We start from the raw sequence: 57,671 nt of genomic DNA, 5'->3' as shown, positions 1-57,671 counted from the left end.
CATCAGTTTAAAATAGGAACCGGTACGAATTGCAGAATAATCAGCAATATTAATTCCTAACAAACCGCTGTTTGAAGTTCTGCTTCCATTTGATAATCCGGAAAACAATGTGTTAATTGAATTCAAATCATAATTTGAAATGCCTATCATATAATCACTCCTTTGATATCTGATGTGTAACATCCTTGTCCCACGTCTGCCTATTGTTAAGTCTATTATAGCATTTTAGGCACAGGATTGCAATATTGTGTAAAATCCACAACTTTTTATGTGATTTTTTTCATCTATTGTAACTTTTCACAAAGTTTTTATGGTTTGTTCATAGTTTTGTCATATTTATAGCATACTATAGAACCATCAAAAGAAACTCATGTTTTTAGATATATTTTTTCATAATAGCCTCGGCATCCGAAAGATGTCGGGGCACTCCTCATTTTAGGAATAATTTTTTATGTTGGCTGGATACCAATATATTTGATAACATAAATTACAGGATTTAACAGGTTTCTATGTCAGGCATAAAATACCGCAGTTCTAGAACACATATTTTTCTTTTTACAATATAAAGTGTCTTTCCAATGTTTGACAAACTATCAGCACGGTTCGTCAAAAGGACGGATGTTTGACAAAATTTATTAGGGGCACTTAGAATTTCGTATAGCAACCGGCAACGCCGGCACAGGATGTGCCGGCGAGGTGCAATCTGAACATGGATGTGAATTTGCACCGGTTGCCGGGCAAAACACAATATGTTTCGAAATTCTTAGTGCCCCTTATAAACTTTTGTGTAACATCCGTCTTTGACGGACAGTGCGGATAGTCAGTCAAAGCAACGGAAAGACATTTTGTAATCAAGAAAAAATATGTGCTAAGAACTGCAGATATTCCATGCCAATTAACATAGAAACCTATTAAATCCTGCAATGCTTTGTTATTCAACATTATTGGTATCAAGTCAACATTAAAATCCATCCTACAAATTCTCAATCTGCCAGTCTATCGGTGCTACTCCATGCTCTTCTAAAAATGCATTCGCCTGTGAGAAATGTTTGCATCCGAAGAAACCACGGTATGCCGAAAGCGGGCTTGGATGAGGTGCTTTTAATATCAGATGCTTCGGATTGGTAAGCATCGGAATTTTGCTCTGTGCCGGTCTGCCCCACAGCATATAGACAACTGGTCGATCCTGGGCATTGACCGCCTGGATAATGGCATCCGTAAAATGCTCCCATCCTTTGCCCTGATGGGAGTTCGCCTGATGTGCACGGACGGTCAGAACCGTGTTCAATAATAATACACCCTGCTTTGCCCATTTTTCCAGATAACCATTGTCAGGGATATAGCAGCCAAGGTCATCCTGTAGTTCTTTATAGATGTTCTGTAAAGATGGTGGAATCTCTTTCTGATCCGGCAGTACGGAAAAACTAAGGCCATGTGCCTGATGTTCATTATGGTATGGATCCTGTCCCAAAATCAGCACCTTTACTTCTGAAAGCGGTGTTAAGTGCAAGGCATTAAAGATATCATCTGCCGGTGGATATACCACATGGGTGCTGTATTCTTTTTTTACAAAATCATATAAATCTCTGTAATATGGCTTTTTAAACTCGGCAGATACACTGTCCAGCCAGTCATTGGTAATCATTGCCATAGTTTTATCTCCTTACTGATACCCCGCGACCTGCAAGATAATTCTTAAGGTCCATAATTTCAAGTTCTTTATAATGGAATAATGATGCTGCCAGTGCTGCATCTGCTTTACCTTCTGTCAACGCTTCATAGAAATGTTCTTTCGTTCCGGCTCCACCGGAAGCAATGACCGGGATAGATACATTTTCTGCAATCTGTCTGGTCAGTTCCAAATCGTAACCGGCTTTCGTGCCATCACAGTCCATACTGGTCAAAAGAATTTCTCCGGCTCCAAGCTTCTCGACTTTCATTGCCCATTCTACCGCATCAATACCTACATCAATTCTTCCGCCATTTTTATAAATGTTCCAACCGCTGCCATCTTCTCTTCTTCTCGCATCAATGGCAACAACCACACACTGACTTCCGAATTTGTCTGCCGCATCACTGATTAACTGTGGTGTATTAATTGCAGAAGAATTAATAGAAATCTTGTCTGCACCTTCCCTAAGCAGCACTTTAAAATCTTCTACACAGCGGATTCCTCCGCCTACGGTAAATGGAATAAATACATTTTCCGCTACACGTCTTACCATATCTACTACTGTATTACGGTTATCCGAAGATGCTGTAATATCCAGAAATACCACTTCATCTGCTCCGGCTTTATCATAGGCTGCCGCAATTTCCACCGGGTCACCGGCATCTCTTAAATTCACAAAGTTCACACCTTTTACAACTCTTCCATCATTGACATCCAGACATGGAATAATTCTCTTGGTAAACATTATTTCACACCTCCCTGTAATGACGCAAAGTTCTTAAGTATCTTCAGTCCAACGGAGCTGCTCTTCTCCGGGTGGAACTGGCAGGCAAAGATGTTGTCCTGCTCCACAGATGCATGAATAGTGACTCCATATTCTGTAGTTGCTTTTACGATTTCTTCATGCTTTGCCTGTAAATAATAAGAATGCACGAAATATACATAGGCATCCATCGGCACATCCTGAAACAGTCTTCCATTATTCTGTAAATGCAGGGAATTCCAACCGATATGCGGAATTTTCAGCCCATAGGTATCTGGGATCCGCACAATTTTTCCCTCTAAAAGCCCAAGTCCCTCTACTCCTTCTGACTCTTCGCTTCCTTCAAACATTAACTGAAGTCCGAGGCAGATTCCAAGGAATGGCACTTTTCTTTCACAGACTTCATGGATGACCTTGTCCAGTTCATAGCGTTTCAGATTATCCATTGCCACACCAAAAGAACCAACGCCCGGTAAAATCACCTTATCTGCCTGTTCAATGGTATGAAAATCTCTTGTAATTACGCTTTCCTCACCCAGATATGCCAATGCTTTTTCCACACTCTTTAAGTTTCCTGCATCATAGTCAATAATTGCTATCATAATGTTCTCCTATTCCAGTCCTGCTGCTGCAAGTATCCCCTGAATTGCCTTTGTATAATCTGTTCTCTTTGTCATCGCATGCAATTCTGCTGCCTTTTCCTCTGATACACCAAAATGGTCTGATAACTGCTGCAAAATCTGATTCTTCAGTCCTGCCATTTCGTCTGTTATCTCATATTCCTGAGCCAGGTCTGCGCCATCTACGCATCTGCCATATCCACGAATCAACGCATCCAAAGCCATTTCATTTTCATTGATTCCGCTTAAGCTCTCATAAGACTGATATTCGCTCTGTATGGAAGCCAGCACCTGTGCCTTCTTATAGAAATTCTCGTCTTTTCCCTTTACATAAGAACCGGCTACGGTCTGGAATGCTGTTACATAGGAGCCGCTTGCAAAATCATCCTTTGCCTGCTGCATGTCCTGCCCATACTGTAAATTGGAGCTTCCCAGCAAAATCAAGATTAGAAGGGAAAGTGCCATAATAAAAATCAGAATAACCGGCTTCTTCGGAAGAGGTGGCGTACGGTCTATTTCTTTTGGAGGCTTCTCTTTCTTTACCTTTGGCGCCTTCTCCTTCTTCGCCTTTTCCTTCTTTTCTTTTTTCTCTTTCTTTTTCTTCTCTTTCTTGCCCTTCTTACCGGCTCCCTCGTCTGCATCCATCTCTTTTAAGATTTCTCTGTTCTCAGATGAAATGCTGCCAAGGCTGTCATCTTCTGCAATCTTTGTATCATCCTCTTCTTCATCCGGTCCAAATAAAACGGACATAATTTTACTGAAGAATCCCTGTTTTTTTCTCTTTTCCTTTGCTTCCTTTAAATCCTTTAATTCTTCGATACTTCCAAGGCGTTCAAATTCATCCTGGACCTCACTGTCCTCATCTTCTGAATGCTCTAATTCTTCTCCATTTTCATCTGCTTTCAGCAAATCGCCGATATCGGATAAGTCAGCATCTCCAGATAACATATCCATAAGATTAATGGCATCATCATCTTCTGAAAGAAGTGGTTCCTCTTCCTCAGATTCTGTCTTTGATGCTTCCGGTATCTCCGCCGCCGAATCTTCATCCGGCGTATCAAAGAAGCCCAGCGTCTCTTCTTCCCCGGAAGCATCATCTTCTGGTGTTTTCGACGTATCCGGGTGTTCTTCCTCTCCGGAATCTCCAACCTTCTTCCGGACCGCATCCATGATATCATTCACATCTTCCATCATATCTGATGCTGCAGACTCATCTGTTGCCATATCTGTGGTTCCTGATGAGATTGACTCCGAAGCTTCCTCGACATCGGATGTCTTGTCTTCATTGACATCAATATCTGCCTGATTTGATGCCTCTTCGTCTAATTCCATTTCGAATTCCTGCAGGAAATCATCTGCTGCTCCTGTTGCCAGCTCCTGTTCAAATTCACGCTGGAATCCTGTGCCGGAGTAGTCCTCGTGCTTCTTTTCCACCGGCTTTTTCTCCCGTTCTCTTGGCTTTGCAGCTTCTTCATTCATTGATTGAATCAGATTCTCGATATCCTTCTTATTATTTCTTCTGTTAGCATCTGAAACTGAATTCAGCAAATCGTCCAGATAATCTTCACTCTTACTCAAATTTATACCTCCATGTATCCAAGTTGCCTGTATATCTGCTTACAGGGTCTGCCACAACATCTCCCAGCAGATGCCGGACAGCGTAAAGGAAAGGGATGTGATGTAACATCACACCCCTTTGTCTGCGTTCTTTCCTTACTTTCCAGTCTGGTCAATCAGTCTGTCGATAGCCTGTACCAGACTTCCAATCTCCGGTTTAGTCAATTGGGCGTCTGCTCCGAGTGATTCACCTTTTCTTCTCATTTCATCATTTACCAGGGAAGAGAAAATGATTACCGGAATATCATGCATATTATCGTTCTCTTTTACCAGTTTTGTTAACCGGTGTCCGTCCATCAATGGCATCTCGATATCGGTAATAATACAATGTACTTTATCTTTTACATTGCCAGCTTTCTCATAAGCACAAAGCTTGTCCCATGCTTCCTGTCCGTTCATATTGACATTCAGGTTGGTATAACCTGCTTTCTTCAGACAATCTGTAATCAATTTACTTAATAATGGGGAATCCTCTGCAATCATAATCGGGGAATCATTACGGTTACGATTTTCCAGATGCTCTACATCAGATACCTTAAGTCCTGTTTCCGGGCTGATATCAGAAATAATTTTTTCAAAGTCAAGAATAACAATCAACTGTCCATCCAGTTTAATGACTCCGGTTGATACACCCTTGTCCTGGACATTAATCGTTGCATCTGGTTTGATAATCTCTGACCAGGAGACACGATGAATTCCAATAACCTGATCTACATGGAATGCAATATTTAATTTATTAAAGTTTGTGATAATAAACAAACCTTTTCCTTCTTCATCCTGCATACCCAGACATCTTCTCAGGCTGATTACCGTCAGCATGGTATCTCGTGGCATAAAGATTCCTTCCACACTCGGATGTGCATTTGGTACCGGGGTTACCGGCTGATAGGATAAAATCTCACGAATCTTCGCTACGTTAATTCCGTAATGATTATCCCCTAAAGTAAACTCCAGCACTTCCAGTTCGTTCGTACCATTTTCTAACAGAATATTTGTCTCCATTTATGTTTTCCTCCCAAGGTCATTTCTTAGAATATTTCTATTTCAAATTATAACATAATATTACATAAAAATGCACCGTTTTTTTACAATTCTTTAGATATTTTTACTATTTTATAGATTACAGGTCTTATGTACCGTGTTTTCGACTACTTCCAGAGAGATTTTACTCAAATCTTCCGGTGTACCTTCCGGCACCTCAAAGAGTAAAACCGTATCTGTGCCACTTCCTGCTTCAATAGTCCCCTGATATGTGCCAAGGTCATTTAACAGAATTGAGACCTGTGCAACAGCTTCCACGCTGTCATTTAATGTCATGCGGAATGACACCTTGCGGCTTAACATATCACAATCAACTGCTTCGGTTCCGGCATTGTTTAAATGAAAATGTAAAACCAGATACTTATTTCCAGCGGTCGGCTCTACGATATAAGACGAATCCTGCTGATAGACGGAAGCAAATTCTGCCCCAGTATACTGCACATCAATGCCCGGTATTGCCACTGCATCGTTTAAGGACACACTGTTGTCCGATGCCGCATTCTCCGGAGTTCCTGTTGCATCTCCACCTTCTGATGGCATCTGCTCAGTGGAATCCGGCTGTTCCACAGCCTCGGTATCTGTAGTCTCTGTTGTCTCTTCACTCTTTGACAGCCTTACAATTCCATCCTGTTGCTTTATATTATACTTTGATACTACATGTGCTGCATAATCTACAATTGTCTGTTCTTCCTGCTCCGTTAATTCAATCGGCTGCTCTCCGCATCCGCCTAAGAATAACGCAGCCAACAGCACACATGCCGTTGTTTTTATCTTTCTGTCCATCATAGGCACTCCTTAACTTATCAATCTATTTCCATGTTAGCATTTTTCCGGCTTTCAGGCAATAGTTATTTCACGTTCTTCCTCGTTATCATCGCGATTGCTGGTGTCTAATTCTATCCAGAATTCCACACCATCCTCATGGTTAATGACTCCGCACTGCTGATGCATGGAATCCATAATTGCTTTTACAATGGACAGACCAATTCCGCTGCCTCCATAAGCTCTGGTTCTTGCTTTATCTACCTTATAGAATTTAATCCAGATATTATCAATGTCTTCTTCCGGAATCGGCTTTCCGGTATTAAACACGCTGACTCTTACTACATCCTGCTTACATTCATAAGAAATTTTAATCCGGTTTTCACCTTCCAAATGGTTGATTGCATTGCTCAGATAATTGGTTATAACCTCTTCTATCTTAAATTCATCCGCCCACACAAAAAGCGGCTGCTCGTCAAATTCCAGAATAGCTCCTTTCTGTTCTAAGATAATGGCATTACTGGCAGCTACTCCACGGATCAGTTCGGTGATATCAAACCGTTCCATCACAATAGCATCATTCCCAAATTCCAGCTGATTCAAAGTAAGAAGTTTCTTTACCATGCGGTTCATCTTCTCTGCTTCATCTGTAATGACCTCACAATAGAAATTTCTGCTCTCCGGATCGTCCTGCACACATTCCTGTAAGCCTTCTGCATAACCCTGAATCAGTGCCAGCGGTGTCTTTAGCTCATGGGAAACATTTGACAGGAAATCTTTTCTCATCTCGTCAATCTGTTCCTTCTTTTCGATATCTATCTTCAATTCATTATTAGCACTCTTTAATTCCGATATGGTCCGCTCTAAGATTTCCGATAGCTGGTTCATATGCTCGCCCAACTGTTCAATCTCATTATCTCCCTTGACCTCATACTTGGCATCAAAGTCGAATTCTGCCATTTTCTTGGATATATCTGTAAGCCGCAGAATTGGGTTAGTAATACGGCGGGTAACAAAAAAAATGATAATACCACTCACTATTACCGCAACAACTCCTACATCCATCAGCAGACGATTAGACACCTGCGCACTTTCCTTGATACTTTCCAATGGAGTTCTCGCCAGCAAAAGATTACCATCTGCCAGGGTTCCCCAGAGAATCAGATAATCCGATTCCAGCCTGGTATCCTCTTTTTCTCCCATGACATAATTGTCGTTTGCTTTCAGTACTTTCATATTAAGATGCATATCATCATTCTGCACACTTGCCATGATAATTTCCATAAACTGCATCCTGAGATTTTCCACACCATTGGTAGAAGAACGCACTACTGTACCATCGGATGTAATAATTAAAATCGTCAGGTTACCATTGGAACAGATTTTTTCAAAATCTATATCATAATCTGATGTATTTAAGATTCCCTGTTCACTTGCCGCATTAATCTGCTGGAACCCATTTTCCAGCACTTCCTGCTTATAGCGGGTATAATAGCCTTCCAGCAGGGTAACATTAAGAAGCCAGCACAGTAATACCGTGCCGGCCACTAACCCAACGATAGTCAATGTAATCTGCGTTGTAATGGAATGCTGCTTTTTCTTATTCTTTGCCATATATCTTCCACCTTATCACATTCTATTGCGGTGCATCAATGTCCAGCTTATAGCCCATACCCCAGATTGTCTTGATATAATCCCCTTTTTCGCCCATCTTGCTACGCAGCTTTTTCACATGGGTATCGATAGTTCTGGCATCACCGAAATAATCATAATTCCATACATGATTCAGAATTTTCTCACGGGATAAAGCAATTCCCTTATTCTCCATGAAATATGCCAGAAGCTCAAATTCTTTATAGCTCAAATCAATATTTTTGCCGTCAATTGTTACCATATGGGCAGCCTTGTCCATTACAATGCCACCTACTTCCAGCACATCATCTTCCGTATAATTGCCGGTTCTCCGCAAAATTGCCTCTACCCTTGCCACCAGGATCTTCGGGCTGAATGGTTTACTGATATATTCATCCACACCAAGTTCAAATCCTAAAAGTTCATCACTTTCTTCACTCTTGGCTGTCAGCATGATAATCGGTGTCTTGGAACTTTCCCTGATTTCCCGGCATACATCCCAGCCGTTCATCTTCGGCATCATAACATCCAGAATGATCAATGCAATATCTTTATTTTTATAAAATACGTCTAAGGCTTCTTCTCCGTCTCCTGCCTCTAACACTTCAAAGTTCTGTTTTACCAGGAAATCCCTCACCAGCTTACGCATACGGCTTTCATCGTCTACCACCAGAATTTTACGTTTTTCCATATTTGCTTCCCTCTTCTTTTTTCTATAGTTTAACGGATAAATATGTCAAATTTGTGTTCTTCTGCGATTTAATTCTGCTTTTCCAAAGCATCCAGTGCCGCTTCTCTTTCATCCAGCTCCTGTTCCCACTCTTCATATTTATTAATGATTTTCGTCTCATAATTTAAGATTGTGGTACTGCCACTGGTAAGGCTGATGGCAAACATGGCAATAACAATAATAATCAGCACAATATTCACAGAAAGTAAGATGCGGCAGCGCTTCTGTAATTTCGTTTCCTGTTGTTCCTCTGAATTTTTATCAGCATTTTCATTCTGGTGCTCACCAGATTTTTCTTTGCCAGCTACATGGTCAAGGTCTAAGCCCATATCTTTCACAGGAATACCTGGTATTTCGGATGCATCCACCCCGGGCAGTCCTTTCAGATAATCCTGCAGTTCTTTTAGATAGGCATATCCTATCGGTGTATGGAACAATTCCTGAGCCATGATTCTCTGGTAGATTTCCTGTACCATCTGTGGATTATCCATGTTCATATTATCATGTATGTACTGGATTCCTTCCACTTCCTTTTTTGCCAATTTTGCCTGTTCTTCATTTTCAAATACGAATCCACTTACTTCCCAGACTTTGCCATCTAATTCTTTTTGTTCCATATTTCCTCCTGCAATTTACAATCCCAGAAAAGTCTTTTTATAAAATGGTGCAACCTCACCAATCAGCTCCATTGCCTTTTCGTCTGCTTCATGCATATCAAGACGCATATAGCCAAGGGACGGCTTTACAGCTTCAGCAATTCCTTCAAAGACGCTCTTTCTCTCACCCTTAAACTCTACAACCAGCAAATAACTAATGTCATCCTTACGTTCAATTTTCGTTACCAGATATGCTTTCTTGATATTCTTCTGTTTCTTCATATATTCACTGAGTATCTGTTTCAGTTCATCCGCCTCTGCAATTGGCTCACCAACAAATACACCCGTTTTCTTTTCAACAAGATTGCCAGATGCCATCTCAGCTTCCTGCCTCTTATAGCGTTTGAAATAACCTATAATAATTTTCTTCCGGTTCTCTTCTACCCGAAGTTCCATACTGCCCGGATTGATTACAAAATCTCGCTCTCCTGCAATCTTCATCAGCTGGTCAAAACTGACTTTCTGTCCCTTCCATTCCTTTACATTATAAATCTTCTGAAAACTCTGCCAGTCTGTATACACCGGCATCCACTGTGCTCCATTGCTATCCTGTAACAATGCAAACTGAAGGGCTGTTCCCTTTTTTCCGTCTGCATCCTTTTCTTCCTTCGGGTCCTCTACCACTTTTACCGGACATAAGAATTCCCCGCGGACTACCTCTTTTAACATACGGTCACATAAGAACTGCTCCGCACGTTTCCACTGTTCATCTTTCTTTTCTTCAAATAAAATCTGTCTGTGTCTTGCCATTGCAAGAATCAGAGCCGGATTTACAACCGGAATCTGTGCTTTGGAAAGCTCGGAAAAATCCGGTGGTGGAAGCAAGTCATCTCTTTTTAATCTGCAGGAATAGCTTCCCACATCCAGTATCAGATCTTCCATACCCCACCAGTGGAGGTTTGCCCAGAAGAACATCTGCTTGTCTCCTCTGATTCCTTTTAATTCCAGTTCTACATTCTGCTCTTTATAATGTTCTATTGCCTTTTGGGCAAATTCTTTCGTTGAAAAGATTAATACACTTCCGTCCCCCATAACACGCGGGTAACCGGTGTGCCTGTCCCATGCGCAGTAAAGCTCTTTGCATCCCTTTATTTTATCTGCCAGAATCTTGTTAAACACTTCTATCTTCTTTAAAAAGTTATCTGCCACAAAGGTTTTCTTCTTATGATGTACTTCTGCAGAACGAATCAGAAATTCCAGTTCCTCTAAAGTAAGCTTTGCAAGTTCCTGTTCATCCGGCATTTCATAATTCAAAAGATGGGTCTCTAATAATTCTTCTTTACGCTCTTTACTAATTTCCATGTTCTTCTCCTATATCTTTCCTTAAAACAATCACGTTATTTCTATTTTAATATAAAAATGCCATAAAGTAAAATAGAATCCTTCCGGATTCTACTTTATCTTTCACGCAGTTTACATCAGTTCTTCAATGACTCCTGTTTCATTGTATTTTCTGCAGTCAATGACACGCTGATTGGAAGAACCTTTGAATTTTAATGTAATATCATATAGCTCTGCCACATAAGGGCCATCCACCAGCACATCGATTAAGGATAATAATTCTTTCGTATCCTCGGTATATCTTCTTCCCTCCGGTACCAAATCCTTATCCAGTACATATCCGGTATATGCCCATATGTCTTTTTCCGGATGTTCCGTCCGCACCCGCTTGATAAATGGAAGCAGTGCATGCTGGTTTTCCGGTTCAAAAGGGTCTCCTCCCAAAAGAGTCAGTCCCTTGATATAGGGAGATTCCAAAGATGCAAGAATTTCATCTTCTACTTCTTTTGTAAATTCTTCTCCATTTTTAAAGTCCCATGTTTCCGGCTGAAAACACTCTTTACAGTGGTTCCGGCAGCCGGATACAAACAGCACCGTTCTTACACCGGTGCCGTTCGCAATATCATTATATTTAATCGCTGAATAATGCATTTTCTTTTCACTTTCTTTTTATAAGTGAAGTACACGCTCCTTGATTTCCTGGGTTCTTCCCTGATTCCAGAACTGGGAACCAATATAACCACAGGTACGTCTTGCCACGTTCATCTTATCCTGATCACGGTTGTGGCAATGCGGGCACTCCCATACTAATTTTCCATCATCATCTTTTACAATCTGAATCTCACCATCATAGCCACATACCTGGCAGTAATCGCTCTTGGTATTTAACTCTGCATACATGATATTCTCATAGATGAATTTCATTACAGATAAAACAGCATCCAGATTATCCTGCATGTTCGGAACTTCCACATAGCTGATTGCTCCACCCGGCGAAAGTGCCTGGAACTGGGATTCGAATTTCAGTTTGGTAAATGCATCGATATTTTCGGTTACATGCACATGATAGCTGTTGGTAATGTAATTCTTATCGGTAACACCCGGAATAACTCCGAAACGTTTCTGTAAACATTTTGCAAATTTATAGGTGGTAGACTCAAGCGGTGTTCCATATACGGAGAAATCAATATTTTCTTTCTCTTTCCACTCCTTGCAGGCATCATTTAACCGCTGCATTACCTTTAAGGCAAATGGTGTTGCTGCCGGGTCGGTATGTGGTTTTCCAGTCATATATCTGGTACATTCGCAAAGTCCTGCATAACCCAGTGAAATAGTAGAATATCCACCATATAAAAGCTTGTCTATGGTCTCGCCTTTTTTCAGACGGGCAAGTGCTCCATACTGCCAGAGAATCGGTGCCACATCAGAAGGTGTTCCCTTCAGGCGGTTATGACGTGCCATCAATGCACGGTAGCAAAGGTCCAAACGCTCATCAAATAGCTTCCAGAATTTTTCAAAATCTCCGCCGGAAGAGCATGCCAGATCTACCAGATTCAAGGTTACCACGCCTTGATTGAAACGACCATAGAACTTTGGCTTGCCATCTTCATCATGATATACGGTAAGGAAGGAACGGCAGCCCATACAGGTATAGCAGTTGCCATCTTTTAATTCCTTCATTTTCTTCTCAGAAATATAATCCGGAACCATACGCTTTGCAGTACATTTTGCTGCTTTCTTGGTCAGATAATAGTATTCCGAATCCTCATGGATATTATCCTCTTCCAATACATAAATCAACTTTGGAAATGCCGGTGTAATCCATACGCCATCCTCATTCTTAACACCCTGATAACGCTGGTCTAGCACTTCCTCTATAATCATGGCAAGGTCTTTTTTCTCCTGCTCATTCTTTGCTTCGTTCAGATACATGAACACGGTTACGAATGGGGACTGTCCGTTGGTAGTCATCAGGGTTACTACCTGATACTGGATAACCTGTACGCCCCGCTCGATTTCCGCATGAAGTCTTCTTTCCACAATGCTGTTAATCTTCTCTTCGCTCAGTTCCACATCGCTCTCTTTTAATGTCTGCACCAGCTCTGCATGAATTTTCTCGCGGCTGATCTGGACAAATGGTACTAAATGTGCCAGTGAAATACTCTGTCCGCCATACTGGGAGCTTGCCACCTGAGCAATAATCTGGGTTGCAATATTACATGCTGTAGAGAACGAATGTGGCTTGTCAATTCTGGTTCCGCTGATAACGGTTCCGTTCTGTAACATATCCTCTAAATTTACCAGATCACAGTTATGCATATGCTGTGCAAAATAATCTGCATCATGGAAATGGATAATTCCCTGTTCATGTGCCTCTACAATATCCTCCGGGAGAAGGAATCTTCTGGTAATATCCTTACTCACCTCACCAGCCATATAGTCACGCTGCACGCTGTTTACGGTTGAATCCTTATTGGAATTCTCCTGTTTTACTTCTTCATTATTACATTCAATCAGACTTAAAATCTGTTCATCCGTAGAGTTGGATTTACGTACCAGGGCACGTTTATAGCGGTAAGTAATGTATTTCCGGGCAACAGAAAAAGCCCTCTTGTCCATTAACTGATCCTCCACTAAGTCCTGAATATCTTCTACATTCAGGGCATGGTTGGCATCCTTACAGGAATCCTCTATATATTGTGCAATCTCCTTAATCTGGTCTGCAGTCAATCGTTCCGCTTCCACCACCTCATGGTTCGCTTTATTGATTGCAATAATAATTTTTGAAATGTCAAAAACAGCCTCTGCGCCGCTTCTTTTAATGATTTTCATTGAAATCCTCTCCCATAAAAAAATAGTCTATTCGCATAAAATCGGCACAAAACTGTACTAGATTTTGTGTCGAATCTCTTCAACGCATATACAGTATACCATATCTTGTGTTTTACGCAAGGGGGATATACAAGATTCGTGAATTTTTTTCAGAAAAATTTTTTTAGAATTTAACGCTTTTTTCATAATCTGGACAATTATTTTTCACAAAATCCGGGTATACTACAAATATCAATAGAGAACAGGTTCATCCCCCAATGTCTTGTCTCTCTATTTGATAAAACTTTTTTCATAAATTTTCATAACTCCCCTTTGTACCCCCGCAGTGCTGTGGGGGTATTACCTTTGTAAAACCATTTTTCAGACTGTAAAAACCCCGTCTCAAATATCAATGCGATATCGAAACGGGGCTTACTTCATTTTTAATCTATTTTTTAGAAATCTACTTCTGTGTCATAGTAACAGCATTTCAGCAGTTTTTCCATTTCTTCCTGACTTGGCTGTCTTGGGTTGGAGCCGGTGCAGGCATCCAAAATTGCATTGGCTGCAATCTCAGGCAGTCTCTCTAAGAATACTTCTTCCGGTACAAAGCCCTGCTCAGCCGGATAGCTGTCCGGTCCGTAGTTCTTAATACAGTGCGGAATATTCAAGTCATCATTCATCTTACGCAGGTACTGGATTAAAAGTGCGACTTTCTCGTCCAGTGTCTCTCCGCCAAGCTTCATAAAGTCTGCAATCACGCCATAACGTTTCTTTGCAGTCTCATCCTTTGCATTAAATGCAATAACCTTCGGCAGATACATGGCATTAGCTGCGCCATGAATAATATGTGCACCGTAGTCGGCAAATGCGGCACCGGTCTTATGTGCCATAGAATGTACGATTCCAAGCAGTGCATTGGAAAATGCCATTCCAGCCAGACACTGGGCATTGTGCATGGCATCACGTTTTGCCATATCTCCGTTATAGGAATCAATCAGATCATGCTGAATCATCTCAATGGCATGGAGTGCCAGCGGGTCTGTAAAATCACTGTTGGCAGTTGAAACATACGCTTCAATGGCATGTGTCATCGCATCCATTCCAGTATGGGCTACCAGTTTCTGCGGCATGGTCTCTGCCAGTTCCGGGTCAACGATTGCTACGTCCGGTGTAATCTCAAAATCCGCAATCGGATATTTGATTCCCTTCTCATAATCCGTAATAATGGAAAATGCAGTTACTTCTGTTGCTGTTCCTGAGGTAGAAGAAATTGCACAAAAATGTGCTTTCTTTCTTAATTTCGGAATTCCAAATACCTTACACATATCTTCAAAGGTAATATCTGGATATTCATATTTAATCCACATTGCTTTCGCAGCATCAATTGGAGAACCACCACCGATTGCTACAATCCAGTCCGGCTGAAACTTCTCCATAGCGGCAGCACCCTTCATCACGGTCTCAACAGATGGATCCGGTTCAATTCCTTCAAACAGTTCCACTTCCATACCTGCTTCTTTCAGATATGCCTCTGCTTTATCCAGGAAACCAAACCGTTTCATGGAGCCTCCACCAACACAGATCATTGCGCGCTTTCCTTCGAAGTTCTTCAGTGCCTCCAATGCACCTTTGCCGTGGTATAAATCTCTTGGTAATGTAAATCTCTGCATTCGTAATACCTCCTTGATAATCATTGTATGTTTACTGATATATTTTTATCATAACATAATAATATACAAAAGGTAACTGGATTTTTCTTATTTTTTGTGAAATTTTTATAAAATTTGGTTGGATTTTCCTCTTACTCTGTTGTTTCAGCAGCAGCTGCATCCTGCACCAGCGGATTCGTATCCCGGGTGGTATCTGCTGCCGTCTTTCCTGTCCTGTTGCTTACTGCCTTGCTGATTTCTTTCACCTTATCTGTCGTTTCATAATCCTCTACATCAAATAAATAGCGGTGCAGCAAATCTACATTAGTCTCCAAATCCGTTGGTACAACTACTGCTCCGATGGATTTTTCCATCATCTTGGTGTCTAACTGGAATGGCCAGCCCTGGGTATCTGCAAGCTCATACTCTTTGACATGGGCTGCAAGTCCCAATATTTCTGTGGTAGAAAGGCTGGTAGAAATGTCCGGAAACAGCTTGTCTACCAAATCATTTAAAGTAAGGATGTCTGCCTGCTTTGCTTTTTCTACAATCTTTCCTACTACAATACGCTGGCGCTCGGTCCGGCGGAAATCGTCTCCGCCACTCATTCGGTCACGGCAATAGGCAAGTGCCTGTATTCCATTGACCTGCTGCACGCCCGGTCCGGAAACCGGCTTGCCATGGGTTCCCATGACTTCATTCATTTCATCAATCCAGATGTGCATATTGCTGGCTTCTTCCCTGGTAATATCCAACTCTATTCCACCTAATGCATCCACAACTTCCATTACCGCATTGAAGTCTACGGATACATATTCGGTAATATTCAAATCCAGATTCTTATTTAACGCCGCTACTGCACCGGTCGGTCCTCCCTTGGCATAAGCTGCATTCAGTTTCCGCAGGCTGTCTTTATCATCTACTGCCAGAAAGGAATCCCGGTATACGGATACAAGCTTCACTTCCTTGGTATCATCATTGATACTGGCAATCATGATACAGTCGCTGTTTCCGCTTTCATAATTTCCACTGCTCCGGTTGTCAATTCCAAAGATAGCTATATTGGTATAATTATCTAACACTTCCTGGGTCTCGCTGTCTATATTAATATTCAGCTTCTTCGCATCTAAGGAACCGGTATTATTGATTTTATTCAGCTTACTCATTACATAAAATACTACCAGCAAAATGAGTATCACTAATACTTCTACAATAAAAAGTATCAGTTTTCTCTTTCTTCTCTGCTTTTTTCCAACCTTCTTTTTCGGACCAGTCTTCGCCTTCTGCTTTTCCATGCCCATAGTTCCTCCTTACTTTGATATACTTATACTCCTTAATCCGGACTGTTTTTCCGCAGCCTATTAATTCAAATATATCTTACTGGAATTGGTTGGTCAATGTCTCACAGACAACCTTAAGAATCAGTTCCATAAATTTAACGAAATCTTAAGTTTTCGTATTAATCAAAAGCAGAACTCTTTCCATTATACCAATGATCCCACATGGCATCATTTACCACAACATACTGTCCGTTATAAATTGCAATGGCATGGGTACCGCCATCCAGTGTAGAGCCAATGATAAGAAGCTCATCCTCATAACCATCTACATCATAGGTAACTTCTTTAATAATCTGTGTCATATCCCAGTCTGCATAAATCGTTCCCTTGACACCGTCAATCCAGCAGGTTGCCTTTACCGGCTCGTCCCAGAATTCAAAATAGTCTTTATCATTACGCACGGAACTTGGAAGCACAGATTCCGGAATATCAGCATATTTTTCACTTCCATTTTCATCCTCTGGTGCATCCGTTGTCTCTGTATCCTCACCCACGCCATCTATTGGCTGGTCTGCATTTACCGGAACTTCTTCTACTGCCGGAACATTTTCCTGTGCGGTCGTATTTTTATCATTTGATTTATTGTAGCTGATGACACCAACTGTCACTGCACTTGCTATAGATGCCGTTGCCACGATTCCAATTACCGCTTTTCCAGCTGCAGTTGACAAAAATGATATCTTTCTTGCTGTGCCTGCGGCTTTTACCGCTGTTGAGGCTGCAGTTTTTCCTGCACCATATGTACTCTTTGCTATACTTTTTCTACATTCACTTAATAAAAGCTGGGTGGATGGCTCCGCCGCAGATACAACCATTTCCTTTTTCAACAGATACAGCAGTAACGGCATTGGTGCAATACTGTAAAGCTTGTATCCCTTCTTCTGCAGTTCCTCTGCCTTTGTCTTGATATTATTCCTGCCATAACGCAGTCTTGATTTCACTGTAGCTTCCGGGCAGCCCAGCTGTTCTGCAATTTCTTTTGTGGTAAGTCCCTCTAATTCAAAGGCAATTACCACCAGACGCTGCTCGTCAGACAATGCATCGATCAGCTCATGCACCAGCTGTCTGGTCTCTTCTTTCGTATATTCTAATTCCGGCTCATTTTCCCAGACGCTTACTGCCTGATCCATGATTTCTGCATCTTCTTCCTCACCACTTTCCATGCGTAAATCAAGCGGTGTATGATTGCGTTTTTCCAGTTCATTTTTTGCTGTATTTACCACAATCTGTGCTAACCAGGAATCAAATTTTTCCGGTTCTTTTAGTTTATCCAGATTTTTCCACGCCCGTATGTATGCTTCCTGCAGAACATCTTTTGCTGCCTCTTCATCTTTCACATATTTTAAAGCCAGATAATATTTATTATTTTTTGTTGTATCATAAAGAAATTCAAATCCCGTCGAATCTCCATTACATGCTTTTTCAACTGCCTGTGTATATGTCATTTTCTTTTCCTTCTTTCTTCCTTATTTCTCATGTATTTTTCCTATAACGCCTGATTTCTTAAAATTTTAACAGAAACAGTTCTTCCACCGCAAGCACATTTCCATCTTCTATTCTCACCAGTCATGGCTGTCAATATACTCATTTAAAGCTGCTTCTGCCTCCGGTCCATAGGCATTGCAGGATAACGTTCCATCGCTGTGTTCATAAATGATGATGCCGTTGCCCGCTATCCATATATTTCCATTATCAAAAGCTTCTGCCTGCGCCTGTGTAAGGTCAAGTGTCTGTCCGTTGAATTCTCTTGTTGTGTTTCCACCACTGTTTTCACTTTCTTCCAGTGCAAAATTTTCCACTGCATGTGGATTCTATATGCGCTTCCCGCAGAATTTAATGCTATGTTTTCTCCATAATTGCCACAGCCATTATGGGAAAAATCTGATACAATTGCTTGTGCTCTCTGACATGCAAAATTGTATATGTCCTCATCCCAGGTAAGTGCATTGAGGCCTGCTGCTGTTCTCTCTGCATTCACATAAGACCACACCTCTTCGGCCGCACTTCTGTCAAAACCATCCGGATGAACCTCCGGCATATCAATCCATGTTCCTTCATTGACATCATATATCATTCCGTCATGTGGCGGCTTATTTGAATCGGTTGTATCTGCTACTGTTGTATTCTTTTTCTTACCGCTTTTATTTTTATCTGACTGGTCTGTCTCCTCTGTCTTTCCTTGCTTTGTTCCCGTCTCATTTTCTCCCTCTGTATTTTCTCCCGCTGTATCTTCTTCTGCCCCAGGTTCCGGTTCTAAATTTTCAGTTCCTTCTGTTTTCTGCGCCAATCTGACTGTTTCAATAGCTGTTTCTGCAGCATTTTCTACTATAACTTTCACCCTCTTCTGTGGTGTTTTCTCTGCTACTTTTTCTTTTTCCGTAGTCGGACTTCCCTTTGCTTCTGTTACATTGCTACATCCTGTTAAAGCGATTGTTGCTACCATCAGGACAGCAAGTGCAATATATCCAGGTTTTCTCATTTTCATCATAATCTTTCACCTTCCTTTTTGCGATTTGTTCTGTTCATAATCTGTTTGCGAACCGAGCAATCCGTATCCTCGTTCATTTCAAAATTCTGCATGTCCTTATGCATCAGCAGCACAAACCATTTTATTATATTTTTCATCTGTCCTTCCTCCCTTCTATTAAGTAAGACAGGAGGGATTGGAAAAAAGATTTAAATTTTTCAAAAAAATAAGAGCAGTCTGTGAAACTACTCTTATTTCTATAACATTTTATTTTGCACTTCTTTTCGTATAACCGCAGTCGCAATACGGTCCACCCGAAGCGATTGTATATTCCTTGGCAAAATTACTGACACAATCTGCTTCACTCATTGTATAGTCAAGGCGGCACATTGCAGGTATCAGCTTAGTCAGTCCCAGTTCATTCATCAGTGTGCAGATTCCACAAGTTGTAAATCTCGCTTCGTATCCGCTGCCATCCTCATACTCATAAAATTCCATATTCCAGGAATAAGGATTTCTGTCACCTGCTTTGAATTTTGCAATCTCTTTCTTTGCTTCGATATCTGATTCTGAGAATTTTTTCTTTCCACCTGTCCGGCAAAACCACTGCATAAATCCCGTCATCATGGATTGCTTGTAATATTCCGTTGCAGATTCAACCTCCGGCAGTTCCGGCATACTTCATATTAATTCGCCCTCCACTTTTCCAGCACCGATGATGATTTCTCACAATCCGGATATTGCGAATACGCTTTCGTATTCTGCAAATATTTCTACTTGTACATTTGTCGAATATACCGACAGAATTCTCATCTAATATTAGCTTTCCTTAACACATTATAAATTAACACTTCTCAGCACAAATTCTCTATCTCTGCAAATCCGAATCTGGAACGTGCTTTATAAATTTTTTCCGATCCCCTCAAGTTCGTTCATGGAATCCTTGTTTTTTTCAAGTTCATCTCTGGCTGTTGCGTAATATGATTTTTTGAAAAGCATATCCCATGAAAGATATTTTGCCATACAGTCAAACTGCTTATCAATCAGCTCATACTGGATACTGTCTACGGGAGAACCGCCTACAATAATCGTGCCAACTTTTTTATTTTTTAACTGCAATCCACGACAGTAGCACTTATCAATGATAAGTTTCAATTGTGCTGACATTCCCCACCAATAAACTGGTGTAGCAAAAAGAATCATATCTGCGGCAGCAATTTTATCAATTGTAGGATTTGTATCATCCTTATCGACGCATCCCTTAGAGCATTGACAGACACCACATCCCTTGCATGGTGCAATGTTGAGTTTGTCAGGTTCAATGATTTCAATTTCATTCTTTTCTGATGCTCCTTTTATAAATGCATTGATTGCTGTCAGCGTGTTTCCTTTTCTGGCACTTCCATTAATGATTACAATTTTCATACGTGTATCCTCCAACTTCCAATTGTTTTAATTCTTCTCAGTTCCACCTTCTTGCCCTTCGGACAAGAAGTATCCCCCGCTCAAAGAGCTCGGTCAATTCAAATCTTCTATTGCTTTCAGCCTCTGCTGAAGACTGAAAGTTACCTTCGCTTTACTATTTCTAATAGTTTTCTCACATAATCATCTGCGTGGTTTATTGAAAACTCTCCATGATACATATTAGGAAGAACTTGTATAAAACTATCCTGCAATTTTTCATGAATGATTTTAGCAGATTTTTTCATTAATTGCTTTTCTTTTTCTCCAACATAAATTTGAACGGTTGCTTCACACTCTCCAATGCCATCTTTTAGTGAATATACTGAGTTTTCCTGTAAAAAGGCAATCATATCACTCTTTCTAATAGCACAAGTATCTTTGTAATATTCATCAAACAAATTCGACTTTATTCGTAGTGATTTGAATTGCAATTTTGAAAACCACTTATACTTTATTAAGCCATAGCAACTTCCAAACGCCGGTTTAATCATAGAATATGTAAATTTTGAAGGTATCACAAGTACACTTTCCACTATTGCATACTTACATATATCTTTGCGTTGAGATAAAATTTCAAGCAAAATCTGCCCTCCAAGCGATAGTCCTCCCATCATTAAAACAGAACCGCCCAATTTGCTATTTACAAATTCTATAATATCCAAAGCATTATTCTCTATCGTTGTAAACTGCTTATCACATCCTGCATGACCATCTAATATAGGCAAAACCACATGATAATCTGTTTGAAGTCTTTCAGCAACCTCTTTGTAATTCCACCATGATAAACCGCCTCCGTGTAAGAGGATAATTACATCGCTGTTTTCTTTTCCATATTCTACATAATTCAACCTCTTTCACCTCGCTGTAAACTTCCGATTCTAATGTCTCTATTATACCATAATGATACTATTATAAAAAAGGAAAAAGAGCTCCTTCGAGCTCTTTTGAGTCAGTTCTGCAAACTTGAAGTTGTTTATCCAAAATGAAATGGAATAACCATATCAAGTAAAACTGCAAGAACTATACTAATCGTTCCCATTAGCGCAGAACTCCTCAATGTGTCTCTCCTCAAAACAATAAGTCCAATAATAAAGACTATCACTTCCAAAACAGATTTTGCATTAAAATACCAGCATCCATATACAAAGCACATATTGAACAATACTGCCAAAATCAGCGCCGATAGTATAAGTGCCAGTTTGCTTTCCCCCCTTGCATACCAGCAGGCAAAAGACAATAATGGAGAAACAGCTGTAAATCCAAACCAAATCACCGCATAACTTCTTGGAAAAAATCCTGCAATATAGTTTGAATACAAATAGTAACTTGCAACCATACCAATAAAGAATGCAAAAACATTAATGCTTGCTCTTATTGCAGAATTGCTATAAATAGAAATACACAGTGCAATCAATACCCAGATTGCAAAACGTCCAAGGAAATTATGAACATCTAATGCTCCATCTATTGCCATAAGCACACTGGGAAGTTCAGCTTGACGAAAATCCAAAAATTTTGAAAAAGTCCCCAAAGCTATTCCAAGGAACAATACAGCTATAGTATTTATAATTTTTCTATTATTAGATATTGGTTTTTCTGCATTCCTGATATCATTCAAAAACTTTATCATAATTACCCTCACAAATCCCGATTGAGATTTCACCTGTTTTAAGAAATTTAATAACTGTTATATTTTATTATTAAATTCTTCGCACCCCCTTGAAAACACTGGATTTGTCGCAGGTGAGCTTTCCCTTATTATTTCCCTTGTGTTATATCGTCCCATCAGTGTTTATGCACTCTGATAAGGGCAAATACAAGGGCAAGAAAAATCTATAAGACAGTATAACACAAAATAAAAGTGACATGGTGAACTGATTGAAATGCTTCTTAATTTTTGCTACTACTGATTGATTAAATGATAAGGAGATGGGATACGATGAGAACAATATTTGCAGAATACAATCCACAGTGCAACAGCATTGATGTATATACTAATACGGGCTATATACTCCGTATTGATTGTTGGGAAGCAGAAAAAAATTTAAGAACCACACCTGGATCTGATTGTGCTTTGACATCGCTTGCAATCGATGAGCCATTAGAATATGCAAGGTTATATCTTGATGGGAATTTACAGATGTGGGTAGATGCTGAAGATTCATTAGAGTTATGATTATTCCAATCAAAATCTACTAGAATTTATTAAAAATTAGCTTCATAATTTTAAAAGGACAGCCCTATTGCTATGAGGCTGTCCTTAAAAATACAATAGATAAACCTAGATTATTCTTGCTACTATCTGATTGTTAAATTTTCTGTATTCCATATTGCAAATCTCCCTTTTCGCAATATTTTATTAGTATAAATGCCAGAATCGCTGAAAAAACACGTGCCAATACCGTACTCCACCATATCATAATCTGTCCACCAAATAAAGGTGGTAAAACAAGCATAAATATCAGCATCAATACTGGTTCAATGAATGTAAGAATGTATGACAATCCACTTTTTTCAGTAGCATAAAATCCAGCTGTCGCTATTCTGGTAATCGCAACAAATGGTAATGACACTAAAAATATAGGTACAATTTTAGAAATCTCAATACTTACTTCATAAGAAGCTCCGAAAACCCCTCCAATATTTGCTCTGTTTACATACATGATAATTCCACCACAAACAGCAAGAATTATTGCAAAAATGTATGCCATTCTCTGAACTCCTCTCAGGCTTTCTTGATCCTTCTCACCATAAAAACGGCTCATTAAAGGTTGACTTCCATCACCTACGCCCTGCAATATGAGATATATGATACAGATAATATAGGATACACATGCATAAGTTGCAATAGCTTTTTCTCCCCCATAAGAAGCGGAGAATCGGTTTATAAACACCAATGAAATATTAGGAGTCAATGCTAGCCCAAATGGTGCAAGACCTACTCTGAATATAGCGCCACACATTTCTTTTACATTTTTTAAGGATACATACACATAAAACTTTTTATTATATAATGCGTATATGATTGCAATTGCTGCAGTCACACCCTGTCCGGCTATTGTAGCTGTGGCTGCACCTTTCATGCCCATTTCATATATCCATACAAAGATAAAATCCAGAACAATATTGGTTATGAATCCACCAACCATCGCAAACATTGACCAGAAAGAGTTTCCATAATTTCTAATGAATGGCATCATTCCAGTTCCAAGAATCTGCAATATTGCTCCAAGTGCTATAATTTTGATATAATCTGTCGCATTTGTTAATATAATTCCATCTGCTCCAAGCAATCCTAAAATTTTAGACGAAAAGGAGTAAATAATTATGGTACTGATAACACTTACTATTACAAGAAGCCACCAGCTTGTAGCAATAAATTCTTCTGCCCGTTTTCCTTTCTTTTCTGCTGCATTAATTGAGTAATAAACAGCTCCTCCCATACCAATTCCTGTTCCAAGAGCCTGAATCAAAGCCACAATCGGATATGCAATATTAATAGCCGAAAGTCCAGCATCTCCTATGGTATTGCCTACAAAATATCCATCCACTATCGCATATATTCCTGATAATGCAAATGCTATAATAGATGGAATAACATATTTAAAAAATAATGATTTATGATTCATTTTTCTTACAATCTCCTTCCTTGAAAAGTCTGATAAACAGCTCTGTATTATCATTAAGACTTTCTATATTCTCTAATCCCATTTTTTCGATTACATATATTTCTTTTGAGTGCAGTTTTTCTATGATATCTTTCGTATATTCCATTCCTGATTCTGTGAGGCATATCAGCTTATTTCTCTTGTCTGAATCATCAGATACCATATTGATGTATCCTTTTTTCTGAAAATCTTTTAGTATCGTATTTACCGTTTGCTTAGGTATATTCCATTTTTCACTTATCATTTTCTGCGTGCATCTTCCATTACTTTCATAAAATGAATACAAAGCAAAAACTCCATTTGAAGACAGTCCCTGATCCTTTGACCATTCCTCATACATTGCTGTACATTCTTTCCATAAAGCATAATATCGTTGCAACTGTATTATCATATTATTATCTTTTCTCATCTTTTTTCTCCTTAAATTAGTACGAATCCGGACTTTTATAGTATAGTCCGAGTTCGTACTAATTGTCAAGATTTATTTATATACTTTTTCTTTATATAAACAATCAATAGTCCCTTACTAAGGACAGGAAGATTATGAAATTTCCCTGTCCTCTTTTAATAATATCCTCGTTCTTCCATCCAGTCTTTCACATAACATCTGATTCCAATATAAATAATATGCGACAGTAATAGCAATACAATAAGATTTATCGGATTAGCGTTTTTAATCCATTCTCCAAAGTAAATTACAACAGCTGTACTCGTTATCGCTACCACGATACTGATGATATCCCAACAATATTTCCGGTAGATTTTTCCTACCTGATAACCAATCCCGATTATCAGCCACCCGGTTATTACGAATAAAATTGCCATGACAGTACCGGCAATCAGCCAGTACACAATCCCGGAAAGAATACTGTTAGGTATTCCACTGCTTAATTGTCCGAAAGAGTCTGCACCTGTCACAAACTCCCGAAATAAACTTCCCATTCCTTTTCCTAACGCACCGAAAAAGACGATACAGTCGTTAAGGAAAACCGGCGAAAGAATCGCAGTAAACAGTGTTGTTGTTATGCTGTACCATGCCAGTAGAAACAAGATACTTTCATAACCAATCGTCATATTTTTATATTTCTTTTCTAACTGGCTTTTACGGCTATCGCATTTTTCTTTTGCTTTCCGGTAAGCAGTACGGTCACATTTTTCACATTTCTCATAAGGCACTTTTTTCTCAACAGCTACCTCTACCGTCTTTTGGTGTGTCTGTGCATAAAGTTTTTCCTGCTCTGCTTTTTCATACTTAAATTTCCATGCCACGGCTTCTGCGTCGGCTCTTTTCCTGCTGTCTGTCTCGCTGGTCAATCGTTCCTCTGTTTGCCTTAATCTTGTCCGCAATGCTTCGATATTCTCGGCTCTGTTTTCGCTGTTCAATTTCTCGTTCAAGGTCAGCGATTCGCTTAGCTGCCTGTTTAGTTCCTGGATTGTCTGGTCTTTCTGATCCAGTTCGTCCTGCATCTGTTCGGTCATCAGCAGAAGTTCTTCCACCTGCCCGACGTTCTCTAAGTTTCTGCATTCGCTCATCGATCTCCCTCGCTTTCTCTATCTGCTGTTTAAGGTCAGCAATTCGCTGTTCTGTTTCTGCAATAAGCTGTTCTCGTTGTTCAGCTTCTGCGTTAATTCCTGCCATTGCTGATTCTCGTTTTCCAACTGTTCGATTCTGGTTTTCTGTTGCTCGATCTGTGAGAGCAGTTCTTCTGTATCTGGCAAAAGATTTAGCAGCCTGGATAATTCGCTGTTTAAGCTTTTTAAACTCTGGTTCTGCTCCTGAAAAGACAGGAGCTGCCTGTCCCGTTCCTGCAATTCCTGTACCATCTCTGCCATAAGATTCTGCTGTTCCTCGATCTGGTTTATCATTGTCTCCATCATGGGAATGACTTCCCGGCTTTCTTCTAATGTCACGCAATCGCTCCTTCCATTGTGTTAATGCACTGGATACTTTTCCAAAAGAAATCTGTATTTTATCCAGCAGTGCATTTTGTCTTTTTATGATCTGGTTTTCCTCTACTTTCCATGAAGTAGAGGATGTCTGTCCGTTTTGAAATTTCTCGTCAATTTTTCTGGCATCTGCGCCCTCATGGATCGTCGGTATCTCTAATTTTCCCTGCCTTGCATAAGAACGGTGGTCAATGTGATTTTCCGTTTTCAAATGTGCATTACAGACGTTTGCCCATTCGCTCCGCCATAGCTCACAATTTTTCGGATTGTTCCACCCGGTAGCATCGGTTAATACACGTTTCCACTGTTTGCGGTTCCTTGTCCCGACTTTCTGGACTCCATTTTCATCAAGTACGGGGATTCGGATTCCATGACGGTCAGGGTTCTTTTTATCCTGCCACCAGTCCGGATGGGATTCATCCACCACAATATTTCCATTTTCATCTCTGACAAACTCCCAATCCTTGATTTCTTTGTTCCCCCATGAGTGGTCTGGATTGAATGGTCGCATCGTCACAAGTAAATGCACATGGGGATTTCCATCTCCTTTATCGTGGATACTCCAGTCCGCACACATTCCCTTATCTACAAAGGTCTTTTGAATATATTCAGTTGTATAATCAATCTGTTCCTGTCGGCTCCATTCTTTCGGAAGCGAAAATTCAAATGACCTGCCGAGTTGTGCATCCGAGGTCTTCTCAATCTTCAAAACTTCATTCCATAAACGCTGTTTCTGAAAAGTAAGTTTAAATTTTCCCAGTGCAGCATCTTTGTTATCTGCTCTTTTATATCGGGCAGATTTCTGAAACCGTCTGATATTTTCAGCAGGTACGTTCAGCCATTCCTGTGGTGCATTTTCACACATCAACAGGCTGGTATAAACGACTTCTTTTTTGGCAGTGTAGTAGCTGATCCTGCCTGTTTCTTCATTTTTCATCACATCACCATTGAGATACGCAGATGCTGATATGATGGATTTCCCTTTGCTGCGTCCAACAATCTTTACTGTATAATGAAAAATCGCCATGCTCCGTTTCCCCCTTTCTGCCGTATCCGGCTTTGATTTCCGGCAGGTAACGTTTTCCCAAAAAGAAAATGGTATCTGCCGGAACGCCCTCTGCGTAAGAGTGCCCTGTGCATAACAGCCTGCATGGAATGCGCCCCTCTGGCGAAGAGTGCCTCCTGCGGCATGAGCAGGTCTGGCTGAAAGCCCCGCCGACGGAACGAGCCCGGCAAGCATAAGCGCAGACCGGTTGCCACCTGTGGCAAACTTATACGGACGACCTCTGGTTGTCCATAAGTGCGCCCTTCATGAAAAAGCAATGAAGGGAATGGAAAATCCACTCCCTCCGGCATTACACTTCCTCCGTATTCGCAACTGGCTCTTTCTGCATTGCCTTTGAGAAGAATTTCCCATTTGCTTCCTGCCTTTTTAAGAAGCCGATCAGCTTTGGGATATCATCTTCCTCAATCGCAGAACCCAGCACCGATTCCACCGCACCACCAATCTGGCAGAGCCTGTGTGTCCGCTTTTTAGTTTCCACATCTTTCTGACGTTTCTTCAGTTCCCGTTTCTGTGCTGCATACTGTTTTGCTTTCTCAAGGCTTTCCTGTTCTTTCTTTTCCAACTGGAGCATACGCTCCTCATAACTCTTTGTTGATCTTGCCATAAATATCATCGTCCTTTCTTTTTCTTCCAAACATAAGTTTCCTGTTGTCTGTCAGACGAAGTACATGGTATAATCTGTTTGCGTGTAGGTATATCATGACTCCGGTCTGATAGAACCTTTGGCGGTTTCTTCGGGAACCGCTTTTTTAAGTTGAACCGTTTCTTGTGACTGCTTTCACATTTCCCTTATCCCTCAAGTCTCTGCCCTCGTTGGCTTCCATAAAAAGTTCCAGCATATCCGTTTTGATCAGGACTTTTCTCCCAACCTTTAATACCGGAAGTTTCTTCCATTCCACCAGTTTTCTCAGGGTGTTCCTGCCGATTCCCGTATAATCAGCAGCTTCTTCAATAGATAAGGCAATCTTTCTTTGTGTCATATGACCACCTCCTTTTAAATTGCATTATGCAATTTCATTTGTGCTGTCAGTATAGCGTGTTTATATTGCTTTGTCAAGCATTATGAAATTTCATTCGTTTTCTATAAATTGCATATTGCAATATATTTTGTTGCGTGGTATAGTAATGACATACCGAAAAAGGAGGCACATCAGCATGAAAGATAAAGAACTACGCAAGCTGATCGGCAGCAGGGCAAAACAGCGCCGTCTCGAATTAAATCTGACACAGCCTTATGTCGCAGAGAAGATGGGAGTTACCGCTTCCACAATCCTGCGTTATGAGAATGGTTCGATTGACAATACCAAAAAGATGGTACTGGAAGGTCTTTCGGAAGCACTTCATGTATCGATTGAATGGCTCAAAGGGGAAACCGATGAATATGAAACTGATATTACGGATAAGAAGGAATTGCAGATTCGTGATGTGATGGGCGATATTCTCAAACAGTTACCTCTTGATCTTAATAAAACAGAAGACGCTTTTTCTAAAGACTTACTGCTGTTAATGTTAAAGCAATATGAACTGTTTCTGGATTCGTTTCAGTTCGCCTGTAAAAATTACAAAGGCAGTACCAAAGATGCGGACATTGCCAAAGTAATGGGATTCGAATCGAAAGATGAATATAATGAGATTATGTTTCTCAGAGAGATCACACATACTGTCAACGCATTTAACGATATGGCAGATGTGATAAGGCTCTATTCAAAGAAACCGGAAGCAGCCGAACAAAGACTTGCCAATCTTTTATCCGAAGTTATGTATGAGGATTCTGAATCGGTATAGTAAGACAACCGGAGTTGTGATATACTTACACGCAAGAAGCATTTCAACAGTTCCGATTGTCTGATATCGAAAGGAGAAATACAATTATGGCAAAAGGATCTGTTAGAAAAAAAGGAAAAAAATGGTACTATCGCTTCTATGTAGAAGATGCAAGCGGTAAAATGGTTCAGAAAGAATATGCTGGAACCGAAAGTAAAAGTGAGACGGAAAAACTTCTCCGCAAAGCACTGGAAGATTACGAAAATAAGAAGTTTGTCGCAAAGGCAGACAGCCTTACGGTAGGAGAGCTTCTGGATATGTGGGCGGAAGAAGAACTGAAAACCGGGACACTCAGCAACGGCACAGTGGAAAATTATCTTGGTGCAATCCGCTGTATCAAAAAACACCCGATTGCAGACCGCAAACTGAAAACAGTTACTGCCGAACATTTACAGGCATTTCTTGATCTGCTTACATTCGGTGGTGAGTTTCCAGACGGGAAAGTAAGAAAGGGATACAGCAAAGATTATATCCATTCTTTTTCCGCAGTGTTACAGCAGTCATTCCGTTTTGCAGTATTTCCAAAACAACTAATCAGTTTCAATCCGATGCAATATATCAAACTGAAACGACAGGCAGAGGAAGTTGACCTCTTTTCCGATGATGAAGTGGAAGAAGGCACACAACCGATTTCGCATGATGATTACGAGCAACTTATCAAGTATCTGGAAAAGAAAAACCCACCTGCCATTCTACCGATTCAGATTGCGTATTATGCCGGGCTCCGTATCGGAGAAACCTGTGGTCTTACATGGCAGGACATTAACCTTGAGGAACAATGCCTGACCATAAAACGCAGTATCCGCTACGACGGCATGAAACACAAAAACATTATTGGACCAACGAAGCGGAAAAAAGTTAGGATTGTTGATTTTGGCGATACCCTGACTGAAATACTGAAAGCTGCCAGAAAGGAACAACTCAAAAACCGGATGCAGTATGGCGAATTATATCACCGCAATTACTACAAAGAAGTTCATGTGAAAAACAGAGTCTATTATGAATACTATCACCTTGACGGAACGCAGGAAGTCCCGGCAGATTACAAAGAAATCTCCTTTGTCTGCTTAAGACCGGATGGCTCTTTGGAACTGCCGAGTACACTCAGCATTGTATGCAGATCAGTGTCAAAGAAACTGGAAGGATTTGAAGATTTCCATTTCCACCAGTTACGTCACACCTACACCAGCAATCTGCTTTCCAATGGGGCTGCACCGAAAGATGTACAGGAACTGTTAGGACACTCTGATGTCAGTACCACAATGAATATTTACGCTCACTCAACAAGAAAAGCAAAACGGGATTCCGCAAGACTTCTTGATAAAGTAGTGAGCAATGCTTAACTAAAAATTTCCCTTATTTCCCTTGCGGATTCCGCATAAGGGCAAAGATAAGGGAAAATACATATCATTTCACTATCTAAGAGGCTGTAAGCCTTGAAAAATAAGGAAAGTTCAGGAAATCTCTCCACAAATACCGATTTGTCAAATTCAAATCCGCATTATATCTTAAAAATAACGGCATTATATATCACTTTCGCAACCATACAATGCCGTTACTTTTATTTTCTTCGATACACCAAACCAAACATATTCCTGTATACGATAATATCATATACAGAATTCGACTTGTTCAGCTTTAGTGGACTAGACGGGAGTCGAACCCGTGTCCAAAAACCAATCCCCTGTCCTTCTACGAGCGTAGTTCATAATTTGACATTCCCTCTGCAATTCCGGTATGAACACCGTAACTGTTTCAGTAGCTTCATCATACGCCCACGGGTTCAAAGCTTTGCCCGTGTCGTTTCTCACATAGTCGAAGCCTGGGTCCTAAAGTGTGAGTGCTCTAGGTCAGACTGCTGCCATTAGGCAGCGTAAGCTAATTTATTATCGTTAGCGTTTAATTTTAAGTTTGGAATTTAACGCATCACCCTGCGGCTCGCTTCTCCAGCTTCATAATCCCTGTCGAAACCTTTACTAGCCCTTATATATTTATTCTATTATAACCTGCCTCCGCTATTCCTGCAAGAGGCAAAGATAGAACCACTGTTTGTATTGCCATTAACTGACAATTTTTATCCGCCTATTAACCAAGATTTCTTACTTTGAAATCCCGCTCTGCTTCACGGCGCATATCCTTCTTTGCAATATCATTCCGCTTATCATAAAGCTTCTTACCTTTTGCAAGCGCAATCTGGACTTTTACCAGACTTCCCTTGAAATATACTTCCACCGGAACAATGGTATAACCTTTTTCCTTAATCTTCTGCTCTAATTTACGAATCTCGTTTTTGTGCATCAGAAGCTTCTTCGGACGAAGCGGATCACGGTTAAAAATGTTTCCCTTTTCATATGGGCTGATATGCATACCATATATGATGACTTCCCCATGTTCAATGTGTATGAAAGACTCCTTGATACTGCATTTTCCCATACGGAGTGATTTTACTTCTGTTCCATGCAGGCTGATTCCTGCCTCATAAAGTTCTTCCAAGAAATAATCATGTCTTGCCTTCTTATTATTGGCAATCATCTTAATCGATTCTTTTCCCATTCTTCATTTCTCCTGTTCCTGTTGCCTCTGTCAATTCAAAATCGATGGTTCTTACAATCTCATCCACACCGATTACCCGGATATATACCTTCTGTCCCAGCTTATAATGGCGGTTCGTTACTTCGCCCACCAGTTCAAAAGTGTCTTCAAAATACTGATAGTAATCATCGGTAAGACTGGTTACATGCACAAGACCCTCTACCGTATTTGGCAGCTCGACATATATTCCATAGGATGCCACCCCGGAAATAACGCCTTCATAGACTTCTCCGATATGCTCTGCCATATACTGTGCTTTTTTCAGCTTCTCAGTCTCACGCTCTGCCTCATCTGCCCGACGTTCTGTCTCGCTGGAATGCTTGGCTACTTCCGGCAGAATCGTTTCGTAATGTGTCATCCGCTTATGATTCATCCTGCCCCGCAAGGTTTCTTTGATAATGCGGTGTATCTGCAAATCCGGATAACGACGGATTGGTGAAGTAAAATGACAATAGCAGCTTGCTGCCAGTCCGAAATGTCCGGTGTTTTCTGTGGTATATTTTGCCTGTTTCATGGAACGGAGGGTCAGCCGGCTGATTAATGCTTCCTCCGGTGTTCCTTCGATTTTTCCTAACAGCTTCTGCAATTCCTTCGGGTGAATTTCCTCCTGGCTGATATGCAGTGTATATCCGAAATTTCCAATTAGTGTTGCAAGTTTTCGGATTTTTTCTTCGTCCGGTGTCTCATGGGTACGATAGAGAAATGGTATCTCCTGCCAGAAAAATTCCTGCGCCACCGTCTCATTGGCAATCAGCATGAAATCTTCAATTAATTTTGTAGCTGTATTTCTGTCGTATGGCTTGATTTCCAATGGTCTTCCATTTTTATCCAAAAGGATTTTCGTTTCCGGGAAATCAAAATCAATCGAGCCGCGTTTCATACGATTTCCTCGAAGCAGTGCTGCCAGCTCTCCCATTTTTTCAAACATCGGAACCAGTTCCCGATACTCTGCAATTGTTTCTTCGTTATGGTCTTCTAAAATTTCTTTTACCGCTGTATAAGTCATTCTGCGGTCAATTTTTACCACAGACTCTACAATTTTATGGTCAATGACCTTGCCCTTCGGGTTAATGGTCATGATGCAGCTCAATGCCAGCCGGTTCTCTCCTGCATTCAGGGAACAGATTCCATTGGACAATGCATGGGGCAGCATAGGAATCACGCGGTCAACGAGATATACACTGGTTCCGCGGTTCAATGCCTCCACATCCAGTGCACTGTGCTCCTGCACATAGTTGGACACATCTGCAATATGCACACCCAGAATATAATTTTCTCCATCCATAGTAAGGGATACCGCATCATCCAAATCTTTGGAGTCTTCTCCGTCGATTGTCACCATCTGCCAGTCCCGCAAATCTTCCCTGCCTGCCATATCAGCCTCACTGACTTCTTTGGCTACATTTTCCACCTGTTTCATAATCTTCGGTGCAAATTCTGTCGGCAGGTCAAAGCCTCTTACAATGGATAAAATATCTGTTCCCGGGTCATTGATATGACCAAGTATTTCAACAATTTTTCCTTCCGGTTTCTTACCGTTTTTACCATAATCAGTAATCTCAACGACAACTTTGTGTCCATCTACTGCTCCTTTGGAGCGTTCGATTGGAATAAAAATATCCTGCGCCAGCTTCTGATTATCCGGCACCACAAATCCGAAGTTCTTACTGCTCTGATAAGTTCCGACAATCTGATGCAGACCTCTGGATATAATTTTTATAATTCTGCCTTCCCGGCGTTTTCCGGTCTTCTGCGGATTTACTGCAACAGATACAGTGTCCATATGCATGGCTCCGTTGGTATTCTCCTCCGGGATATAGATATCTTCCTCTTCACCCTCTACCGTCACAAAGCCAAAGCCTCTGCTGTTTCCGGTATAAACACCGGTTAAGAATCTTCCGGAAGCCTTTACATATTTGCCCTTCTGGGTCAGCTCTACCTTGCCTTCTTCCAGCAAAGCATCCAAAACCGCATGCAACTCTTCCCGCTGCTCTTTGGATACCTGCAGAATCATTGCAATCTCTTTGGCTTTCATCGGGACATATAAGTCATCACAGATAAACTCATATACAATTTTCTTTCTTTTTTCCAGTGCTTCTCTATCCATTCTTTTCTTTCCTATTTTTTCTTGCTGCTCACATAACTTCAAGAAACTGCTTTACACTTTTCTTGCGCCTGCGGCGGTCACTTGCGGCGGTCGCCTGCGGCATCTACCTTATACACCGCAGTGTGCATCCTCGCGGAGCTTTTTTACTTTACAGGAAAGCAATTCCTGTAAAGTAAAAAAAGCTGTCGTTCACACGACAGCTCTTTGGTTCTTAGAAACTTCCAATATTCAGTACGATGGAAATTAACAGGAATAAGATTACCAGTACTCTGGTTACCTTTACCAACATTCCTTCCATAGAACGACCTTTATTCTTGCCCCAATAAGTATCAGCTGCTCCGCTGATTGCTCCAAGTCCTGCAGACTTACCTTCCTGAAGAAGAATAATTACTGTCAATGCGATAGATATAATAATAAATACAACTGTTAAAACCGTTTTTAAAACTGCCACGAATGACACCTCCTGTGGATTTATAATACTCGTAACTTTGACAGTATATCATACACCGGGATAAATTACAACCACTTATTTTGTATTTATATTGAAATTTTGGGTAGGTAATTTTGCTAAAATCTATTACGATTCTTCGATCCGAATCAGACGATTATATTTTGCCGTCCGCTCGCCACGGCACGGTGCTCCGGTTTTAATCAGGTCACTGCCAAGCCCTACTGACAAATCCGCTATGGTCGTATCCTCGGTCTCGCCGCTCCGGTGGGACATGATGGTCTCATAACCATGTTCTTTTGCCATGCGGATGGCTTCCATAGTTTCTGAGAGCGTTCCAATCTGGTTTGGCTTAATCAGAATCGCATTACCGCATCCCATGGAAATTCCTTTATTCAGGCGCACCGGATTCGTGGCAAATAAATCATCGCCTACCAGAATCACTTTATCTCCCACTTTTTCTGTCAGACGTTTCCAGCCATCCCAATCCTCTTCGTCCAGCGGGTCTTCAATGGAATAAATCGGAAAACGGCGAAGCATCTTTTCCCAGTGCACAATCAGTTCATCCGTGGTATAACGTTTGCCGGATTTTGGCAGATAATATTCTCCCGGTGCATTACCTTTCCATTCGCTGGCAGCCGCATCCAGAGAAATCATAAACTGTTTGCCTCTGCCACAGCTGTACCCTGCTTTGGTAATGGCTTCCATGATAAGCTGGATGGCTTCTTCCTCATTTGCAACGTTTGGGGCAAAACCGCCTTCATCTCCCACTGCCACAGACAACCCACGGTTCTTTAATAATTTTTTCAAATGATGATAGACTTCTGCACACCAGCGGATTCCTTCGGTAATGCTGTCAGCACCAATTGGAAGTATCATAAATTCCTGAACATCCAGATTGTTATCGGAATGTGCACCGCCATTTAAAATATTCATCATCGGCACCGGAATTGTTACTGCATTTACGCCGCCCACATAGCGGTAAAGCGGCATCTGCAATGCTTTTGCTGCTGCTTTGGCACAAGCTAAGGACACACTTAAGATTGCATTGGCACCAAGCTTTCCTTTATTTTCTGTTCCATCCAGTTCCAGCATCAGCGCATCTAAATTTTCCTGCCGCAATACGTTTCTGCCTAACAGTGCTTTTGCAATTCTTGTGTTTACATTTTCCACCGCCTGCTGCACACCATTTCCACCATAACGCTCGCCGCCGTCTCTTAATTCAATGGCTTCAAATTCTCCTGTACTGGCTCCGGAAGGTGCTGCCGCCCGGGCAGTCGACTTCTTTCCGGTTGTCTCTGTCTCCACAGTTACTTCTGTTTCTATTGTGGGATTTCCTCTGGAATCTAATATTTCTCTTGCATGAATTCGTGTAATCGTCATTTTTACAGCCATAAAAAAAATCTCCTTTTGAAAATATTCTGAATTAATAGTTCAGTATCTCCAAAAGAAGATTTTTTATTCTCTTTGAGAAGCAAAACTAACGTTTGCATATCTTGATAAAACATAGATTTTGGATTTTTGCTGAGTAATATTACATATCTGTTGTATGCATAGGACTGCCCACACATTTCAGGGTTGCTCATTACTCTATCAAAGAAAGGACTATCATTATGAAAAATATTTTGCTTACTATAACCAATACAAATGCGAAATCGACATTGCTTTGACGACAATGTGCTTTTGTTCCTCGCATGCGCTGATGCCGAAAAAGGGCTACCTACCACGCCTAACTAACTCTCAAAGGCTTATTCATAATCTTGCAATTGATGAACCACTCAAATACTGATGTTGTATCATAAAAGTTGACAGCCTATTCTCAAGGATTTGATATATAATCATAATCAATACGAGAACAGGAGAAACAACCTATGGCACAGAACCAAAAATCTTATGACAACGAATTTAAAGCACAGGCGGTAAAGCTTGCACAGGAAATTAGCGGGCATAAAGCAGCTAACGAATTAGGTATCCCTAAAGGTACTATGTACACATGAATCAAAGCATTTAAGGAAGGCCGCCTCAGTGCAAATGAAGCAGTTCATACCCCCAAGAATGCTTTATCCCTTAATGATGAGCTTATCGAACTCAGGAAACATGTTAAAGAGCAGGATAAGGAAATACGCCGTTTAAAGGAAGAAAACGAATTTCTTGAGGAAGCAAGTGCTTTTTTCGCAGCCAGCCGTCGTAAGTCAGCAAAAAACAGAGATTAATGTTTATTGCAATTAAAACGGATGACGGCAGGATTAAGGGCAAAATTTCTTTTTATTGTAAAGTGCTTCATGTTTCCAGACAGGCATTTAACAAATACCTAAAAACAAAAGATGCTCCTTGGAAATATCAGGCACTGGCAGATGCCATGATTGATATATATAGTGAGGATGAATGCAACGACACGTATGGAAGAATCCGTATGTATCAGGCATTACAGCTAAAACATCCTGAAGATGTACACATTCCCGGTGAAAGAACTGTTTATCGTGTCATGGAAGAACTTGGTCTTAATCATAAGCTGAAACGCAAGCCCAACGGCATTACAAAAGCTGATAAAGAAGCCCGTAAATCAGATAATTTAATCAAACAAGATTTCTCAGCCCAAAAACCTCTTGAAAAATGTATTACAGACATGACCGAAATAAAAGCTTCCGATGGAAAACTGTATGTTTCAGCTATCTTTGACTGCTACGATCTGGCAGTGCTGGGGCTTGCTATGGATACAAATATGAAGGCTACCCTTTGTGAGCAAACTTTAGATAATGCTTACAAGGCATATCCTATGCTTCGTGGAGCTGTTCTTCACAGTGACAGAGGCACACAGTACACAAGCGAGTTATATCGTAAAGCAATCAATAAATATGGTATTCTTCAGAGCATGAACAGTGCCGGTGGCAGATGCCATGACAATGCCAGATGTGAAAGCATGTGGGCACGCTTCAAAGAGGAATTACTTTATGGGCGTTATGACACCACCACAATGACTGTAGAACAGTTAAAAACCCTCAGCTGGAGATACTTCATCAGCTATTGGAATAACCGGAGGATTTGCTCTGCTAATGGAGGGGTACCTCCGATGGTTAAGCGACAGCAATACTATGCTTCACTACAGGAGGCTGCATAAGGTCGAACATTCTTGAGAATAAAGTGTAAACCAATATTGACAATATCATACGCTGCACTTGCTCTTGATTGCATATTGCAAGTGTGTGATGATGCAATGCAATGACTTCGTTTTTATAAGTCATTGCATAGTTGTCATCTGTAGGATATCATCAAGTGAATTTTCTGACCTTATATCTTGTCTTAACCAAATCATAAATTGCTTTTAATTTTTCATTCGGTTGCTTTTTCAACTGCTCAATTCTTTTAATTTTCAGAGCAATTAACGAGAAACTATAGATAGGTAAATACTGAGAAGATTGAATCATAATTTTATCAACAAACTCCAAAATCTGATTATTTTCTTCTATATCAGAATCTTTTCCATACTCTACCAACAAAAACTGTGACCAAACCTTTTCAGCAACATCTGATGAAGGATCCACATATATAAATATCGTCTTTAGTATTTGTTTTATATTATCGTCTCCAATATTATAACCAATAAATATAATAGGATTATCCACATATACAATCTTCAGATATGAAAACACATTTTCCAGGTATACCATTACTTCCGCAAATGTCAGGATTTGTATGTCTGCATCCTAATGTAGTATTTTCTGTATTTCCATCATTTAATGGTTCGGAAAACCCAACCTGCATTTTATTCATTATCATCCATCCTTAGTAATATATTGTTATAATATTCCTCATTTATCTCAAAACCGATATATTCTCTTTTTAGCCTTTTTGCAGCGACTAAAGTTGTACCACATCCACAAAACGGATCTAATACTGTCTGCCCTTCTTTAGTAACTAACGAAATAAGTATTTCCATTAATTCCACAGCTTTTTGTGTCGGATGCAATCCTCTATCAGTTTTTTGAGTCTTTACTTTTAAGATATTAGAACATACTTCAATACCTTCATTCAAAGTAGTTAATTCTTTTAACTTATTTTCATTAAAAGCACCGACTTCATATTTAGTGATGTTATCTGTCAAAGTAGTTCCCTGTGGATAAGGTTTCATAAACCAAAGTATTGGTTCAAATAGCGGACGAAGATTTCCTATCTTCCACCCTTCCCACGCCAAACTGTTCTGTTCATCATTTCTTCTATCAAAAACACAACTAACTCTCTGTGCTCTGTATGCCGCTGAGTCCTTCTCCCACGCAATCATGTCTTTAAAAATAAAACCCGCATCTTCCATTGCACAAATACATCTATGAGCCATTCTCCGTCCTGCAAATATAAAACAACTTGCACCTGGTTTTAATACTCTCAACCAATCTTCTGCCCATGATGAGCACCATTGATAATATTCAATTGGGATATTCTTATCTGATTGAGCCCATCCATTTAATGGTTTGCCTCTAGTCTTAAAAATTGTTCCGCTTTTTTCTTGAGCTGGGCTTTTTCCCAATAGCGAACTATTGGTATTATTATGTATAACATCCCATTTATCATAATTTATTCCATATGGAATATCAGACAATATCAAATGCACAGATTCTGTATCTACACTCTTTATTAATTGTATTGAATCTCCCAATTCAACTCTGCCCATCAATATTCACCTACCTGTTTAATTTATCTATATACTGCGAAATAACATTTATTTTTTCCTGTAACTTCTTTGCCTTAATCAATTCTTCTATTGCTTTTTCTTTGGTATATTTCCTTATTTCCTCTATGCAACCAGTCCAATATGCTATTTCTGTTTTTCCCCTATACTTAATTAATCTTTTGTAATCATTTAGCATACTTCTATACTGTGCTTCTGGCAAACCTATTTTCTTTGCAACATAAACATCCATTTTGGGCAAAAAACAACATTTAGCGTTAGCGAAACTTAATGATTTATCTCTTGCTATCATTTGGGAGGCATTCCATAACGATTCCAAAGATAATGATTCTGTTTCTTTCACATTTTCTTCAAGTAAAATAGATATATGCTCCCAAGCCAACAAACATACATTATTATCGAGAGCTTTTGAATATATTTGACTAGTAGATTGTGGATATTGAAAATATGGTGCCACCAAAACAGCATACTCATTCTCCGAGCCACGCCAATCACTCAAGTTACTAACTTTAAAGTCTTTCTGATTCTTTGCCGTTCTACTCAATCTAAAACATTTTGCATCCGCAACTAAACTATATTTATATCCCGAAATACTTTCTGCCAATATATCTGCACTATCTGCTCTTTCATCCAAAGCTCTCGATGCCAATCCTAACAATCTAAAACATCTTGCTAAAACTATATCCGAAGCCTTTGAATATAATTTTTCTTCTGTAGAATCATGTTCAATGTTTTCAGGAATAGTTCCTATCTGCTTTACGATTTCTTTGAAATCTTTCTCTGATATTTCATCAATATATTTTCTTATTTTCTCAGTTGCTTCCTTAAAATCTACTGTAGAAAGTTCTTTAATTTCTTTTATAAGCTTTTCAAACATTTCATATCTCCCTTTTCTATTTCTTAGATTTTCTACATTATCTGATACTGTTTGATTCCATCAAATGTAAATACTACATCTATTCTGTTTTCCAAACACAAGATTTGTATCATTCTTTGCCAAATATCCATTTTTCACAGCTTAAATTGCTATCTTATATGCCTCTTAATTTAACTTTTATATTATATTTGATATATCGAATAATCGCAACGGAACTTGTGTTTGACTCCCTATATTATACCACCGGCAGTGTTCGAACGCAAGTTCTATCATACTCCACCCACAACCTCTTCTGCTCCGCTACAATTCTTTATAAGCAATTTGCGAAGCACTCAACTCAATATCCACACCATGCACCTGTTCCTGTATCTTCTCCAAATGTCCTGTCTCCTAAGCCACCTTAGATTCCACAACTGTCAGAGCACGATTGCATCTTTTTGACTTTCCCTTTATCTGTTCTCCAGCCCAATCATTGACCACTTTATTAGCAACCTTCCTTAGCTCATCCTGCGGCACGCGTAACAGAACTTTTTTAGTAAATACATCTCTCTTTGACACCTGTTTACGAAGTCCCTTTTTGTAACCATCTGCCACAGGAACTCCCCCATTATATATGCGGGCTATCCTCATCAAGATGAACCACTACATTTACAACTACAAATTGCGGAAGTCTCTTTATAAGTTCTCCCAATATTATCTCGTATGATAAGCTTTATATATGGCTTCATATCATCATATTATTTCCAAAACTCCCTATTGCCTATCTGAATGATTATCTCTAACTGCCATACCCTGTTTCTAGCCAACTACATGTTCAAAATAATCATCTATCCGACGTTCTAATCGTATCTGCTTTTTATTATATTCTTCTAATGCCTCATCTACTTCTTTGTGATATCCTGTCTTTACATTATCCATCAGATTTGATATTCCGTAAATAATAAATATATTATCTTTGCTGTAATCTGATGGCCTATATTTTCTCAGAGTATGCTTTGTAACTGTAGCCAGCTTAATTTTCGATGTAATATCACTTTTCTTATTACTGACATGAACTGTATATGAAATATCTTCCATTTGTATCTCCTTATCTGTACTATATTTCTATCGAAGCAGTTCATTTGTCATCTTGGCTCTGCCATAGATGATAACCCCTAGCTATTTTAAACTATTAGTTGAACAATTAAAAATTAACCGCACTCCACACTGCTGCTGACACATCCTCATATCTATGTTAACAGTAGCTGATGTGAATCAGATGATTATCAAAAAAATCGTGAAACATTCCTGTGCTGTGACACTCACCGAGGAAGCCTATATTCTCTTTGATATTAAGAAGTTTGTAGATGCGATTAATAAAGAGTTAACAAAGAAAGAACATTCTTCAGTATCACTACTGAAAAATGTCCTATACATATCAATATATTTGTTGCATTTGATGTAAATTCCAGCACACCTGACAACTTTCCAAAACTTCTTGTATTAATATTTTTCCTTGAAAGCTTAACAAAAATGGGCTTTTTTGATATGTGCGTTCTTGAAATATTATCTTTATTGCTATGATATGCTTTCGATTATACGTTAATCTCGGCTGTCATACCAAGAATCTCTTTGTTGTCATCCAAAATCGGCTGTACCACATTCTTTAAGAAGGCATCTACCTGAATTGGTGCTCTTCCTACATATTTTGCAGGGTCCATATTCTGCTTCAGCTCTTCTAAGGTTGTATGGAATGCAGGTTCTGCTGCAATCAGCTCAAGAAGGTTGTTCTCTTTACCCTCCTGTTTTACATTTTTGCCTGCTTCCATGGAAAGTACACGAATCTTCTCATGTAATTCCTGACGGTCACCACCAGCTTTTACAGCATCCATCATAATATTTTCGGTTGCCATAAATGGAAGCTCGCTCATCATATGTTTGTAAATAACTTTTTCATATACAACAAGTCCGTCTACTACATTTAAGCAAAGGTCTAAGATTCCGTCGATCGCAAGGAAGCCTTCCGGAATGGAAAGACGCTTGTTTGCAGAGTCATCAAGAGTTCTCTCAAACCACTGGGTTGCGGATGTAATTGCCGGGTTTAATGCATCAATCATGACATAGCGGGAAAGGGATGCAATACGTTCACTACGCATTGGATTTCTCTTATATGCCATTGCAGAGGAACCAATCTGGCTCTTCTCAAACGGTTCTTCCACTTCTTTCAGGTGCTGCAGAAGACGGATGTCATTGGACATCTTATGTGCACTTGCTGCGATGCCTGCTAAAATGTTGGCAACTCTGGTATCTACTTTTCTGGAATAAGTCTGTCCGGATACTGCATAGCACTCCTTGAAGCCCATTTTCTGTGCAATCATCGGATCAATCTTATCGATGGTTTCCTGATCTCCGTCAAAAAGCTCCTGAAAGCTTGCCTGTGTTCCTGTGGTTCCCTTGGAACCTAAAAGTTTCAGGCTGCCTAATACATAATCTAAGTCTTCCAAATCCATAATAAATTCCTGGCACCACAGTGTTGCACGTTTTCCAACGGTAGTTGGCTGTGCCGGCTGGAAATGGGTAAATGCCAGTGTCGGCTGATTCTTATATTTATCTGCAAATTTTGCCAGTTCTGCAATGACATTTACTAATTTCTTACGAACCAGTTTTAATGCCTCTGACATAATAATGATATCGGTATTATCTCCAACGTAGCAGGAGGTTGCTCCTAAATGGATGATTCCTTTTGCTTTCGGACACTGTACACCATAAGCATATACATGGGACATAACATCATGACGGACTTCTTTTTCTCTTGCCTTTGCCACATCATAGTTGATGTCATCCTTGTGTGCCTTTAATTCATCAATCTGTTCCTGTGTAATATCAAGTCCAAGTTCTTTCTCGGTTTCTGCCAGTGCAATCCAAAGTCTTCTCCAGGTACGGAATTTCATATCCGGGGAAAAGATGTACTGCATTTCTTTGCTGGCATAACGCTCTGATAATGGGCTGTTATATCTATCGGTACTCATATGTGTGCTCCTTTTTATTTTTTATATTCATAATTTCAGACTCAGCTCCACTCAAAAGTTTCGCTCCACTCGGAAGCTTCGCTTCCTCGTTGTCCGTTGCACCTTCGTGCACCGTACAATCCTTACAACCATACCGGCTGGTTCATGCAAGCATGACAGCCGGTACGGTTATAAGGATTAGCCGCTGTGTCAGTCTGCTTATCGCTCATATTCGCCACGGATATCCTCTTTTGGCGGCTCCATCGGATATTTTCCGGTAAAGCATCCTTTACAGATTGGAAGTCCTCCTACCAGCTGCTCCAGACGCTCTATCTTTAAGTATCCCAAAGAATCTGCACCGATTATTTTCCGGATATCTTCGATGGTTCTGTTATAGGCAATCAACTGTTCCCGCTCCGGAATATCGGTTCCAAAGTAACATGGCCATAAGAATGGCGGGGAACTGATTCTTACATGCACTTCTGTGGCACCGGCTTCTTTTAACATATTTACAATACGGTCAGATGTGGTTCCACGCACGATGGAATCGTCAATCATAATGACACGCTTGCCACGGACTGATTCTGCCAGTACATTTAATTTTACTCTTACGCTGGATTCTCTGCTGCTCTGCTTTGGTTTGATGAAGGTTCGTCCCACATAACCATTTTTTACAAAAGCAGTTCCATATGGAATTCCGGACTGCAGGGCATAACCCTGAGCTGCTGCATTTCCGGACTCCGGTACTCCTACTACCAGGTCTGCATCTACCGGTGAATCCATTGCAAGGAAACGTCCTGCCTGGATACGGGATGCATAAACGCTGACCCCGTCAATATGGCTGTCCGGTCTCGCAAAATATATGTATTCAAAAATACAACGTGCTTCCTGTTCTTTTGGAAGACACATGGTCATATCAGACTGAATGCCGCCTTCCGGTGAAATTGTTACCACTTCTCCCGGCAATACGTCTCTGACATACTCTGCATCAATGGTCTCCAAGGCACAGGTCTCAGAAGTAATGATATAAGCATTGTCACGTTTTCCGATTACAAGGGGTTTGAAGCCATATGGGTCTCTTGCGCCAATCAGCTTACGAGGGCTGGCTACAACCAAAGCATAAGCTCCTTTTAACTTCTGGCAGGCTCTGCGTACTGCTTCCTCGGCTGTCTTGGAATTCAGACGCTCTCTTGCAATGTGGTAAGCAATTACCTCAGAATCAATGGTGGTCTGGAAAATTGCTCCGGTATATTCCAAATCTTTGCGAAGCTCCTTCGCATTGATGAGGTTTCCGTTGTGTGCCAATGCCAGCGTACCTTTTACATAATTCAATACCAGCGGCTGTGCATTCTCACGGGTGGAAGAACCTGCAGTGGAATAGCGGACATGACCGACTCCGATATCACCTTTCATTGCTTCTAACTGTTTTCCGGTAAATACTTCGTTTACCAGTCCCATATCTTTATAGGAAGTAACTTTTCCCTTCGGTCCGTTTGTCTCACTTACTGCAATACCACAGCTCTCCTGTCCTCTGTGCTGTAATGCAAACAGACCATAATAAATACTGGAAGCCACATCATTTCCGTCAAAATCATACATGCCGAAGACTCCACATTCTTCATGCAGGCCGTCCCATGGGCTTTCCTTTAATTCATTGTTATTCATAGGGTTCTCCTGACTATATTTTTAAGCAAATTTCTTACCGGTCAGTAATTCAAATGCTTCTTCGTATTTCTCAATTGTCTTCTTAATTACTTCATCCGGAAGGAGATAATCACTGTCTGGATTTGCTTTTAACCAGTCTCTTACAAACTGTTTGTCATAAGAAGGCTGTCCCTGTCCCGGTTTATATCCTTCTAATGGCCAGAAACGGGAGCTGTCCGGTGTCAGCATCTCATCACCTAAAACTACATTTCCATTCTCATCGAGACCAAATTCAAACTTGGTATCTGCAATGATGATTCCTTTGCTTAATGCGTATTCTGCACATTTCTTGTAAAGTGCGATGGTATATTCTTTAATCTTTTCTGCGTACTCAGCACCCTTGCCCGGGAATGCTTTCTCTAATACGTCAATACTCTGTTCAAAAGAAATATTCTCGTCATGGTCACCAATCTCAGCTTTGGTACTTGGTGTGTAAATCGGCTCAGGTAATTTATCGGATTCTACAAGTCCTTCCGGTAATTTGATTCCGCAGACGGTTCCGTTCTCTTTGTAGCTTGCCCAGCCACTTCCGGTAATATATCCACGAACGATACATTCGATTGGAATCATTTCCAGTTTCTTGCACATCATGCTGTTGCCATCATATTTCTCATTCTGGAAAAATTCCGGCATATCTTTTACATCAACGGAAAGCATATGGTTTGGCACGATATCCTTTGTAAAATCGAACCAGAATCTGGACATCTGTGTCAGAATTGCGCCCTTATTGGTAACCTTATTCTTTAAAATATGGTCAAACGCTGAAATTCTGTCTGTTGCAACAATGATAAGGCTTTCTCCATTATCATATACTTCTCTTACTTTTCCTTCTTTAAATGGTTTAAATTCCTGCATACTGCTTTTGTCCTCCATTTTATGCTTTCGCAAATTTTTGTTGTAATAAAAAACACTACTGGAAAATTATAATACAGTGCCTTTTAGAAAGTCAATGAATTTGGGCGAAGTGCGCCTTTTGCCCCATATAGAAAAATGAGCGAAATTTATTAGTTTTTTTGTCTAATATTTTCTATTTATAAGTATTATTAATATATGTGTTGGAAAATACTTATCTATAGCAAAAGATTCTGTACCTTACACTTGAGATACAGAATCTTTTTATTTACGCGAGTAGCGAGATAAATTGCATGCTTGCATGCAGATTTGCCAAGCACTGCGATAACTTGAGAAACTCGCAAAGCGTGTTTCTCGTAGTTTGCATTTCGCCCTTACGGTCTTATTTTTTGATTAATAAAGATTTCCCTGTCATTTCTTTTGGCTGTTCCATTCCCATCAGCTCGATTAATGTAGGAGCGATATCTGCAAGACATCCACCCTCTCTTAAACCGTATGCAGGGTCTGCATTTACCAGAATGAATGGTACCGGATTGGTAGTATGTGCTGTAAATGGTTCGCCTGTTTCATAATCGATTAACTGCTCTGCATTTCCGTGGTCTGCGCAGATGAACATCTGTCCGTCAACCTCCTTTAATGCTGCAACAGCTTTGCCTACGCACTCATCAACTGCTTCTACTGCCTTGATTGCTGCAGCCTGAACTCCGGTATGTCCAACCATATCCGGGTTAGCAAAGTTGATTACGATTACATCATATTTTTCAGATTTGATGGCATCTACTAATTTATCACATACTTCGTATGCACTCATTTCCGGTTTCAAATCATAGGTTGCTACCTTTGGAGATTTTACCAGAATTCTTTCTTCGCCTTTGTTTGGCTCCTCTACACCACCGTTGAAGAAAAAGGTTACATGAGCATATTTCTCAGTCTCAGCGATTCTTGCCTGAGTCTTGCCATTGTCTGCAAGGAACTGTCCAAATGTATTGGTAAGTTCTACCTTGTGGAATGCAACGGTTTTGTTTGGAATGGTTCCATCGTATTCTGTGAAACATACATAAGTTACGTTCTTTCTTGCGCCTCTGTCAAATCCGTCGAACTCATCTGCACAGAATGCTCTGGTAATCTCTCTTGCACGGTCAGGACGGAAGTTAAAGAAGATAATGGTATCGTTATCCTGTACGGTTGCAGTTGGAGCACCATTTTTCATAATTACAGTCGGAACTACGAACTCGTCTGTTACATCTTTTGCATAAGATGCATCAATTGCTGCAACAGCGCTGTCTGCTGTCTCGCCAACACCTTCTGTAATTGCTTTATATGCTTTTTCTACACGATCCCAACGGTTGTCACGGTCCATTGCATAGTAACGTCCGTTGATGGTTGCGATTTCACCAACACCGATTTCTTTCATTTTTGCTTCCAGTTCTTCGATAAATCCTTTTCCGGAAGTAGGTGCGGTATCACGGCCGTCTAAGAAGCAATGTACATATACTTTGTCTAAGCCCTCTTTTTTTGCCATTTCCAGAAGTCCGAATAAATGTGTAATGTGGCTGTGAACTCCACCATCGGATAATAATCCATATAAATGAAGTGCAGAACCGTTGTCTTTTACATTTTTCATGCCGGCAAGCAATGCTTCGTTTTTAAAGAAATCTCCATCTTCGATTTCTTTGGTAATTCTGGTTAATTCCTGGTATACAATTCTTCCTGCACCCATGTTCATATGTCCTACTTCGGAGTTACCCATCTGTCCGTCCGGAAGTCCTACGGCAAGTCCACTGGCATTTCCTTTTACCCATGGATAATCTTTCATCAGTGCATCAATGTTTGGCTTGTTTGCCTGGGCTACTGCATTACCCTCAGTTTTGTCATTCAGACCAAAACCATCTAAAATCATCAATACGGTTGGTTTTTTACTCATGTTTTTTCCTCTTTTCTTTAAAATCTTCTATTGAAACGGATTACTCCGTTGCTGTCACATAACCATCATCATCTATGGTAATTTCCACGGAGAGGGATTCCATAAAATCAAAAATACGTCTTTTCTCACTTTCATCTGTCACCAGCGAAGTCTTATAATTTTTCTGTATACACGGCAGAAATCGGAAATCAATAGTTCCGTCATCCCGGATGATTACCTGGGATAAACCGGTATCTAATGTTGAAGCCGAAAACCAGAAATTGCCAAGACTGTAGATAATCGGCACGCCATCCATATATTCCATGCCCTGCAGGCAATGGGTATGTCCGCCGATAATGACATCCACACCGGCTTCCACAAACTGTTTTGCAAGAGCCACCTGGTCGGAACCAAAATAGTTATTTCCTTCTGTTCCCCAGTGTACAAAAGCAATCACATAATCGCTGTTGTCTCTTGCTTCTTCTATTACTTTCAGAAACTTGTCCGGATTTAAGGTCTTTAACACGCCCGGTGTCGTCTCAGTTGCTTCCTTCGTATAATTTAAAGAGCGTTCAATCTGTGTAGCTGATACAATTGCTATTTTCTTTCCATTTGCCACAAAATATACCGGACGCATGGCATCCTTTAAATCTTTTCCTGCTCCTACATACGGAATTCCTGCTTCTTCCAGTGTATCTATGGTATCAATCAATGCAGCTTCGCCATAGTCATAGACATGATTATTGGCAAGACTGACAATATCTGTTCCAAATGTTTCCAATAATGCGACACGCTTTGGATCTGCCCGGAAAGTATAATCCTTGCCAGCTAAAGGTTCCCCTCTTGTACTGTAGGTGAACTCATTGTTTATCATCATAATGTCTGCATTATTCATTTCCTGCAATAAATCTTTGGAAAAGCAGTCATTGATTCCATTTGGCTGTCCATCCATGTGTTCCGTTGTGCCCCAGCCTTCTGCAAAATTAATATCGCCGGTAAAATCCAGCACCATCTCATCCTCAGAGCTGCATGTCTTCCAGTAAACCTGCTGCAAATCCTCTTCATTCATGCCGGTGTCCTGACAATAAAGAAGCCACAGCACATGTATGGAATTTCCGGTCTCTTCGTACCAGACATTTACATTCTGGTCTTCCTGAGACTCCTGTGCAATATTTAATACTGCTTCTTTTCCGTAATTGGCATAAACCCAGTTTAAGAAACTTTCGTCAATCCGATAATCCCCGATAAATTCTTTGCTGCAGGAATCCAGCAGTGCTTCGTATGCATCATCCAAATCTTCTATCACCAGCTTCTTCGTCTCTGTAGAGACTTCTTCCGTTTCCGTCACTGCATATTCTATTTTCTCGCTGCTTTCCGGTTCTGCATTTACCTGCGCTTTCCTGTCACATCCACTGCAAACCATTCCAAACAACAATATTCCTATCCCTGCCATCTGCAAAGCTTTTCTTCTCAAATCGGTATCCTCGCTCAACTCCTCTTTCGTCTCTTGTGTCCTGCTTTATTGCCGATAACATTATACACTATCTTTCTTTTTCTAACAATCCTTATTTTGCAAGCGTATTCTTTTATATCAAACCTCATCATTTAACATTTCTTCTAAGGTATGCCAGCCTAATACGGCACATTTTACCCGGGCAGGCATATGGGAAATATCCTTTAATGCCGAAGCTTCTTCCAGCTCGTCGATTTCTTCATCCGAAGCTTCTCCTTTAATCATTTTTAAGAATAATTCTCCTAAATGCAGTGCTTCCTCTTTCTTCTTTCCGACAATCATGCCCAGCATAATATCGGCAGATGCCTGGGAAATAGCGCAGCCATCTCCTACAAATGCACCATCTACGATTTCATCGCCATCTAATTTTAATTTTAAAAAGATATCATCTCCGCAGTTTGGATTCACGCCCTCTAATACCAGGTCGGCATCCGGAAGGTCATGCTTGAACTCCGGGTGAATATTGTGTTCGGTAAGGATTTCATTATAAAAACTTCTACTCTCCATATCCCATTCTCCTTCTGACTCCTGCCACGCTTTTTACCAGCGCATCGACTTCTTCTTCTGTATTGTAGAACATCAGGCTTGCTCTTGTAGCGGAGCGGACGCCCAGATACTCTAACAATGGCTGTGCACAATGATGACCTGCACGGACAGCCACACCGTCGGATTCCAATACCGCACTGACATCATGCGGATGCACGTCTTCAATGGTAAATGTCAGGATTCCGGTATGCTCTTCTGCCAGTTCCGAACCCAGCACATGAACCTTTGGAATTGCTTTCAGTCCTTCCAAGGCTCTTTTCGTAAGTGTAAGTTCCCGCTCCTGCATGGTTTCAAAACCGATTTTGTTAATATAATCAATGGCGGCAGCCAGTCCCACTGCGCCTGCTGCATTGACGGTTCCTGCCTCAAACTTGTGCGGAAGCTCTGCATATTTTGCACCGTCTCTTGTTACAGAATCTATCATTTCTCCACCGGTAAGGAATGGCGGCATTGCCTTTAAAAGTTTTTTCTTTCCATATAAGACACCAATTCCCATCGGTCCCATTAACTTGTGACCGGAAAATGCCAGGAAATCCACATCCAGCTTCTGCACATCAATCGGCATATGTGGGGAACTCTGGGCTGCATCCAGCACGACTACTGCATTGCTCTTTCTTGCTCTTCGCACAATTTCCTCTACCGGTGTTGGACGTCCCAACACATTGGACACCTGTGTGATTGCCACCAGTCTTGTTTTATCGGAGAAAGCTTCATCTAACTTTGCTTCGCTTAAACTACCGTCTTTTTCGCATTCCAGATAAATAAGCTTCGCTCCGGTCTGTCTTGCTACCATCTGCCACGGCAGCATATTGCTGTGATGTTCCATAATGGAAACCACGATTTCATCCTCCGGGCAAAGATTATTTAAGCCATAGCTGTACGCTACTAAATTCAGGCTCTCTGTGGTATTTCTGGTAAATATAATTTCTGTCTCAGAGGCAGCATGGATAAACTGCTGAACTGTTTTTCTCGCTGCCTCATAGGCATCGGTTGCTTCCAGACTCAAAGGATAGAATCCACGCAGCGGATTGGCATTATGTTTTTCATAAAATTCCTTTTCCGCTTCAATGACGCATGCCGGCTTCTGTGCGGTTGCCGCATTGTCAAGATAGATGACATCCCGGTCTTTAAAAAGAGGAAAATCCTTCTTAAAATCGTACATTCTAAATCACCTCTTCCAGCGCTTCCTTCGCAATTTTTTCTGCTGCTTCATCCTTCATCAAATCACAGATATGCTCCAATTTTGCACCTGTCACAATACGTTCTGCAGCTTCTTTATCAATACCTCTTGCTCCAAAATAGAACATGGTATCTTCATCTAATTCTCCAATGGTTGCTCCGTGATTTCCCTTTACGTCTTCCTGTGCACATAAAATCAGCGGAATGGTCTTATTTTCCACATCATCACCCAGCAGAAGTACGCTTTCCTCTTCCTGTCCTTCTGCGCCGGAGGAACCACGTTTAAAATCAATAGTTCCGCGGAAAACCTTATGTGCCTGTCCGCGAAGAGCTCCGTCAGAATTAATATAGCTCATGGTTTTCTCGCCAAAATGATTAGCTACCATATTATAGTCTAAAATCTGCTGTGCCTGACCAAGATATCCGGTCTCTGTAGCAAAATTGCTTTCTTTTCCATTCAAATCCATGCGGCATCCGGAATAGAGATTCCCTTTTCCAAGGAATAACTGGATATACTCCACCTTTGCTCCCTCGCCAATTAAATTGCCGCCTATATCACTTAATAAAGTCTCATGCTCCTGCGGCATCTGAACCTGAACTAATCTTACAGATGCACCGCTTTCGACTTTCATTCTGACACGGACTGCCAGAGATGCTTCTGCAGTGCTGTCTTCCTCTTTTGTGGCATCCGGAGCCACACGGCTGTCCATCACAACAGTAAGTGTACTGTTTTCTTTTGCAACTATCTCTACACAGCCTGCCGTATGTGCATCTTTTTTACCGGAAACGTGCAGTCTTACGGTTTTATCCTGTCCTGCATTATCTGCAAGAATCTGATATTTTGCAGTATTTTCTGTTGCAAAGATTGCATCTGCTTCTCTTCCGGCACCGGTTTCAATGTCCGAAAGCTGCTCTGTTTCAGCAGCTACTACATCTCCCTCTGTTGCAATCTCACAAGGTTCTATCTTATTGCTCCATTTTATCGGAGTTTCATTTACCTTCAGCCAGTTCCAGGTAGGAGAAGGCAATTCATTGATTTTCATACTTACATTTTGTTCCATGCTCTTTCCACATCCCTTCTGCTATCCTATGCTGCCCTTCATCTCAAGGCGAATCAAATTGTTCATTTCCAATGCGTACTCTAAAGGCAGTTCCTTGGAAACATTATCCGCAAATCCGCTGACGATGCAGGCTCTTGCGTCCTCTTCGCTCATGCCCCTTGACATCAGATAAAAAATTGCTTCATCACTGATGTTTCCAATCTGGGCTTCATGTCCCACATTAGCATCCTTGGTACGGATGTCCATTGCCGGAATGGTATCGGAACGGGACTCAGAATCTAACATCAGAGACTGACAGGATACTGCTGACTTCGTGCCTTTCGCTTCCTTCGTTACCACAACGGAACTACGGAAAGTACTGATACCACCATCCTTGGAAATGGAACGGGTATTCATATAGGAGCTGGTGTCCGGTGCGCAGTGTACCACTTTGGCTCCGGTATCAAGGTTCTGTCCTTTTCCTGCAAAAGTTACACCGGTAAATTCCATGCGGGCGCCCTTTCCTTTTAAGACGCTCATCGGATACAGATAAGATACATGGGAACCGAAGGAACCGGATACCCATTCAATGGTTCCGCCCTCTTCTACCAGTGCCCGCTTGGTATTTAAGTTATACATATTCTTTGACCAGTTCTCGATGGTGGAATAACGAAGTTTTGCATTCTTGCCAACATACAATTCCACGCATCCTGCATGCAGATTGGCCACATTATATTTTGGTGCAGAACATCCTTCGATGAAATGAAGAGATGCTCCCTCATCTACGATAATCAATGTGTGTTCAAACTGTCCGGCACCTTTTGCATTCAGTCTGAAATAGGACTGCAGCGGAATCTCTACGTCCACACCCTTTGGCACATAAACGAAAGAACCACCGGACCAGACTGCACCGTGCAATGCTGCAAATTTGTGGTCATTTGGTTTTACCAGCTTCATAAAGTGCTTCTGTATCATATCTGCATGTTCACCATGCATTGCACTTTCCAAATCCGTATAAATAACGCCCTGTGCGGCAACTTCTTCTCTTACATTATGATAAACCAGTTCGGAATCATACTGTGCGCCAACACCTGCCAGTGACTTTCTTTCTGCCTGTGGGATTCCAAGACGTTCAAAGGTATCTTTAATGTCCTTTGGCACCTCAGACCATTTTCCCTTCATCCTTGTGTTTGGGCGGACATAGGTTACGATATGGTCCATATCCAGTCCTTCAATCGATGGTCCCCAGTCTGGCACTTCCATTTCATTGTAAATCTGTAAAGACTGTAAACGGAAATTCTGCATCCAGACGGGGTCATTTTTCTCTTTTGATATCTGCTCTACGATTTCAGGAGTAAGACCTTCTTTCAGCTTATAAGCATCCTTCTCATCGTCCCGGATATCATATATGCTTCTGTCGATATCTTCTACATAGCTTTTCTCTTCCATTCCTTACACTCCTTACTCGTATTTTGCAAAACCATTCTCGTTTACTTCATTAATCAGGGATGCATCTGCGGTCTTAACAATGTGTCCTTCCACCATGATGTGTGTGAAATCTACGTGTAATGCCTCTAAAATCTTGGTGCTGTGTGTAATAATCAAAAGGCTTCCCTTACTGCTCTTCTGGTATTCTTCGATTCCCTTTGATACGGTTCTTACTGCATCTACATCCAGTCCGGAATCGGTTTCATCCAGAATCGCAAGCTCCGGCTTTAACATCAACATCTGTAAAATTTCAGCTTTCTTTTTTTCGCCGCCGGAAAATCCTACATTCAAATCACGTTCTGCATAAGACGGATCCATCTGTAAAAGTTTCATTTTCTCTGCCAGTTCTTTCTTAAAATCATAGAAACGGACTCTCTTTCCAGTCTTCTGTTCCAATGCACTACGGATAAAGGAACTTAAGGTAACGCCTGGTACTTCCAGTGGGTTCTGGAAAGATAAGAACATGCCGCTCTTTGCGCGTTCATTCACCGGCTCTCCGGTAATATTTTTTCCCTGGAAAAAGATCTCTCCGCTCTCTACCTGATAACGTGGATTACCAACCAGTGTATAACCCAGTGTAGATTTACCGGTTCCGTTTGGTCCCATCAGTACGTGTGTCTCATGTCTTCCTATTTCAAGATTTACGTCATGTAAAATATGTTTTTCTTCTACACTGACGTTCAGATTTTTAACCTCTAAAAGTAATTCTTTGCTCATTTTTCTTCCTCCTGCATCTATTGTTTCTTCTTCGCTGCTTTCTTCTCCGCTTCCTGCTTCGACTGCAGAACATCCGCCAGCGTCATTTCATCAAAATATTTATCTATCAAATCTGCCAGTCCCTTCCAGATTGGAAGTGTACAGCAGGAATCTGATTTCTCACATGGCTCCTGGTCTTCTCTCAAGCAGGATACCGGTGCAAGCGTTCCTTCTGTCAGCCGCAGGATATCACCAACCCTGTATTCTTCCGGTTTCCGCTTCAGACGATAACCGCCCTTCTTGCCGCTGACACCTTCTATCATATGTCCCTTGGAAAGAATGGCCGAAATACTCTCTAAATATTTCTGGGAAATATTCAGTTTCTCGGCAATTCCTTTTAACGGAATATATTCTTCCGCATCATGCTCCGCCAGCTCGACCATGACCTTTAATGCATACCTTCCTTTAGTTGAAATCATGCTCTGCATTCCTCCTTTTCTGGTTCATTCGCATCATATACCCATTCGCCTACTATGTCAATGGGTGAATCAGTTTTCGTTTGTTCTTTTCGGGGAACAAACATACTACGAGAAATACACTTGGCGATTTTCTCGAGTTATCGTAAAAAAAAGAAGCACACCCAATAAAATCTATGGAATACTCCGCAAATTTTATCGGATGTGCTCATTTCATCTTTTCACTCTTTTAATTATTCTATTCTAATTACTCTTTATTCTATTTGCAGATGCTTTGCATATTCAAAAGATATTATATCTTTAAATGTAGTCTTCTCATATGCTTCTTCTTTATACATAAATGCAACAATTTCTGTCTTCGACATACTTCCTAACTTTTCTATTACCGCATCAAGAATCTTCACATCATCTTCTGTAAGCGTCTTATATGTCGTTGGCTCTGATAAGGAAAAATAATATCCGTTTCCTTCTCCCATGTCTACTTCTTCACATGGCACATCTTTCAAATCAATAATAGCATTATGTCCCACCGGCACCGCTCCCATCGGAAGAGCCTGATACACCAGTCCTGTCATTGCAAAGTCTCTTCTTTTATAAGAAAGAGCATCTGCATACCATAAAAGCTTCATAAGTTTTACTTTGTAAAGATTTCTGATTTTTGAAGATGCTGCAAAATAGCGGATAACATCCACCACTTTATCCAATGATAATTCTACATTTCCATGAAGCATCTTATTTCCAGCATATCCGGCATAATCTGCCTCAATGGCTTTTTTCAAATAAATGTCCTTGTTCTTCTCATATAACTGTGTTGCTGCTTCAAAATATTTCTTATAAGCAGTCTCAGGAAAATGTTCCTTTGCATCCGCCAACAATACCAGAAACCATTCCGGATCCTGTCCGATTTTTCTTAAAATCGTATCGTGTGCCCGATCCTGCACCTGATGACTTTCATAACGGGTGATTGTCTTAGCTCCCCATCCCAGTAAAACACATAAATCACTCTGGGTGATTCCATATTTCAGGCGGATTGCCACTATCTCTTCCGATGTCAAAAGTCCCTGTTTTCTTCGGTATGCATTTTTTAATCGAATATCATTTTCCTGTATCTGTGATTCTTCCATATACAGTTCCTCTGCATTCTCGCAAAGCAGATAGGATGCTTCATAACCAACCTTACTGTTTTTAAATGTAGCCGTCTCCTCTACCAGAACTGTTTTCACTTCATGTTCTTCCATACAACACGGACATAACCGTTTTTCACTTTTTACAATCTTTATATCCATGAAAACACCTCCTAGTTTTCTTTATACGGAAACATATCTGTAGTAAACGGTTTCTCTGCAAAATGAAATGACATCACAAACGTTGTGGTATTTCCATCTAATCCTAATAGTTCCACTCTTATTTTAATATATACATCCTGCATACCATTATAAACTTTTCCAAATTCCCGCATTTCACTTCTTTTGGGAAATCTAAGATCCTGAACCGTTTTCATATACTCTTCTACAGTCAGCGTTTTTAATTCCCGTTTCAATGCATCCACCGGATTTTCATCCGGAAATAATGTATCTACTGTATACTGATTGGTATATTTTTCATCTCTCTTTTTATCCACTAGCCGTCTCGCCTGAAATGTAATCTGTGCATCATGGTCTAATGCATATTTAAGCTTTTGCAGATAAGTATTCACTTCAAGCTTTGATTCGATTCTGGTCTTTGTATTATCTTTTGAATCATTCATAACTCCTCCTGTTTATAGTATCAATTGATACCTTTATTATAAATAGTATAACTGCAAAAGTCAACTTGAATTAAAAAAAACGCCACCAAATGCATTTCACCGGTAAATTTTACCAATGCCATAATGCATTTCGTGACGTTTCTTATGAAAATATTCTATTTTCCGAAAAGCTTATTTATTGTAGTTTACAATCTTTCCGAAGTCAGCCTTTAAGGAAGCTCCTCCTACCAGACCACCATCGATATCAGCTTTTGCGAACAGCTCTGCTGCATTTCCTGCATTTACAGATCCACCGTACTGGATACGGATAGACTCAGCTGTTGCTTCATCATATACTTCACGGATGCAGGCACGGATTGCGCCACAAACTTCTTCTGCCTGATCAGAAGTAGCTGTTTCACCGGTTCCGATTGCCCAGATTGGCTCGTAAGCAATAACTGCTGTTGCAGCCTGCTCTGCTGTTACGTTCTGGAATGCAATCTTAATCTGCATACGGATCCAGTCAAGGTAAATACCCTGTTTTCTCTGTGTTAAAGTCTCTCCACAGCAGATGATTGGTGTAATACCATGTTCGAAAGCTTTTAATACTTTCTTATTTACAGTCTCATCTGTCTCTGCGAAGTATTCTCTTCTCTCAGAATGTCCTAATACAACGTATTTTACGCCAGCGTCTGTAAGCATTGCCGGAGAGATTTCTCCTGTGTATGCTCCGCTCTCTTCAAAATACATGTTCTCTGCACCGATGCAGATGTTAGAACCTTTTGCTGCTTCCATTGCTGGAATAATATCAATTGCTGGTACGCAGAATACTACATCTACGTCTTCGTTTGCTACTAATGGTTTTAATTCATTTACCAGTGCAACTGCCTCGCTAGGAGTTTTGTTCATTTTCCAGTTGCCGGCAATAATTTTTTTTCTTGCCATTTTAAAATGTCCTTCTTTCTTAAATATATAAGCTTTTGCCTGCATACAGGCATGTGCTTTGATTACTTATTTATCATTTGCTGCTGCAACGCCTGGAAGCTCTTTACCCTCTAAGAACTCTAAGGATGCTCCACCACCTGTTGAGATGTGGCTCATCTTGTCACCGAATCCAAGCTGGTTAACTGCTGCTGCAGAATCTCCACCACCGATGATGGTTGTTGCATCTGTATCAGCTAAAGCTTTTGCTACAGCGATAGTACCTGCTGCAAGAGTTGGGTTCTCGAATACACCCATAGGTCCGTTCCAAACAACAGTCTTAGCAGTCTTAACAGCATCTGCGAAAAGTGTCTGTGTCTTAGGTCCGATATCACAGCCTTCTCTGTCTGCCGGCATCTTGTCTGCATCATAAGTTTCTACTTCAACTGGAGCATCGATAGGATTTGGGAAATCTTTGATCGTTACAGCATCTACCGGAAGAAGAAGTTTCTTTCCAAGTTTCTCTGCCTTTGCCATCATTTCTTTACAATAATCGATCTTAGTATCATCTACTAAAGAGATTCCGATTTCATATCCTTTTGCTTTTAAGAATGTGTAAGCCATACCACCACCGATGATTAAGGTATCACATTTCTCAAGTAAGTTGTTGATTACATTTAATTTATCAGCAACTTTTGCACCACCAAGGATTGCAACGAATGGTCTTACCGGATTCTCTACTGCATTTCCAAGGAAGTCGATTTCTTTCTGCATTAAGTATCCAACTACTGCAGTGTCAACTAACTGTGCAACACCTACGTTAGAACAATGTGCTCTGTGAGCTGTTCCGAATGCATCATTTACAAATACATCACAGATAGAAGCAAGGTCTTTAGAGAAAGCTTCTCCGTTCTTTGTC

Annotated in this window: 58 protein-coding genes and 1 other RNA gene (2 of these 59 cut by a window edge); 5 read left to right on the top strand and 54 right to left on the bottom strand. The window is 40.6% G+C overall.

The window, feature by feature from the left end; translation table 11 throughout:
* From DWV68_RS11345 to DWV68_RS11245, 22 genes are all read right to left on the bottom strand, one after another.
* On the bottom strand, positions 1-150 hold the beginning of the coding sequence (locus DWV68_RS11345) for a flagellar filament capping protein FliD (protein WP_117946706.1). The gene continues 621 nt to the left of window position 1, outside the view; the window shows 150 of its 771 coding nt (coding positions 1-150); its start codon is at positions 148-150; its stop codon lies off the left edge, out of view.
* A gap of 823 nt (positions 151-973) precedes the next feature.
* Positions 974-1,651: a uracil-DNA glycosylase gene (locus DWV68_RS11340; protein WP_022242431.1), complete on the bottom strand. Its 678-nt coding sequence runs from the start codon at positions 1,649-1,651 to the stop codon at positions 974-976.
* A 4-nt stretch (positions 1,652-1,655) separates the two neighbouring features.
* The gene (gene hisF / locus DWV68_RS11335) at positions 1,656-2,417 is read right to left on the bottom strand and encodes an imidazole glycerol phosphate synthase subunit HisF (protein WP_022242430.1); all 762 of its coding nucleotides are present in this window, start codon (positions 2,415-2,417) and stop codon (positions 1,656-1,658) included.
* Positions 2,417-3,037: an imidazole glycerol phosphate synthase subunit HisH gene (gene hisH, locus DWV68_RS11330; protein WP_118056890.1), complete on the bottom strand. Its 621-nt coding sequence runs from the start codon at positions 3,035-3,037 to the stop codon at positions 2,417-2,419. Before hisH ends, hisF begins: the two co-directional genes overlap by 1 nt.
* A gap of 9 nt (positions 3,038-3,046) precedes the next feature.
* The gene (locus tag DWV68_RS11325; RefSeq protein WP_118056891.1) at positions 3,047-4,633 is read right to left on the bottom strand and encodes a hypothetical protein; all 1,587 of its coding nucleotides are present in this window, start codon (positions 4,631-4,633) and stop codon (positions 3,047-3,049) included.
* Between the two features lie 135 nt (positions 4,634-4,768).
* A complete protein-coding gene (locus DWV68_RS11320) occupies positions 4,769-5,674 on the bottom strand; it encodes a chemotaxis protein (protein WP_117698212.1) in 906 nt (301 codons plus the stop codon).
* Positions 5,675-5,785: 111 nt separating this feature from the next.
* Complete coding sequence (locus DWV68_RS11315) at positions 5,786-6,499, bottom strand: DUF4352 domain-containing protein (RefSeq protein ID WP_118665825.1); 714 nt, start codon at positions 6,497-6,499, stop codon at positions 5,786-5,788.
* A 51-nt stretch (positions 6,500-6,550) separates the two neighbouring features.
* Positions 6,551-8,089: a sensor histidine kinase gene (locus DWV68_RS11310; RefSeq protein ID WP_118665823.1), complete on the bottom strand. Its 1,539-nt coding sequence runs from the start codon at positions 8,087-8,089 to the stop codon at positions 6,551-6,553.
* 22 nt (positions 8,090-8,111) lie between these two features.
* Entirely contained in the window at positions 8,112-8,798 is a 687-nt protein-coding gene (locus DWV68_RS11305; protein ID WP_022242424.1) for a response regulator transcription factor, read from the bottom strand.
* A gap of 68 nt (positions 8,799-8,866) precedes the next feature.
* Positions 8,867-9,454 (bottom strand): hypothetical protein, encoded by a 588-nt coding sequence (locus DWV68_RS11300; RefSeq protein ID WP_022242423.1) that lies wholly within the window; start codon positions 9,452-9,454, stop codon positions 8,867-8,869.
* Positions 9,455-9,469: 15 nt separating this feature from the next.
* Entirely contained in the window at positions 9,470-10,795 is a 1,326-nt protein-coding gene (locus DWV68_RS11295) for an enhanced serine sensitivity protein SseB (RefSeq protein WP_118665821.1), read from the bottom strand.
* Between the two features lie 111 nt (positions 10,796-10,906).
* The gene (gene nrdG / locus DWV68_RS11290) at positions 10,907-11,425 is read right to left on the bottom strand and encodes an anaerobic ribonucleoside-triphosphate reductase activating protein (RefSeq protein WP_117698216.1); all 519 of its coding nucleotides are present in this window, start codon (positions 11,423-11,425) and stop codon (positions 10,907-10,909) included.
* An 18-nt stretch (positions 11,426-11,443) separates the two neighbouring features.
* Positions 11,444-13,606 carry an anaerobic ribonucleoside-triphosphate reductase gene (nrdD, locus tag DWV68_RS11285; RefSeq protein WP_022242420.1) on the bottom strand — a complete coding sequence of 721 codons (2,163 nt, stop codon included), beginning with the start codon at positions 13,604-13,606 and terminating at the stop codon, positions 11,444-11,446.
* Positions 13,607-14,040: 434 nt separating this feature from the next.
* Positions 14,041-15,258, bottom strand: coding sequence for an iron-containing alcohol dehydrogenase (locus DWV68_RS11280; protein ID WP_118056894.1), 1,218 nt, complete (start codon positions 15,256-15,258; stop codon positions 14,041-14,043).
* 131 nt (positions 15,259-15,389) lie between these two features.
* Positions 15,390-16,532: an LCP family protein gene (locus DWV68_RS11275; RefSeq protein ID WP_242988736.1), complete on the bottom strand. Its 1,143-nt coding sequence runs from the start codon at positions 16,530-16,532 to the stop codon at positions 15,390-15,392.
* A gap of 164 nt (positions 16,533-16,696) precedes the next feature.
* A complete protein-coding gene (locus tag DWV68_RS11270; RefSeq protein ID WP_118056896.1) occupies positions 16,697-18,022 on the bottom strand; it encodes an RNA polymerase sigma factor in 1,326 nt (441 codons plus the stop codon).
* Between the two features lie 227 nt (positions 18,023-18,249).
* Complete coding sequence (locus DWV68_RS11265) at positions 18,250-19,065, bottom strand: CAP domain-containing protein (RefSeq protein WP_118056897.1); 816 nt, start codon at positions 19,063-19,065, stop codon at positions 18,250-18,252.
* Positions 19,062-19,202, bottom strand: a complete 141-nt coding sequence (locus DWV68_RS14445; RefSeq protein ID WP_156454685.1) for a hypothetical protein — start codon at positions 19,200-19,202, stop codon at positions 19,062-19,064. The genes DWV68_RS11265 and DWV68_RS14445 overlap by 4 nt, the downstream gene beginning before the upstream one ends.
* Positions 19,203-19,311: 109 nt before the next feature.
* Entirely contained in the window at positions 19,312-19,722 is a 411-nt protein-coding gene (locus tag DWV68_RS11260) for an L-2-amino-thiazoline-4-carboxylic acid hydrolase (protein ID WP_118056898.1), read from the bottom strand.
* Positions 19,723-19,944: 222 nt separating this feature from the next.
* Entirely contained in the window at positions 19,945-20,469 is a 525-nt protein-coding gene (locus DWV68_RS11255) for a flavodoxin family protein (protein ID WP_117840792.1), read from the bottom strand.
* A gap of 140 nt (positions 20,470-20,609) precedes the next feature.
* Entirely contained in the window at positions 20,610-21,356 is a 747-nt protein-coding gene (locus tag DWV68_RS11250) for an alpha/beta hydrolase (protein ID WP_118056899.1), read from the bottom strand.
* Positions 21,357-21,481: 125 nt separating this feature from the next.
* A complete protein-coding gene (locus DWV68_RS11245) occupies positions 21,482-22,138 on the bottom strand; it encodes a hypothetical protein (protein WP_118056900.1) in 657 nt (218 codons plus the stop codon).
* Positions 22,139-22,447: 309 nt separating this feature from the next.
* On the opposite strand from DWV68_RS11245, the gene DWV68_RS11240 reads away from it, so the two are divergent.
* Entirely contained in the window at positions 22,448-22,684 is a 237-nt protein-coding gene (locus DWV68_RS11240) for a DUF6061 family protein (RefSeq protein WP_002578301.1), read from the top strand.
* A gap of 133 nt (positions 22,685-22,817) precedes the next feature.
* On the opposite strand, the gene DWV68_RS11235 is transcribed toward DWV68_RS11240, so the two are convergent.
* From DWV68_RS11235 to DWV68_RS11205, 6 genes are all read right to left on the bottom strand, one after another.
* Complete coding sequence (locus DWV68_RS11235; protein ID WP_109214827.1) at positions 22,818-24,137, bottom strand: MATE family efflux transporter; 1,320 nt, start codon at positions 24,135-24,137, stop codon at positions 22,818-22,820.
* Positions 24,127-24,585 (bottom strand): MarR family transcriptional regulator, encoded by a 459-nt coding sequence (locus DWV68_RS11230; protein ID WP_108817235.1) that lies wholly within the window; start codon positions 24,583-24,585, stop codon positions 24,127-24,129. The genes DWV68_RS11235 and DWV68_RS11230 overlap by 11 nt, the downstream gene beginning before the upstream one ends.
* Positions 24,586-24,740: 155 nt before the next feature.
* Positions 24,741-25,490, bottom strand: coding sequence for a DUF6040 family protein (locus tag DWV68_RS11225; RefSeq protein WP_009243742.1), 750 nt, complete (start codon positions 25,488-25,490; stop codon positions 24,741-24,743).
* Positions 25,429-27,150, bottom strand: coding sequence for a MobA/MobL family protein (locus tag DWV68_RS11220; protein ID WP_009243741.1), 1,722 nt, complete (start codon positions 27,148-27,150; stop codon positions 25,429-25,431). Before DWV68_RS11220 ends, DWV68_RS11225 begins: the two co-directional genes overlap by 62 nt.
* Positions 27,151-27,478: 328 nt before the next feature.
* Positions 27,479-27,793, bottom strand: coding sequence for a DUF3847 domain-containing protein (locus DWV68_RS11210; protein ID WP_002578306.1), 315 nt, complete (start codon positions 27,791-27,793; stop codon positions 27,479-27,481).
* A 145-nt stretch (positions 27,794-27,938) separates the two neighbouring features.
* Positions 27,939-28,169: a helix-turn-helix domain-containing protein gene (locus tag DWV68_RS11205; RefSeq protein ID WP_002578307.1), complete on the bottom strand. Its 231-nt coding sequence runs from the start codon at positions 28,167-28,169 to the stop codon at positions 27,939-27,941.
* Positions 28,170-28,344: 175 nt separating this feature from the next.
* Here DWV68_RS11205 and DWV68_RS11200 point away from each other — a divergent pair, with 175 nt between their 5' ends.
* Together DWV68_RS11200 and DWV68_RS11195 are read left to right on the top strand one after the other, a co-directional pair.
* Positions 28,345-28,974, top strand: a complete 630-nt coding sequence (locus DWV68_RS11200; RefSeq protein WP_117347817.1) for a helix-turn-helix domain-containing protein — start codon at positions 28,345-28,347, stop codon at positions 28,972-28,974.
* Positions 28,975-29,060: 86 nt separating this feature from the next.
* Positions 29,061-30,356, top strand: coding sequence for a tyrosine-type recombinase/integrase (locus DWV68_RS11195; RefSeq protein ID WP_117347818.1), 1,296 nt, complete (start codon positions 29,061-29,063; stop codon positions 30,354-30,356).
* A 296-nt stretch (positions 30,357-30,652) separates the two neighbouring features.
* Here DWV68_RS11195 and ssrA read toward each other — a convergent pair.
* The 5 genes from ssrA to eno form a co-directional block, all read right to left on the bottom strand.
* Positions 30,653-30,996: a transfer-messenger RNA gene (gene ssrA, locus DWV68_RS11190) on the bottom strand.
* 102 nt (positions 30,997-31,098) lie between these two features.
* Positions 31,099-31,566, bottom strand: a complete 468-nt coding sequence (gene smpB, locus DWV68_RS11185; protein WP_022242388.1) for an SsrA-binding protein SmpB — start codon at positions 31,564-31,566, stop codon at positions 31,099-31,101.
* The gene (gene rnr, locus DWV68_RS11180; protein WP_118665819.1) at positions 31,547-33,712 is read right to left on the bottom strand and encodes a ribonuclease R; all 2,166 of its coding nucleotides are present in this window, start codon (positions 33,710-33,712) and stop codon (positions 31,547-31,549) included. The genes smpB and rnr overlap by 20 nt, the downstream gene beginning before the upstream one ends.
* Before the next feature lie 211 nt (positions 33,713-33,923).
* A complete protein-coding gene (gene secG, locus DWV68_RS11175; RefSeq protein WP_117696942.1) occupies positions 33,924-34,163 on the bottom strand; it encodes a preprotein translocase subunit SecG in 240 nt (79 codons plus the stop codon).
* Between the two features lie 126 nt (positions 34,164-34,289).
* Positions 34,290-35,555, bottom strand: a complete 1,266-nt coding sequence (gene eno, locus DWV68_RS11170) for a phosphopyruvate hydratase (protein ID WP_118665817.1) — start codon at positions 35,553-35,555, stop codon at positions 34,290-34,292.
* A gap of 476 nt (positions 35,556-36,031) precedes the next feature.
* Between eno and DWV68_RS14910 the strand changes: the two genes are divergently transcribed.
* Both DWV68_RS14910 and DWV68_RS11160 read left to right on the top strand, forming a co-directional pair.
* Positions 36,032-36,157: a hypothetical protein gene (locus DWV68_RS14910; RefSeq protein ID WP_278336405.1), complete on the top strand. Its 126-nt coding sequence runs from the start codon at positions 36,032-36,034 to the stop codon at positions 36,155-36,157.
* Between the two features lie 215 nt (positions 36,158-36,372).
* Positions 36,373-37,278 (top strand): IS3 family transposase, encoded by a 906-nt coding sequence (locus tag DWV68_RS11160; RefSeq protein ID WP_118056904.1) that lies wholly within the window; start codon positions 36,373-36,375, stop codon positions 37,276-37,278.
* Between the two features lie 151 nt (positions 37,279-37,429).
* Here DWV68_RS11160 and DWV68_RS11155 read toward each other — a convergent pair whose 3' ends face one another.
* From DWV68_RS11155 to DWV68_RS11060, 21 genes are all read right to left on the bottom strand, one after another.
* On the bottom strand, positions 37,430-37,783 hold the full coding sequence (locus DWV68_RS11155; RefSeq protein WP_118056905.1) for a hypothetical protein: 354 nt from the start codon (positions 37,781-37,783) through the stop codon (positions 37,430-37,432).
* Complete coding sequence (locus tag DWV68_RS14570; RefSeq protein ID WP_197420854.1) at positions 37,776-37,931, bottom strand: hypothetical protein; 156 nt, start codon at positions 37,929-37,931, stop codon at positions 37,776-37,778. Before DWV68_RS14570 ends, DWV68_RS11155 begins: the two co-directional genes overlap by 8 nt.
* The gene (locus DWV68_RS11150) at positions 37,924-38,826 is read right to left on the bottom strand and encodes a DNA-methyltransferase (protein ID WP_118056906.1); all 903 of its coding nucleotides are present in this window, start codon (positions 38,824-38,826) and stop codon (positions 37,924-37,926) included. The genes DWV68_RS14570 and DWV68_RS11150 overlap by 8 nt, the downstream gene beginning before the upstream one ends.
* Positions 38,827-38,836: 10 nt before the next feature.
* A complete protein-coding gene (locus DWV68_RS11145; protein ID WP_118056907.1) occupies positions 38,837-39,721 on the bottom strand; it encodes a HindIII family type II restriction endonuclease in 885 nt (294 codons plus the stop codon).
* A 390-nt stretch (positions 39,722-40,111) separates the two neighbouring features.
* On the bottom strand, positions 40,112-40,315 hold the full coding sequence (locus DWV68_RS14780) for a hypothetical protein (RefSeq protein WP_242988737.1): 204 nt from the start codon (positions 40,313-40,315) through the stop codon (positions 40,112-40,114).
* Between the two features lie 204 nt (positions 40,316-40,519).
* Positions 40,520-40,798, bottom strand: a complete 279-nt coding sequence (locus DWV68_RS14775; RefSeq protein ID WP_242988738.1) for a hypothetical protein — start codon at positions 40,796-40,798, stop codon at positions 40,520-40,522.
* 497 nt (positions 40,799-41,295) lie between these two features.
* Complete coding sequence (gene purB / locus DWV68_RS11130; protein WP_022242392.1) at positions 41,296-42,729, bottom strand: adenylosuccinate lyase; 1,434 nt, start codon at positions 42,727-42,729, stop codon at positions 41,296-41,298.
* Between the two features lie 198 nt (positions 42,730-42,927).
* Entirely contained in the window at positions 42,928-44,373 is a 1,446-nt protein-coding gene (gene purF / locus DWV68_RS11125) for an amidophosphoribosyltransferase (RefSeq protein ID WP_117840787.1), read from the bottom strand.
* Between the two features lie 21 nt (positions 44,374-44,394).
* Positions 44,395-45,267 (bottom strand): phosphoribosylaminoimidazolesuccinocarboxamide synthase, encoded by an 873-nt coding sequence (locus DWV68_RS11120; RefSeq protein WP_022242394.1) that lies wholly within the window; start codon positions 45,265-45,267, stop codon positions 44,395-44,397.
* A gap of 379 nt (positions 45,268-45,646) precedes the next feature.
* Entirely contained in the window at positions 45,647-47,188 is a 1,542-nt protein-coding gene (gene gpmI / locus DWV68_RS11115) for a 2,3-bisphosphoglycerate-independent phosphoglycerate mutase (RefSeq protein WP_118665815.1), read from the bottom strand.
* A 40-nt stretch (positions 47,189-47,228) separates the two neighbouring features.
* Positions 47,229-48,641 (bottom strand): CapA family protein, encoded by a 1,413-nt coding sequence (locus DWV68_RS11110; protein WP_147404535.1) that lies wholly within the window; start codon positions 48,639-48,641, stop codon positions 47,229-47,231.
* A gap of 117 nt (positions 48,642-48,758) precedes the next feature.
* Positions 48,759-49,187: a Fe-S cluster assembly sulfur transfer protein SufU gene (sufU, locus tag DWV68_RS11105; RefSeq protein WP_022242397.1), complete on the bottom strand. Its 429-nt coding sequence runs from the start codon at positions 49,185-49,187 to the stop codon at positions 48,759-48,761.
* Positions 49,177-50,388 (bottom strand): aminotransferase class V-fold PLP-dependent enzyme, encoded by a 1,212-nt coding sequence (locus DWV68_RS11100; RefSeq protein ID WP_118665811.1) that lies wholly within the window; start codon positions 50,386-50,388, stop codon positions 49,177-49,179. Before DWV68_RS11100 ends, sufU begins: the two co-directional genes overlap by 11 nt.
* Position 50,389: 1 nt before the next feature.
* Complete coding sequence (locus DWV68_RS11095) at positions 50,390-51,466, bottom strand: SufB/SufD family protein (RefSeq protein ID WP_118665809.1); 1,077 nt, start codon at positions 51,464-51,466, stop codon at positions 50,390-50,392.
* A gap of 21 nt (positions 51,467-51,487) precedes the next feature.
* Complete coding sequence (gene sufB / locus DWV68_RS11090; RefSeq protein ID WP_118665807.1) at positions 51,488-52,894, bottom strand: Fe-S cluster assembly protein SufB; 1,407 nt, start codon at positions 52,892-52,894, stop codon at positions 51,488-51,490.
* A gap of 12 nt (positions 52,895-52,906) precedes the next feature.
* A complete protein-coding gene (sufC, locus tag DWV68_RS11085; RefSeq protein ID WP_118665805.1) occupies positions 52,907-53,650 on the bottom strand; it encodes a Fe-S cluster assembly ATPase SufC in 744 nt (247 codons plus the stop codon).
* Positions 53,651-53,667: 17 nt separating this feature from the next.
* Positions 53,668-54,108 (bottom strand): RrF2 family transcriptional regulator, encoded by a 441-nt coding sequence (locus DWV68_RS11080; protein WP_117696912.1) that lies wholly within the window; start codon positions 54,106-54,108, stop codon positions 53,668-53,670.
* Positions 54,109-54,359: 251 nt separating this feature from the next.
* Positions 54,360-55,391: a type II TA system antitoxin MqsA family protein gene (locus DWV68_RS11075; RefSeq protein WP_118665803.1), complete on the bottom strand. Its 1,032-nt coding sequence runs from the start codon at positions 55,389-55,391 to the stop codon at positions 54,360-54,362.
* A gap of 11 nt (positions 55,392-55,402) precedes the next feature.
* Positions 55,403-55,852 (bottom strand): hypothetical protein, encoded by a 450-nt coding sequence (locus tag DWV68_RS11070; RefSeq protein WP_118665801.1) that lies wholly within the window; start codon positions 55,850-55,852, stop codon positions 55,403-55,405.
* Between the two features lie 171 nt (positions 55,853-56,023).
* Complete coding sequence (gene tpiA / locus DWV68_RS11065) at positions 56,024-56,776, bottom strand: triose-phosphate isomerase (protein WP_022242403.1); 753 nt, start codon at positions 56,774-56,776, stop codon at positions 56,024-56,026.
* 66 nt (positions 56,777-56,842) lie between these two features.
* A protein-coding gene (locus DWV68_RS11060) for a phosphoglycerate kinase (protein WP_022242404.1) crosses the window boundary here: on the bottom strand, positions 56,843-57,671 show its 3' portion. 383 nt of this gene lie beyond the right edge of the window; 829 of the gene's 1,212 nt are visible here — the last part of the coding sequence; its start codon lies off the right edge, out of view — the gene reads right to left on this strand; its stop codon occupies positions 56,843-56,845.

This window comes from Roseburia sp. AF12-17LB (assembly GCF_003479605.1).
GTDB classification, from domain to species: Bacteria; Bacillota; Clostridia; order Lachnospirales; family Lachnospiraceae; genus Roseburia_C; species Roseburia_C amylophila.
This window is presented reverse-complemented; position numbering and strand designations above follow the sequence as displayed.

Coding starts and splice junctions, on each gene's coding strand:
- DWV68_RS11340 (WP_022242431.1), bottom strand. CDS start 1,651: ATGGCAATGATTACCAATGACTGGCTGGACAGTGTATCTGCCGAGTTT.
- hisF (WP_022242430.1), bottom strand. CDS start 2,417: ATGTTTACCAAGAGAATTATTCCATGTCTGGATGTCAATGATGGAAGA.
- hisH (WP_118056890.1), bottom strand. CDS start 3,037: ATGATAGCAATTATTGACTATGATGCAGGAAACTTAAAGAGTGTGGAA.
- DWV68_RS11320 (WP_117698212.1), bottom strand. CDS start 5,674: ATGGAGACAAATATTCTGTTAGAAAATGGTACGAACGAACTGGAAGTG.
- DWV68_RS11315 (WP_118665825.1), bottom strand. CDS start 6,499: ATGATGGACAGAAAGATAAAAACAACGGCATGTGTGCTGTTGGCTGCG.
- DWV68_RS11310 (WP_118665823.1), bottom strand. CDS start 8,089: ATGGCAAAGAATAAGAAAAAGCAGCATTCCATTACAACGCAGATTACA.
- DWV68_RS11305 (WP_022242424.1), bottom strand. CDS start 8,798: ATGGAAAAACGTAAAATTCTGGTGGTAGACGATGAAAGCCGTATGCGT.
- DWV68_RS11300 (WP_022242423.1), bottom strand. CDS start 9,454: ATGGAACAAAAAGAATTAGATGGCAAAGTCTGGGAAGTAAGTGGATTC.
- DWV68_RS11295 (WP_118665821.1), bottom strand. CDS start 10,795: ATGGAAATTAGTAAAGAGCGTAAAGAAGAATTATTAGAGACCCATCTT.
- nrdG (WP_117698216.1), bottom strand. CDS start 11,425: ATGCATTATTCAGCGATTAAATATAATGATATTGCGAACGGCACCGGT.
- nrdD (WP_022242420.1), bottom strand. CDS start 13,606: ATGAAAATCATTAAAAGAAGCGGCGCAGAGGCTGTTTTTGACATTTCA.
- DWV68_RS11280 (WP_118056894.1), bottom strand. CDS start 15,258: ATGCAGAGATTTACATTACCAAGAGATTTATACCACGGCAAAGGTGCA.
- DWV68_RS11275 (WP_242988736.1), bottom strand. CDS start 16,532: ATGGAAAAGCAGAAGGCGAAGACTGGTCCGAAAAAGAAGGTTGGAAAA.
- DWV68_RS11270 (WP_118056896.1), bottom strand. CDS start 18,022: ATGACATATACACAGGCAGTTGAAAAAGCATGTAATGGAGATTCGACG.
- DWV68_RS11265 (WP_118056897.1), bottom strand. CDS start 19,065: ATGATGAAAATGAGAAAACCTGGATATATTGCACTTGCTGTCCTGATG.
- DWV68_RS14445 (WP_156454685.1), bottom strand. CDS start 19,202: ATGAAAAATATAATAAAATGGTTTGTGCTGCTGATGCATAAGGACATG.
- DWV68_RS11260 (WP_118056898.1), bottom strand. CDS start 19,722: ATGCCGGAACTGCCGGAGGTTGAATCTGCAACGGAATATTACAAGCAA.
- DWV68_RS11255 (WP_117840792.1), bottom strand. CDS start 20,469: ATGAAAATTGTAATCATTAATGGAAGTGCCAGAAAAGGAAACACGCTG.
- DWV68_RS11245 (WP_118056900.1), bottom strand. CDS start 22,138: ATGATAAAGTTTTTGAATGATATCAGGAATGCAGAAAAACCAATATCT.
- DWV68_RS11240 (WP_002578301.1), top strand. CDS start 22,448: ATGAGAACAATATTTGCAGAATACAATCCACAGTGCAACAGCATTGAT.
- DWV68_RS11235 (WP_109214827.1), bottom strand. CDS start 24,137: ATGAATCATAAATCATTATTTTTTAAATATGTTATTCCATCTATTATA.
- DWV68_RS11230 (WP_108817235.1), bottom strand. CDS start 24,585: ATGAGAAAAGATAATAATATGATAATACAGTTGCAACGATATTATGCT.
- DWV68_RS11220 (WP_009243741.1), bottom strand. CDS start 27,150: ATGGCGATTTTTCATTATACAGTAAAGATTGTTGGACGCAGCAAAGGG.
- DWV68_RS11210 (WP_002578306.1), bottom strand. CDS start 27,793: ATGGCAAGATCAACAAAGAGTTATGAGGAGCGTATGCTCCAGTTGGAA.
- DWV68_RS11205 (WP_002578307.1), bottom strand. CDS start 28,169: ATGACACAAAGAAAGATTGCCTTATCTATTGAAGAAGCTGCTGATTAT.
- DWV68_RS11200 (WP_117347817.1), top strand. CDS start 28,345: ATGAAAGATAAAGAACTACGCAAGCTGATCGGCAGCAGGGCAAAACAG.
- DWV68_RS11195 (WP_117347818.1), top strand. CDS start 29,061: ATGGCAAAAGGATCTGTTAGAAAAAAAGGAAAAAAATGGTACTATCGC.
- smpB (WP_022242388.1), bottom strand. CDS start 31,566: ATGGGAAAAGAATCGATTAAGATGATTGCCAATAATAAGAAGGCAAGA.
- rnr (WP_118665819.1), bottom strand. CDS start 33,712: ATGGATAGAGAAGCACTGGAAAAAAGAAAGAAAATTGTATATGAGTTT.
- eno (WP_118665817.1), bottom strand. CDS start 35,555: ATGGCTGTAAAAATGACGATTACACGAATTCATGCAAGAGAAATATTA.
- DWV68_RS14910 (WP_278336405.1), top strand. CDS start 36,032: ATGGCACAGAACCAAAAATCTTATGACAACGAATTTAAAGCACAGGCG.
- DWV68_RS11160 (WP_118056904.1), top strand. CDS start 36,373: ATGTTTATTGCAATTAAAACGGATGACGGCAGGATTAAGGGCAAAATT.
- DWV68_RS14570 (WP_197420854.1), bottom strand. CDS start 37,931: ATGAATAAAATGCAGGTTGGGTTTTCCGAACCATTAAATGATGGAAAT.
- DWV68_RS11150 (WP_118056906.1), bottom strand. CDS start 38,826: ATGGGCAGAGTTGAATTGGGAGATTCAATACAATTAATAAAGAGTGTA.
- DWV68_RS11145 (WP_118056907.1), bottom strand. CDS start 39,721: ATGTTTGAAAAGCTTATAAAAGAAATTAAAGAACTTTCTACAGTAGAT.
- DWV68_RS14775 (WP_242988738.1), bottom strand. CDS start 40,798: ATGGAAGATATTTCATATACAGTTCATGTCAGTAATAAGAAAAGTGAT.
- purB (WP_022242392.1), bottom strand. CDS start 42,729: ATGAGTACCGATAGATATAACAGCCCATTATCAGAGCGTTATGCCAGC.
- purF (WP_117840787.1), bottom strand. CDS start 44,373: ATGAATAACAATGAATTAAAGGAAAGCCCATGGGACGGCCTGCATGAA.
- DWV68_RS11120 (WP_022242394.1), bottom strand. CDS start 45,267: ATGCAGGAATTTAAACCATTTAAAGAAGGAAAAGTAAGAGAAGTATAT.
- gpmI (WP_118665815.1), bottom strand. CDS start 47,188: ATGAGTAAAAAACCAACCGTATTGATGATTTTAGATGGTTTTGGTCTG.
- sufU (WP_022242397.1), bottom strand. CDS start 49,187: ATGGAGAGTAGAAGTTTTTATAATGAAATCCTTACCGAACACAATATT.
- DWV68_RS11100 (WP_118665811.1), bottom strand. CDS start 50,388: ATGTACGATTTTAAGAAGGATTTTCCTCTTTTTAAAGACCGGGATGTC.
- DWV68_RS11095 (WP_118665809.1), bottom strand. CDS start 51,466: ATGGAACAAAATGTAAGTATGAAAATCAATGAATTGCCTTCTCCTACC.
- sufB (WP_118665807.1), bottom strand. CDS start 52,894: ATGGAAGAGAAAAGCTATGTAGAAGATATCGACAGAAGCATATATGAT.
- sufC (WP_118665805.1), bottom strand. CDS start 53,650: ATGAGCAAAGAATTACTTTTAGAGGTTAAAAATCTGAACGTCAGTGTA.
- DWV68_RS11080 (WP_117696912.1), bottom strand. CDS start 54,108: ATGATTTCAACTAAAGGAAGGTATGCATTAAAGGTCATGGTCGAGCTG.
- DWV68_RS11075 (WP_118665803.1), bottom strand. CDS start 55,391: ATGGATATAAAGATTGTAAAAAGTGAAAAACGGTTATGTCCGTGTTGT.
- DWV68_RS11070 (WP_118665801.1), bottom strand. CDS start 55,852: ATGAATGATTCAAAAGATAATACAAAGACCAGAATCGAATCAAAGCTT.
- tpiA (WP_022242403.1), bottom strand. CDS start 56,776: ATGGCAAGAAAAAAAATTATTGCCGGCAACTGGAAAATGAACAAAACT.